The following is a 56444-nucleotide window of genomic DNA, read 5'->3' as shown; positions in this document are numbered from 1 at the left end:
ACGCCTCGAACGGCAGTGTGGACGCGTGGGCCGCCCATTCCGGCTCGGTGAGCCCGGTGGTGCGCCGGCACGCCGCGGCCCGGGGGTCGCGTACCGCTTCGCGCAGCCCGCCGATGTCCCAGAGGTGGGTGCCGTACTCGTCGGCGGTGACGAGCAGCGGCCGGTCCGGACTGAACGTGGAGCTGGTGTGCGTGCCCGGCAGAACCGTCAAGAGGATCGGGTCGGACTCCTCCGGCAGGCGCCACAGCTCGGTGCCGGCCGGCGAGGACAGCGCCAGCAGTGCGCGGTCGGTGGTCAGCGCCAGCGAACCGGCATCGTTGCCCGGGATGCGTGGGCGCGGGGCGGTCCGCATGGCCGGGACTCCGTTGCGCAGAGTCCAGGTGAACACGTCGCGGTGGGCCGCCACGACCGTTCCGGCGTGCGCGGCGACCCGCTGGAACCCGCCCCGCCCGCCCAGCGTGGCGGCCCGGGCCGGGCTGGTCGGATCGGTCAGGTCCCAGGTGGTCAGGGCGGATTCGGTGCCACCGTTGTCCTGGGCGATCACCAGGTTTCCGGTGCCCGGGTCGAAGGCCGCGATCGAGGCGGGTGAGGCCGGGATCGCGGCGAGGATCTCGGCGCCGGCGCCGAGCTGGTAGATCAGCACCCGCGTCCCCCGGTCGAGAACGGCGGCCCGGCCTCGCTCCGCGTCGACGTCGAGGACCGGGCCGTCGAGGTCGAGCACGGTACGGGGCTCGGCCGTGGACAGATCGGTGATCGTGCCCGCCGCGAACATGTAGGCCTTCGCACCGCCCAGACGCAGCCGGGCCGGCGCGGCGACCGGCAGTGGCGGGCGGGCCTCGGCGGGACGGCTGGAGTCCCGTACCCCGAAGAAGTCGATCTTCTGAGCCGAGGAGACCGCGAGCAGGTCGGCGTCGGAGAGCGCCACCTGCCGTTGCCGATCCTCCGGGCCGGGAATCGTCGCCAGACGCCCGGGCGCGAACGGGGTGATCCGCCACAGCGCGGCCGAGGTGGCGGCGCCCTGCCAGCCCGCGGTGAGCAGCCGGGTGCCGTCCGGCGTGAAGTCGATCGAGGAGATCCAGCCGCCGTCGCGGCGCAGCACCCGCACCGGGACCGGCCGCTGCGGGTCGGCCACGCTCCACAGGGCGACGGCCCGCTCGCCGCTGCCGACCGCCACCGTGGCGCCGGCACGGTCGAACGCCATCGTCGTCGTCGGCCCCTCGTCCTGGCCGAACGAGCCCCGGTAGCGTGGCCGCGCCGGATCGCTCAGGTCGTAGATCCGCACCCCGTCGGTGACCGTGGCCGCGGCCAGCAGCTTGCCGTCCGGGCTGAACGCCACGTGGATGACCGCGTCCGCGTCCCCGATCCGGGCCAGTTCCCGCGGCGGCCCGTCGGCGGGTGTCGCCCACAGCGTCAGCACCTCGCCCTCGGCGACGCCGGCCAGAACCGAACCGTCCGGACTGAGGCGCGCGCCGCCCCTGGTCACGGCGCCGGCCGTGCGCCACAACGACCGCGGGCGGGTACGGTCCCGGACGTCCCACAACCCGATCGTGTCGGACACCGTGAGCAGCCGCTCGCCGTCGCCGCTGAACTGCACGCTGTCCCAGCCGTCGCCGTCGATCTCGGCCAGCCGGGTGACCCCGGCGACGTCCCACAGGTGCAGCCGCCCGCCGGCCGAGGCCAGCACCCGTCCGTCGGGGCTGAACGCCAGGTCCGAGGTCTCGCCCCGGCCGGTCCGCAGCGACGCCACCGGGGTGAACCGGTGATCGGCCACCGACCACAGATCGATCCGATCGGAGCCGCCGGTCGCCACCATCGCCCCGTCCGGCCGGTACTCGGCCGTGTAGACCGCCGAACCGGGGCTCAGCTCGCCGTCGTACCCGGTGGCCAGGGCCTCGGTGACCGCGGCCCGGCCGCGCTCGGACGGGCTGATCGCCTCGGCCGTCACCGCCAGCCGCAACGCCAGACCCGGATCGGCGTCCTGGATCTCCGCCGCCCGGTTCAGCAGGTCCCGCTGCACCAGGGCGCGGTCCTGCTGTTCGACCCGGTCGTTCGAGCGGGCCAGAGCGATCCCGGCGCCGGCCAGCAGGCCCACCGCCAGGGCGGCGGCGACCGCCCGGCCGGTCCAGCGGCGGGCCGGGCGCCCGCTCGCCTGTGCGGCCAGCGCCACCTCGCGCAGCTCGGGCGTCATATCGGGGCCGGGCACGTCCGGGCGGCCCGCCGACAGCAGCGTGTCCAGCAGTTCGTTCGCCGTCGGCCGGCGTTGCGGATCCTTCCCCAGGGCTGCCGCGACCAGGTGCCGCAGCGACCCCGGCAGCCCGGTCAGGTCGGGTGGCTGGGTGAGGATCCGGCCGATCGTGGCCAGCGGCGAATCACCGCCGAACGGGGTGTGGCCGGTCGCCGCGTAGCCGACCAGCACACCCCACGCGAACACGTCCGCCGGCGGGCCGATCCGGCCGCGCGCCCCGGTGTCCAGGCACTCCGGCGCGAGGTAGCCGATCGTGCCGATCACCTGGTCGGGGGCGGTCAGCTCGGCGCTCAGCTCGGCGCTGCGGGCGATCCCGAAGTCGATCACCTTGGGTAGGCCGACGGCGAGCAGCACGTTCGCCGGTTTCAGGTCGCGGTGCACGACTCCGGCGGAGTGGATGGCGACCAGCGCGGTGGCCACGCCGACGGCCACCGCGTACACCTCGGAGGCGGTGAGCGGGCCGCTTTCCCGGACCACGTCGGCGAGGCTCGGCCCGTCCACATATTCGACGACGAGGTACGGCGGATCGTGCTCCAGATCGTCGTGCAGGACCGCGGCCGTACAGAAGGGAGGCACCTGCCTGGCCCTTTTGACCTCGCTGTGGAACCGGGCCAGGAACTTGGGGTCCGCCGACCACTCCGCGCGGACCGCCTTGACCGCCACCGACCGCCCGTCCGGCGCCCGGCCAAGGTAGACCGTGCCCATCCCGCCCGCACCGAGCCGCCCGAGCAGCACGTGATCGCCGAGGCGGTCCGGGTCACCGGCCAGCAGCGGGGTGACGGGCACGGTCAGCCCTGAGCCGGATCGACGAGGATCTTGGCGTGGTCGCCGGGCTTGCTGAGCCTGTCGAACGCGTCGGCGACACCGTCCAGTCCGACCACATCGGTGATCAGCGGCCGTGGGTCGACCCGGCCGCCGGCGATCAGGTGCAGCGTCTCGCGGAACTCGGCGGGGTCGTAGCAGAACGAGAACCGCAGGTCGATCTCCTTGTTGATGGCCATCGCCGGCCGGAACGTGTCCGGTTCCATGCACACCCCGACCACCACGACCCGCGACCGGATCGGCGCGTGCGTGACGATGTCCTCCAGCACGCCCGGGACGCCGACGCACTCGAACACGACCACCCCGGCGGTTGCGAGCCTCCGGGCGGCGCGGACCGCCAGCCACCACGGCAGGCCCGGAACGCCGCGCAGCCGGTGCAGGGCGTCGAGGCCGGCGCCGTAGACGTCGGTGATCGAGCTGGCGAGGCCGGTCCACGGCGAGGCGGTCGCCGGGTCGACGACGAGGTGCGCGCCGCATCTGCGGGCCAGCTCCCGGCGGCCCTCCGCGTAGTCGCCGGCGATGATGCGGCGTACCCCCGCGGCCTTGAGCATGAGGATCGTCGCCAGCCCGATCGGACCGCAACCGATCACCACCGCCGTGTCCCTCCGGGAGATCTGCCCGCGCCCGACGGCGTGGCGGGCGACCGCGAGCGGTTCGGTGAGCGCCGCCAGATCGGGGGAGACCCCGGCCGGCACCGGCATCGCGGTGTCCTCGGCGACCAGCATGTACTCCGCGTAGGCGCCCGGAGCGTGCTCGGACAGGCCGATCATGTGGACGTCGTGGCCGTGCCGGATCAACGGCAGCGCGACCAGCGCCTGCCCCGGTCTCCAGCGGCGCCGGCAGCCTGGCCCGTACTCGTCCACGACACCGGTGAACTCGTGCCCCATCACCACACGATGCCCCGGCCGCATGAAATCGGGGTAACCGACTTCGGCGGCGACGTCCGCGCTCGCGCCGGCGTGCACCCGGACGTGCAGATCCGACCCGCAGATGCCGGCCCGTGTCACTCGCAGCCTGACCTGCCCCGGGCCGGGCGCGGGCAGCGGCACCTCGGCGACCGACAAAACCCCGTCCTGCACGGTCACGGCTTTCATACCGAAGAGTCTCGATACCCCGGCGCGCTCCCGTCAACGTCCCGCCGGGCCGGGCGTGGGGCCGCGCCCGGGTTCGGCCCGTGTCCAGTTCCCGTCAACGTCCCGCGGGCCCAGGCGTGGGGCCGCGCCCGGGTTCGGCCCGTGTCCAGTTCCCGTCAACGTCCCGCGGGCCCGGGCGTGGGGCCGCGCCCGGGTTCGGCCGCGTCCAGGGACCGGATCCGCACGATCGGCGAGGTCAGGAGCCACAGCACCGACAGAGTGCCGCCCGCGGCGGCGATCAGCAGACTCGGCCGCATGCCGGCGACGGTGCCGAGCAGACCGCCGGCGAGCGCGCCGAGAGGCCGGATGCCGTAGTTGACGGTGCTGAACGCGCCGGACACACGGCTTCTCATGTCGTCCGGTATGACGCTGGTCTGCAGCGAGTTGAGGTTGATGTCGAACAGCATGATGCCGAAACCGGAGACGAACTCGGCCGCGGCGAGCGCGCCGACGCGAACCCAGAACGGGCCGCCGGCCGCGGCGATGACGGCGATCGGCGCGGCGTAGAGCACCACCCCGGTGGCGATGGTGGGACCGACGCCCAGGCGCTGCGAGATCCGTGGGGCGAGGACGGCGCCGAGGAGACCGCCGGTCGCCCCGACTCCGAAGGCCAGGCCGATGGCCCCCGCCGACAGCTCCAGGACGCGGCTGGCGAACAGGACGGTCAGGCCGTACGCCACGAAGCTGAAGAAGTTGACGGTGGTGCAGCAGGCGAGGCTGGCCCGCAGGATCGGGTGGCTCACGACCAGACGCAGGCCCTGCCGGGCCCGGGTGAGCATGGGTGGTTCGGTGCTGCCGTCCGGCGCTGCCGCGGGCTCCTCGGCGACGCGGATCCGTCCGATCAGGAACGCGGACAGCAGGAAGGTGACGGCGTCGGCGAGAACAGCGATCGGCGCGGTCAGCAACTGGACCAGGGCCCCGCCGATCGCCGGGCCGGCCACGTGCGAGATGGATCGGCTGGCGCCGAGTTTGCTGTTCGCGTCGATGTAGGACCGGCGCGGCACCAGACGCGCGAAGAACGGCGCGTAGGAGGTGTTGAACAGGACCCCGGCGGCGCCGGTGACCACGGCGACCGCATAGAGGTGGCCCAGGGTGACGGCGCCGAACAGGTAGGCGACCGGCAGCGTGGCGAGTGCCAGCGCACGCACCAGGTCCGCGAGGACCATCAGCCGGCGCTTCCGGCGCTGCTGGTCGACCCAGGCGCCCAGGAGGATCGCCAGCAGGTTCGGGGCCCAGACCAGTGCCGTCACCGCGGCGACCTCGGCGGTCGAGGCGTGCAGCAGGGTCACGGCGATCAGGGGGAGCGCCAACTCGGAGATGCGGTCACCGAACTGCGACAGCGACTGGCCGCCCCACAGCCGGAGGAACGGTCCGTCACGCCACAACGACGTGGGAGCCGGCATCGTCGCGGGCTGGCCGGAAGCGCTCACGGCTGCCTCCCTGTCCGCTCACCGGCATCCTCGGAAAGCGCGCCGGTGTCTTTGGGAAGGTCGTCGGTGTCCTCCGGAAGGACGTATCGCATCAGCCGGACCGGGCGGCTTCGCGCCGGCCGTTTCTCGGCATCCCTGGTGACATATGGCGCCAGCACGCGCTCGATCGCGTCCTCGATCGCTGCGAGCTCCTCGGCGGTGACGGAGACCCGAGTGTTGGACAGCCCGCCCAGCCGGCGCCACTCCGGCGACAGGCGCGGCTCCACCTCGGTGATCCAGCGGTGAGGGAGATCGGCGTAGCGCAGGAACATCTCCTGTGCCAGCGCGCGTGCCGCGGTCGCGCCGGCCTCGTCGTCCGCCGGCGCGCTGAAGCGGAACCCGCGGCCGACCGTCTCCCACCGTCGCTGCCGGCGGTCGGGGCCGGGTGCGGCGTCGCGCACGAGGCCGAAACTCGCCAGATGGCGCAGGTGCCAGCTGGTCACCGTGGGGGTCGCCCCGACCTCGGGCGCCAACTGCGTCGCGGTGGCGGGGCCGTTCCGCCGGAGGATGTCGAGAATCGCGAGCCGGACGGGGTGGGCCAGCGCGCGCATGGCCTGTGGATCGGTGATCTCGACATCGCCGAGATGGTTCGAAGCGCCCATGTTGTGAGAGTGTCCTCTCATAAATTGTGAGAGTCAACTCTCACAATTGCGCGCCCGATCGGCCGCCGAGCGGCCACGCCGCCCGTGCGACGTGCCGCGGAGCTCCAACCAGCACGCGAGCTGCGGCGAAGGCAAGTCAGCCGTAGTCCACACGTGCCGTCGCCGTGGAATTCCGTGCCTGCCGTCCGGCTGCGGGGTCGGCCGTAGCGGGCGCGTGTTGTGGGTGGCGGGTGTGGGCTACGGCTGCGGGGGTCGGCGGGACCGGTGGGACAACAGCGCGACCACGGTGAGCAAGGCCAGTAGGGCAGCGGCGAACCACGTCATCACGGTGACGACGCCCGCGAACCGGCTGGCCATGCCGATGGCCAGGGCGGACACCGCCAAGGCGACGTAGGCGATCAGGAACAGCCCGGCGAGTGCGGCGCCCCGGTCAGCCGGCGTGGCGTGCGCGGCGACCGTACCGAGGGAGGCTTTGAAGAGGACTCCGGCGCCGATGCCGGCGAGCATGCCGCCGCTGAGGAAGACCGGCAGGCTGGCCACGTGCATGCCGGTGACCAGCGTGAGGAGGCCGGCGGCCTGGGCGGTCAGGCCGGACACCGTCCTGCTCCGCGCGGTCCAGCGGGTGGTCAGGGTCTGCGCGGCCGCCGAAGCGCCGAAGACGGCGAAGACGATCAGCCCGGCCAGGAACCGGGACGGGTGCTGCAGCGTGCCGGCGACGAAACCGGGCGCCACCGAGGTGAAGAACCCGAAGACCGAGAACGCCGCGAACGCGCCGGTGGCCGCGGCCGGATAGGCGGGCCCACGCCCGATGCTGACTCGCTGCGGACGGTAACGGTAGGCGCCGGCGCGACGCACGGTCTCCGGGCTCACCGCCACGGCCGCGATGGCGGCCACCAGGAGAAGCAAGAAGATTGCGTACGGCGTACGCAACGGTGCCGTGACGAATTCGGCGAGGAAACCCGCCACCAGCGTGCCGAGCCCGAGCCCGCCGATGTTCGCGGCCGTCGAGACCACCTCGAACCGGGTGCCGGAGGCGCCCGGACGGTGGGCGGCGTGCAACTCGTGCAGGTGCGCGGTGGCCGTCGCGGTGATCATGCCGACGCCGAGTCCGGTGATGAACCGGGCCGCCAGCAGCAGCGGTAGCGACGTCCCGGTGAGGAACAGCAGCGCGGCGACGACCTCCAGGCCGAGCGCCGGGATCAGGATCCGTTTGCGCCCGAGCCGGTCCGAGACGTGTCCGGCCAGCAGCAGGCTGACCACCACGCCCACCGCGTAGGCGGCGAACACCGCCGTGACCGTGAACGTGGAGAACCCGTCGCGGGCGGTGTACAGGGGGAACAGCGGCGCCGGGACGGTCGAGAACGCCATCGCGACGGCGAACGCGACCGCGACCGCCCAGAACCCGGCGCCGTGCCGCCCCGTGCCTGATGCCCGCCGGCCGGACGCGATCTCTCGCGGAACCCGAACCGCTTCCAGAAGTGCCATGAGCCGACAGTGCACCGACTCGATCATCAAATCCAACGAGAGTTCCAGCTCGGTACGATCGCCATCGTTGATGATTGGCGGCATGGAACTGCGTCAACTGGAGTACTTCGTCGCCGTCGCCGAGGAGCAGCACTTCACCCGTGCGGCGGCTCGCCTGCATGTGGTCCAGTCCGCCGTCTCCGCCGCGATCAAGACCCTGGAACGGGAACTCGGCACCCCGCTGCTCGACCGCAACGCCAAACGCGTCCGCCTCACCGACGCCGGCGTCGCGCTGCTGCCCCGTGCCCGGACCGCTCTGGACGCGGCCCGCGACGCCCGCGACGCGGTGGCCGAGGTGCGCGGCGGGCTGCGCGGCACCCTGCGGATCGGCACCCTCACCTCGATCCGGGTCATCGACCTGCCGGCGCTGCTCGGCGAGTACCACCGGCGCCACCCCGGCGTGCTGATCCGGACGGCGGTGTCCCCGGCCGGCTCGCGCGGGCTGGTCGACATGCTCGCCGACCACCGGCTGGACCTGGCCTTCGTCTCGGTGCCCGGGCCGCGGCCGGCCGGCGTGCACCTCGTCGAGCTGACCGGCGCGGTCATGGACCTGGCGGTGCCGCCCGGCCACCCGCTCGCCGGCCGCGCCTCGGTGCACATCGACGAGCTGGCCGGCCTGGACTTCATCGACCTGCCGGCCGGTTACGGCAACCGGGACGTCGCCGACCGGGCGTTCGCGGCGGCCAGCGTCCGGCGGCACGTCACCATCGAGATCACCGACATCGGTACGAGCGCGGACTACGTACGACATGGGCTCGGTGTCGCTCTTCTGCCGCGTTTCCTGCTCGACGGCGCCGCCGGGATCGCGACGATGCCCGTCACCGGCGCCGACCTGCGCTGGCCGCTGTCGCTCGCGGTGCCGGCGGACCGCCCGCCCGGCGCCGCCGCCCGCGCGTTGATCTCGCTGACCGCCGACTTTCTGCCGTGATCAAGCCGCCCGGTCGCTAGAGTGGGCCGCCATGAGGTCGATACGGGTCTGGTTCGTCGCGGCGGTGATCGCCGTGATCATCAGTGGTGGAGCGCTGATCGTGACAGGCATCAACGCCATCAGCGAGGGCTCGGCGGCGGCATCGCTGGCCGCCGACCGTGCGACGCCACCCGCGGCCTCCGTGACGCCCGCGGCGTCCGCGACTGCTACGCCGCCCGCGGCAGCGCCGCCGCCCAGCGTGCCACCGGCGCCGGCCGGGGCAGCCGCTCAGGAACCGGCCGCGGCCGGCTGGCCGGACAACGTCACAGCGCTGGACGCGGCGCTGAGGAAGCTGGCGGGGAACACGCCCGACTTCTCGGTCGCCGTTCTCGATCGCAAGACCGGGCACACGTACGCCTACCGGGGCTCCGTCAAGTTCGACACCGCGAGCATCGTCAAGACCCAGATCCTCGCGTGCATGCTGCTCAAGGCGCAGGACGCCGGCCGCGCGCCCACGTCCGCCGAGATGGCCCTGGCCAAGCCGATGATCCGGCTCAGCGACAACGGCGCGACCACGTCCCTCTACCAGAAACTCGGCGGCAAGGCCGCGGTCACCAGGAGCAACAAGCGGCTCGGGCTGACCCAGACGGTCGTCAACAGCCGGTGGGGCCTCACCCGCACGACCGCTGCCGACCAGGTCAGACTCCTGGCGGCGCTGGTCGACCCGAAAGGGCCGCTGAACGCGAGCTCCCGCCAGACCGCCTTCAGCCTGATGAACACCGTCGACAAGGCGCAGGACTGGGGTGTTCCGTCGGTCGCCAAGGCCGGTGAGATCACCATGGTCAAGAACGGATGGGACACGCGTACGGCCGACGGCGGCCTCTGGGCCGTCAACACCATCGGCCGTGTCACCTCGAAGGACGGCGCCGTGGACGTGTCCGTCGTCGTCCTCTCCCACAACAACAAGTCGATGCAGAGCGGCATCACCCTGGTCGAGAAGGCGGCGAAGCTGACCCGCCAGCACCTGCGGTACTGAGACGACGCCGGTGATCGCGTTGTGATCGCCGCGAAAATGTCAGGGGTGGGTGAGAGCATCCATGCGTTCGGCGAGAGCGCATGGAGGTTCGGCGATGGTGAATTTCGCTGAGATCGGCGACGGCGTCCCGGTGCTGGCTCTGCACGGGTGGACGGCCGATCACCGGCTGATGTCGGGCTGCCTGGAGCCGGTGTTCACCGGCCGGGGCGGCTATCGGCGGCTCTACCCCGATCTCCCCGGCATGGGCCGGTCACCGGCCCCACCGGCGATCACCAGTTCCGACGATCTGCTGGCCGCCGTCCACGACTTCATCGACAAGACCATCGGCGACCAGCCGTTCCTCGTGATCGGTGAGTCCTACGGCGGCTATCTGAGCCGTGCCGTGACCCGTGACCGCGCCGCCCAGGTGCTCGGGCTGGCGCTGATCTGCCCCATCGGGACGATCGTCGACCGCTCCCGGCGCACCCTCCCGGCCAAGCGGGTGCTGCGGCCTGATCCAGCCGGGGCCGCCGGGCTCGACGAGCGGACCGCGGAGGCCTTCACCGAGATGGCGGTCGTGCAGAGCCCGTCGGCGGCGGCACGCTTCCGCGACGAGATCATGCCCGGTCTCGACCTGGCCGACATGAGCGCCATCGCCCGCATCGAGCAGCGGTGGGAGCTGAGCAGCCCGCCCGAGTCCGGTGCGCCGTTCCCTCGCCCGACTCTGATCCTCACCGGCCGGCAGGACCATTGCGTCGGCTTTGTGGACCAGTTCGCTCTGCTGCCGCACTACCCACGGGCGACGTTCGCGGTCCTCGACATCGCCGGCCACAACCTGCAACTCGACCAGCCAGCCATGTTCGACACGTTGATGGGGGACTGGCTCGACCGCGCCGCCGACCCGTCCGAGCCCTGACCGGCCGCCCACCGTCCCACTCGGCGCCGACGTCGGTCGAGGCGCTCGGCACCCGGCCGGAGTGGGCCCGTGTGCGGGAACTGGCGAGGGCGTCCCTGACGCGGTTGCCCTGACAGCGCGCCCGGAGACGGCCCGCGCTCGGCCCGAAGGACCCGGGAGGCGTGGCCGGTGGGCCGGGACTCCGCCCGATAGGCGCGCTGGGGAGGGGGGCGGGCCGGCGTCGCGGGGTAGGCCCGGCCGGTGGTTGCGGTGGGGGAGGACTGTGTCGTACCCCATCGGAAGGACCGGAGTGCGGGTGACCGTGACAGACGGGCTGACCTCGGGATTTGGTGATCTGTGACACGGGAGGCTGGCTCCGGATGTAAGGAGTCAGGCGTGCTACGGTCCGTCGGGGAGGACGCCACAATGCAGACGCGTACGGATCTCATCGAAGATCTGATGGGACGGTTCCCGCATATCCCGCGTGAGGCGGTGATCAAGGAAGACCTGCTGCGGGGCGGGCTGGCGTTCGACGATTCGGCGCTCACCGACAATGAGAACGGTGATGTGAAGCCGAAGTCGTACTTCATCTTCTCGTTCGACCACCGGACGCTTCCGGAGTTGGGTGAGGCGGCGCTGCGGCGCCCGCCGGAGGAGATCGTGCTCACCGGTGGGCCCTATGGGCTGCGGCGGACCGTGGTGTCGGTGCGCATCAACCCGTCGTCGCCGTACCGGGTCAAGCCGGCCGAGGACGGGAAGCTCATGCTTCACCTCGACGGCAAGCCGATCGCCGATGTGGGTCTGCCGCCGATGCCGGACTATTACCGGCACACCCTCAGCAACGGCAAGCAGGTGATGGAGGTCGCCCCCACCATTCAGTGGGGCTATCTCGTCTATCTCACCGTGTTCCGGGTGTGTCAGTACTTCGGCGCCAAAGAGGAATGTCAGTACTGCGACATCAACCACAACTGGCGTCAGCACAAGGCTGCCGGGCGGCCCTACACCGGTGTGAAACCGGTCGACGAGGTGCTCGAAGCGCTCGCGATCATCGACAAGTACGACACCGCGAAGACGTCGCACGCCTACACGCTGACCGGCGGCAGTGTCACCAGCAAGGTCGACGGGCTGGCCGAGGCCGACTTCTACGGGCGTTACGCGCAGGCCATCGAGGAGCGGTTCCCAGGCCGGTGGATCGGCAAGGTCGTCGCGCAGGCGCTCCCGAAAGAGGACGTGCAGCGGTTCTACGACTACGGCATCCGCATCTACCACCCGAACTTCGAGGTGTGGGACAAGCGGCTGTTCGAGCTCTACTGCCCGGGCAAGGAACGATATGTGGGCCGCGAGGAATGGCATCGCCGCATCCTCGACTCGGCTGAGGTGTTCGGTCCGCGTAACGTGATCCCGAACTTCGTGGCCGGTGTCGAGATGGCCGAGCCGTTCGGGTTCACCACGGTCGACGCGGCTATCGAATCGACCACCGAGGGCCTGCAATATTTCATGTCCCGGGGCATTCTGCCGCGATTCACCACCTGGTGCCCGGAGCCGACCACACCTCTCGGGAAGACCAATCCCGAGGGCGCGCCGCTGGAATACCACATCCGGCTGCTCGAGGCGTACCGCGCGACCATGGAGGCGAACGGGCTGAGCACCCCGCCCGGATACGGCCCGCCCGGTGCCGGTAACGCGGTCTTCTCGGTGAGTTCCTTCATGGACACCCTGCCGGCTGAATGATCGAGGCGCTCTGCGCCTGGCTTCGCGCTTCGATGGTCTCCGTGCGAGACGCCTACGCTGCGAAAATGCCGCCTCAACGCCTCTCATGAGGCGTTGAGGCGGCATTTCCTGTCGTGCGGCGAAGTCTCTGGAACCGGTGCGGGTGATGTAGTCACGGCCTGCGTTTCGCCTGTTGCGTGCGGCGCGGCCGGTCGTCCTGGTTGCTCACATCGATGTCGTGCCGATCGCGGGCGCGTGGACGCCTGCCGGACAGGACGCGCCGGAAGGTGACGCCAGAATGGTCACGGCCGTGAGGCCATCGCCTTCAGCGCGGTCCGGCTGGTCGGGTGGCCCGGGTCCCGCTGCCGCTGGCTGGGCGCTGCTGAGCCGATCCGCTGGCGGGTGCAGCTGGGTCGGCTACTGCTGAGCCGGGGCGCTGAGCTGGATGGTGGGCCGGGGCGCTCGCGAGGGCCTACGGGGCGCCGGCGGGGGATGGGCCGGGGCGCTGGCCGGGATGCTGCAGGGCCAGGCGCTGCTGGCTGGGTGCCGCTAACGGCGGCGGGTGAGCATATTTTCAGGTGGGCGGTGGCCGCCGCGTGCGGCATCTCACGGGCGGTACTTCGAGTCCGTCGGTGAGGTGCCGCTCACCGGTCCCGTAGTCCCACCGTTCCCCGCGAACACATGGCTCGGGCGGTCTGATGCGTTCGCTGACGTCCAGCGGACCCGGAACCCGGTCGTCTTAGCCGGACGGCAGGTGACACCCGGTCGGCTCTCTACGGCCTCCCCGTCGAGGGAAACCGGCGCTGTCGAGGAGGCGGCCGAAGCTCTGCGCGGCCGGATCCCCGGACGCGTCGTGGGACCGGGCGATCATGACCGGTCAGCGGCGCTCACGACGGCGGCGCTCAGGACGGCGGCGCTCACGACGGCTCAGCGGGGCGGGCTCGGACGTGCATGCGTTCGCCCTGACGCCCCAGGATGCTGATGATCTCGACCGGACGGTCACCGGTGCTGCCGAACCAGTGCGGAACGCGGGTGTCGAACTCGGCCGCCTCCCCGGCCCCGATCACGAAGTCGTGGTCGCCGAGGACCAGTCGCAGCCGCCCGGACAGCACATAGAGCCACTCGTAGCCCTCGTGCACCCGCTGCTCCGGCTCGATCTGATCAGCCGGGATGATCACCTTCCAGGCCTGGAGTGATCCGGCGTGCGGGGTGAGCGGCAGCACGATCCGCCCGTTCACCCGGCGGGGAACCGGCCGCACCCGTGGGTCGGCGATCTGCGGCGCGCCGATCAGTTCGTCGACCGGCACCCGGTGTGCCAGTGCGATCGGCAGCAGCAGTTCCAGGCTGGGCTTGCGCTGACCGCTCTCCAGCCGGGACAGGGTGCTCTTCGAGATGCCGGTGATCTCGGCAAGCGCGGTCAGCGTGACGTTGCGCTGGGTGCGGAGGCGTTTCAGGCGGGGTCCGACCTCGGAGAGCGCGGCGGCGATGGCTTGTTCCACCCGGCCATTCCACAGGCATTTCCCGGAATCAGCAACATTGGTTGCCGTTCTCACGGCCTCGGCGGAACCTGGGCGCCATGAACGAATACGACGTCGTAGTGGTGGGCGGCGGCGCCGCCGGACTGAGCGCCGCCCTGGTACTGACCCGCGCCCGGCGCCGGGTCGCGGTCGTCGACGCGGGCGCGCCGCGCAACGCGCCGGCCGCGCACATGCAGGGTTTCCTCTCCCGAGACGGCATGTCACCGGCCGATTTCCTCGCCGCCGGAAGGACCGAGATCATCGGGTACGGCGGGGAACTGCTCGCCGACACCGTCCTCTCGATCACGCCGCTCTCACCGTCCGCCGCACCCGCACCCGCACCCGCACCCGCACCCGCACCCGCACCCGCACCCGCACCCGCACCCGCACCCGGAGCCCGTGCAGCGGCCGGGGTTCGTGCGGCGGGCGCGGTGGATACCGGTATTCGTGCCGCGGGCGCGGTGAACGCCGGCTTCCGGGTTCGCCTGGCATCGGGTGCCCTGCTGTTCGCCCGCCGGGTGCTCGTGGCCACCGGCCTGCGTGACGAGATCCCCGGCATTCCCGGCCTCGCCGAGCGCTGGGGCCGCGACGTGCTGCACTGCCCGTACTGCCACGGCTATGAGGTCCGGGACCGTCCGCTCGGCGTGCTCGGGGGCAGCCCCGAAACCGTCGAGCATGCCCTGCTGATCAGGCAGTGGTCGGACGACGTGGTCTTCTACGCCCACACCCACGAGCTGACCGGCGACGAGCGGCAGCGGCTCACCGCCCGCGACATCCGGATCGTCGAGGGCACCGTGACCCGGATGGTCATCGACGATGATCGGCTGGCCGGTGTCGAACTCGACTGGGCGAGCATGGTCGCGCCGCAGGCGCTGTTCGTCCGGCCCAGGCTCGTCCCGAGCGACAGCCTGCTCACCGGCCTCGGTGCGGTCGTGATCGCCGAGCGGACGGGCCGGACCAGCGTGCCCGGCGTCTGGGCCGCGGGCAACGCCGTCGACCCACGCGCCCAGGTGATCACCGCAGCCGGTGCCGGATCGGCCGCAGCCATCGACCTGCACGCCGACCTCGTCGACGAGGACGTGCGGAACGCCCTGCCTTTCTCGGTCGCCATGGAACGCCGGGTCGCCGCCCTCTCCTTCGCCTCTCTCTAGTTCGCCCCGTCTCGTCCCTAGTTCACCTCCGTCTAGTTCACCTCCGTCTAGTTCACCTCTATTCAGGGAGCCTTTCCGATGTCTGCTCGATCCCCTCGTCACCGCATGGCCGTCATGATCTGGGTGGCTGTCTTCCCGACCCTGACCGTGCTGCAACTGCTGCTCGGCGACCTGCTGCAGGACCTGCCGCTGGTGCTCCGCACCCTGGTCCTGGCCACCATCGCGGTGCCGATCGTGGTCTACGGCCTGATGCCGCTCCTGCAGCGACTGGTCACCCGCCGAGCCTGACCGGCGTTGAGGCCACGGCCGTGCCGCAGCGGTGCCGCAACTGCAACCCGCGGCCGGGCCGTGGCCACAACCCGCGGCCGGGCGGCGTCGCCCGCAGCTATTGCCGGGCGGGTAACACCGTGGTCGTCGCCGCCCGAGTCATCGGGGGCCCAGGCCGGTGCGGCCGTCGATCAACTCGCGGGCCGCGTCGAGATGGCCGGCGTGCCGGGCGGTCTCCTCGATCATGTGCAGGATGATCCGGCGCAGGTCGGTGGTCTGCGAGGCGAGCGGTTCCTGCGGATGAGCCCACACCGGCACCGCGTCGAGCGCGGTCTCCGCGATGATCTTGTCGGACCGGGCGCACTCGTCGCGGTAGAAGCCCAGCACCGTCTCCGATGGCCGAACTGTGGTGAGCGGGGCGCAGTCGTCGGGCCACGGCAGTGGCTCGACGACTCCGGTGAGGACCTGCTGAAACCAGTGCCGCTCCGCGTGACCCAGATGCTCCACCATGCCGAGCGGCGTCCACCCGGAAGGCAGCACCGGTGTGTGCAGAGCTTCCTCACCGAGACCGGCGAGAATCGCCTCGACGCTGGCCCGCTGATAGGCCAGGAATTCCCGCAGTACCGCTTTCTCCGCATCGATGTCCGTCATGGCCCGCACGCTAACAGCGACCACCGACATTTCTCGGCCGCGCCGTCAGCGCGGCCGACTCCAGACGTGCCACCGGTTCAGGGCGCCGACGGATCGCCCGGCGCCCTCAGAAGGACGGATCGCCCGGCGCCCTCAGAAGAACGGCGTACCCGCGAGCAATCAGGCACCGAGCAGTCCGCGCCGACTGATCGGTCACGAACGCGGTGCGAAGTCCGCGACGACGACCTTCTCCGACTCGTACGCGTTCAGATCCGCCAGCACCCAGTCCTCCCCGGCGCGGATCCGGTGGAACCGGAACGTGCCATTGGTCGAGTTGGTCGCCACGACGCACCGCACCGCGACCGTCAACTCGGCCGCCAGCCGGCAGACCTCCAGCGCGAGGGCCAGGCCATGACGCAGCAGCACCACCTGGTCCGCGTCGGAGACCGACGGCTGTCCCTCGTCGGAGCGTGCCACCTGGACCGGGACGACGTCCTCCAGGTGGAAACTGTTGACGAAACACTCCCAGCCGGTCAGATCAGGGAAGTTCCCCGGAGCCGGCACCGCCCACCGTGCGCCGTCCTTCCAGACCACGACCTCTTCACGGACTTCGATGCCCGCATCGGCGATCGCCCGCAACCCTTCCGTCATGCCTCCTGACGGTGTCACCAAGCCGGACCCGCCGAGCACACCCAGGCCGTCCGCGGCCGCATCGTTCATCCGAATGGCAAGCACAGGGACATGATCCTGATCGCCACCGTCCCTTTGGCGTTCGGGGCGACTTCGTCAGCGACCCGGTCGTTCAGCAGGAGGCCGGCGACTGACCCGGCGCTGCGGTCTATTGCGGCTTCACGGCGGTCAGCGCAGCTCGACCCCGACGCCGTCCTCGGTGAGTGAGGCCACCAGGTCGTCGAGCGTGAACGCCATCGTGCGGGGATCGTGGCTGGGCGCCAGGTGTTCGCGGGCGACCGCCGAGTCGTGCCATATCAGGCGGAACGGGCCGCGTGCCCCGAACCCGGCCGAGGTCAGGCAGTCGTGCACCGCGTAGAAGTTCCAGCCGTAGTACCCGCCCGGGCCGTTGACCGCCTCGCCCAGCGCGCAGAAGAAGCCGTGGACGTCGGTGACGAAGCGCCCGTCCAGGTGGTACGTGCCGCCCGGCGGCCGGTCCGGGCCCTTGGGCACGCTGGAGAGCGCCAGGCCGGCCCAGTGGTGGCGCAGTTCGCTGCTGAAACCGGCCCAGGTGTTCTTCTCGGTGGGCCGCCCGGCCCGCCAGTGGGCGAGCAGGTCGAGGTAGCCGGTCGGAAGCGGCGTCACCGGGCAGCTGTCGACGGTGACGTCGAGCAGCCCTTCGCCGAGGCTGGACGGCGTACACGCCTCGACGTATCCATGGACCATGCCGCCGATCAGGTTGATGGTCGAGCCGTCGGCGAGGACGGCCTCGACGTCGGCCCGGATCCGGCGGCGCTCCCAAGCCTCCGGGCCGGACTTCTCGAGCGCCGCGACCGCGGTGAGCAGCGGTTCCGTCGGCCGGCAGCCGAGCAGCCGGACCACCGGCACCGGCGGTTCGCCCTGCTCCCGGAACACCCCGGAGACGTCCTGACAGGTGCCGTACGCCGCCTCGCCGTAGCCCACCAGCGCGAACTCGGCGACGTCGGCGGGTCGCTCCACCTCGTCGGCGGGCTCGTAGACGAACACAAAGCCGTCGAGGTCGATGTCGACGGCGCCCGGCGTGGCCGCGCTCGGCCGCTGCCCGAGCACGACGACGTCGAGCAGGTCCTCACCGAACCACTGCGGCGACTGGCCGGCCGGTGGTTCCGGGGCGGTCACCGAGAGATGGCCGAGCCAGGCCGCCTCCGTGCCGAGCGCCTCGGCGGGCAGCCGGTCGAGCAGGTCGGCGAGCGCGCCGGCAGGCCGGCACCCGAGCAGCGTGAACCGCTCTCGATCGCGCGGCGGCAGATCCACGAACAGCCCGTCGATCTCCACGCACCGGGTCAGCTCCGCACAGTTGTCCCATTCTCCATCGTGGAGAACACCTTGGAGCACCCAGCTCGGCGGGGTCGTCGTCATCCCGGCAATCTACTGGAGATCAACATCACTGCGCCGCCCCGCCGGCGGGGCGGCCCGGCCTGATCGCGCCCGAGCACGGCCAGGCTCACGGCGACCTCGGAGGCGACCCGGGGCGCGGACGTCGGTGAAGGTAAATCGATGGTGTCCGGCGGCCGGCTCGGCAGAGGATACGGCGGTGACGAACGCTCCTGAGGGATTCACCTACCGGCAACGCAAGAACGGTGACATCGAGATGCTGCACCACGGCCGTCCGGCGGGTCTGCTCCGCGGCCCCGCGGCGGCCCGGTTCCTGGCCGACGTGGAGACCGAGGATCCGCAGGAGCTGATGGCCCGGCTCACCGGCAATTACAAGCACGGCAACGAACGTACGGCGAAGAACCACCCCCGTAATCGGCGGCGGTGAAGCCGGTCAGCGGACGGTGATCGCCTTCCGCATCCGGACGAGGGGGACCGGTGCGCCGCCGGACGCGTCGGTGAGATGCTCCACCGGTGCGAAGCCCGCCGCCTCGTAGAGCGGACGGCCGGACAACGTCGCCATGAGTTCGAGCGTCCGGAAACCCTCCGCCCGGGCGGCCGCTTCGCAGAGCGAGAGGATCCGCCGGCCGACGCCGCGACGGGCGAAGTCGGGGTGGGTGTACATGGCGCGTACCTTCGCGGGGTCGACCGCCGGATCGAGCAGGGCCGCGTCCCGCCCGGCCGAGTGGTCCCCGCCGTACAGGGTGGCGCGGCGGCTCCAACCGCCGCATCCGGCGACCCGTCCCTCCGCCTCGATGACGAAGTAGGTGCCGTCGTCGACGAGCCGCGTGTCGATGCCCATGATCGCCCGGCTGGAGGCGATCTGCCCGGCGTCGAGGAACCCTTTCTGCAGTTCCGCGATGGCCGCCTCGACCACGGTCGCCAGTGCCGGGAGGTCGCCGCGGGTGGCGAGCCGGTGCGTGAAGGTCATTGCTCCTCCTGTTCGGCGCTCCAGACTCGCACACCGATGTCACCGGCGGATCGAGCACGTCCGCCGATGCGCTCACCGGACGAGTTCGCGGCCTCCGGCCAGTGACAGGGTCTGACCGTTGACGTGCCCGTTCGCCTGTGAGGTGAGGTAGGTGATGGCCGAGGCGACGTCGTCGGGGGTGCAGATGCGTCCCGTCGGGGTCTTCGCCGACTCGTCGGCGATGGCCTTCGGGCCGAGGAACGGGGCGTTCAAAGCCTTGTCGGTGAGGGTGAAGCCGGGACGCACCACATTGGTGAGGATGCCGTGGCGCGCCTCCCGGACGGCGACGACCCGGGCCGCGGTCTCCAGCGCCCCTTTGGCGGTCGCATAGGCGAGTGGGCCGGCCATGGGCTGCTCGACGATGTCGGTGGAGACTACGACGACGCGTCCCCACCCGGCGGCGCGCATGGCCGGCAGGGCAGCGTCGATCATGGCGGCCGGCCCGACGGTGTTCGCGGTGAGCGAGGCGGTGAGGCCGTCGATCTCGCCCTGGTCGAAGGACGGCCACTGCACGGCGTTGGCCACCAGGACGGTGACCGGCCCGATCGCCTCGGTGGCCTGTCGCAGGACGTCTCCGGCCGTGGCGGGATGCCGCAGATCCCAGTGGACGGCGAACGCCCGGCCGCCCTCCCGGGTGATCGTGCCGACGACGTCGGTGGCGCCGGCGTGGTTGGTGTGCCAGGTCACGGCGACGGCGGCGCCTTCGGCGGCGAGCCGGAGCGCTGTCGCCCGGCCGATGGCGCCCGAGGCGCCGGTGACGAGAGCGGTTCGGGTCGCGAGGCCCATGTCCATGACAGCTCCTTAGTCGGCTATATATTAGCCGACTATGTATATATGGGTGGCGCTCGTCAACCCCTAGACTGCGCCAGTGGACTTCGAGGAGGTGCTGGCGGCCAACAAGGCGCTGGTGAAGGTGGCCCGGCTCTACCGGACCGCGCAGGCCGACCTGCTCGGCGCCCTCGGTCTGCACCCTGGCCAGGACGTGTTGCTGTGGACGCTCGGGCGGCAACCCGACGGCATGCTGATCAACGAGATCGCCACCAGGCTCGGCGTCGAGCAGCCCACCGTGACCCGCAGCTTGAGCCGTCTCGAGGCCGGTGGCTGGTTCCTGCGGGAACCCGTGCCGGGCGACCGACGTGCCACCCGCATCACCATGACCGACAAGGGCCGCTCGATCATCCCCGAGATCGAGGCGGCATGGCGGGCGCTCGCCGAGACCGCGACGGCCGGCCTGACGCCTGAACAGCGGACGGTGCTGGTCGATCTGCTGGAGAAGGTGCGTGGCAACCTGCTCACCGTCGCCGGTGAGCGGGACTGAAGCCGCGCGAGGCGTACCATCCTGCCGGGTAATCTCATGCGGGTGAGAAGTCGTCGTTTCGCTCTGGTGCGGGCGGATCTCGAGCACGCGGTCTGCCCGCTGCCTGAGGACGTCGCCGGCATCGTGGGGGAGCGGGAATCGGTCACGGTCGTGCTCGACCACCGGGCGCTGGGGATCACCCATCTCCGGGGGACGTTCGAGTCCACGCCCGCGCGGGATCCGGGGTGGCGGCTGAGCGGCATCAACTGGCCCGAGGACGTCCGCCCCGGCGTGCTCGTCACCGTCGCCTGGAAATCCGCCGAGGACTACGTTCTGGTCCGGACGGCGGTGCTGGACGAGCCGATCCGGGTGGACGGCGTCGACTACTTCCACGAGTACGACCCCAAGGTGATCACCCGGGAGTTCGATCCGGGCGTCTCCAACCGCGGCCAGGTCCTCAACGCCGTCCGCCGGCTCGGCCGGGTCTTCGACGACGGCAGCGCGGTCTTCCCCGAAGCCGAACTGCCCGCCCACTGTGGGCTGGGCCGCGGCAAGAAGGGCCTCTTCCTGCTGCGCAACGCCGTCGACCAACTGCTCCGCGAGGGGTACGTCACCCGGGTCACCGGAAGCACCGGTCCGGCCGGCGAACTCAACTACCCGGCCGTCGACGGCGAGGAGACCCTCGAACTGCTGTTCTACGCCCCGCTCGTGGAGGAGGCCGCGTTCCCCGGCGAGTCCGGCGAGCACGGGCGCGGCGACGGCGGGGAGCGCCGCGACCACTGGGTGAACGGGTTCGTCCGCCGGCTGCCGCCCGGCGCGCACGCCTCGAAGAAGCAGCTCACCCTGCACCAGCAGGCGATCGAGAAGGAGCAGTTCGACGGTTTCACCCTGGAGCCGGGCTACACCTTCGTGAAGAAGCACCACCGCGGCGGGTAGGCGACCTCCACGATGTCTCGCGCCGGGCCGCGTACCGGCTCGGAGGCGTTCACAGGATGATCGTGCACCCTTGCGGGATGAAGGTCCTCGCGGGTCTGGGCTCCGCATGCGTGCTGCTCTCGTTGTCGCTGTTCGCGTGGCTGCACGTGCTGGCGCCCTCCGCCGAGATGGACTGGACGCGCCGCACCATCAGCCAGTACGCGCTGATGCCCGAGGGCTGGGCCTTCGACACCGCGACACTGCTGCTCGCCGCCGGGTCCGCCGCGATCCTGGCCGCGCTGCTCCGCGCCGGCGTCCTGACCCGGGGCGCGGCGATCGCGCTGGCCCTGTGGGTGGCCGGCCTGGTCGGCGTGGTCTGGTTCGAGAAGCACAACTGGCAGGTCGGCCCGTCAGCGAGCGGCGACATCCACCGGGTCGCGAGCGTGGTCGCCTTCCTGAGCCTGCCGGTGGCCGCGCTGCTCGCCGCCGCGCCGGGGCGGCGGGAAGGCGGGCCGGTCAGGTGGGTGGCGATCGGCGGGGTGGTTTCGCTGCTCTGCTTCATGCCCATCTTGTGGGCGGTCGCGTCCGAGCCGTGGACGGGGGTCCGCTGGTGGCGAGCCATCCCGCTCGGCGGCGTCGAGCGCCTGCTGGGTCTGGCCGAGGTGACGACGGTCCTGCTGATGGCGTGGTGGGCGGCCAGCGCCTCCCGCTACCGCCGGAGCGGCCCGGGTGTGCCGCGTCGCCGGGATCAGACGGAGACCGCCGGCTGATTCCGCCGCCCCCGGCCCGCCCCGGAACTTCCGGCTTTCGGGACATAATACTCAAGTGAGACGTCCGAGACTCGGCGCGAGCGGCATCGTCGTGGCGGTGGCGGTGGCCGGCCTCGCCGCGGTGATCGCCTTCCTGGCCGCCGAGGGACGCGCGAACGCCGATCAGTGGTCCAGTTCGTTCAGCTTCGTGCTCGCCTATGTCTGTCTGGCCGCGACGGTGGTCGGCTGGGTGGCCAACCGCGCGGAGTCCCCCGCGAGTGCCGCCGAGGTCGCCGACAGCCTGCGCACGACGGTGCGCCGTCAGTGGTGCGACGAGGCGCAGGCCCGTGACCTGCAATCGCCGCGGCCGCTGCGCCTGCGCTGGCATCCCACCCGGCGGCCCGTGGTGGCGGCCACCCGCTCTGCCAGGAGCCGGGACGCGCCGTCCGGAGAACTCCTGCAGGACGACGATGACGCCCGTCCCGCCGCCGTCGCGCTTGCCGAGACCATCACGGCACGGCATTCCCGGCAGTTCGTCATCCTCGGCCGCAAGGGCGGCGGGAAGACGACTCTGGCGATGTTGTACGTCCTGGCGGCGACCGAATCCGCGAGTCCCGGTCATCCTGTGCCCGTCATGCTGTCCGTCGCCGGCTGGGATCCTGACAACCCCATCGAGGACTGGGTCGAGAGCCGCATCGTCGAGGACTACCCGGCGTTCGGCGCCACACGCACCAGACCCACCCTGCGTGCGCTGATCCGCGACGGCGGCGTGACGGCGGTGCTGGACGGGCTGGACGAGATCCCCGCCGCACTGCTGCCCGAGGCGTTGCGCAAGCTCGACCGTGCCGCCGGCGCCGGCATGCGCTCGCTGGTGACCTGCCGCATCGGCGAATTCCAGGCCGCGGTCGATGAGGCCGGTGTGCTCTCGCACGCCGAGGTCGTGGAGATCGAGCCCATCACCGTCGAGGACGCCGCGTATTTCCTCACCCAGCGGGAGGTCGCGGAGTCCCAGCGCTGGGCGCCGGTGCTCGCGGAGATGCGCGACCGTCCCGGCAGCGCTGTAGCGACGTCGCTCGACACGCCCCTGATGGTCTCCCTGGCCCGACAGGTCTTCGAGTCGCCGGGTTCCCGGCCGGTCGAGTTGACCGACCTGGGATCGGCGGCGGAGATTCAGCGGCGCCTGCTGGACCGCTTCCTTCCGAGCGTCTACGGCGGAAAGAGGCCGGCGGCCCGGGCCGCGCGCCACCTGTCGTTCCTCTCGCATCACCTCCGGGAAGTGGTCCGCGACCCGAACCTGCGCTGGTGGGAGCTTTCTAGAGCGGTGCCTTCGGCAGTGCTCACCGCCGGCATCGTCCTGGTGTCGACGACGACCTTCTTCCTGCTGGGAGTGATCCTGGCCGCCGTTGACCGGGACGGCTTTTCGACGTTCGGTGAGCGGCTCACGACATGGGGCGGCGGGGGCGCCGCCATCGGTGGTGTCCTGGGCATCTGCGCGGGACTTCATGCCGGCCGGATCTCACGTGCCCGGCGACGTCCAGGGCTGGCCCGGTCGGTCGCCGGCGACCTGGGCACGATGGTGTTCCTGCTGTGCCTGGCCGGCGCCGCCGCAGGGACGCTCCTGATGATCGATTACTACACCTCCCGCCCTGCGGCCTACGTGCTGAGCTCCCAGATCCGGGACGTATTCGACTACTGGTTCGGCCGGCCACGCGGGAGGCTGGAATTCGGCCTGAGCGTTCTCGTCCTCGTCGGCGTCGTCACCCTCACGAACGGCCTGGGTTTCGGGCTCGGCGGGGCTCCGCGCCGGGCGGCGCCACGAGGCCGGACCGTGCTGCCCAGCCTGGTGTTCGGCCTGGGTGTGGGTTCGCTCTTCGGACTGATCATCACGGTCGTCTACTGGTCAGCCGGGGATCAGTCGCTGACCGCCTGGCCGGGCGTGGTGTCGGCGGCGGGTTTCGGTATCCCCGTGGCCCTGGGGAGGTGGCTGAACGCCCCGGGCGAGACGGGACGGGCTCCTTCGCCGGAAAGCGTTCTCGTGGCTGACCGGGCCGCGTTGGTGGTGAGCGCCGTGGTGGTGGCCGGGTCGGTCCAGTTCGTGGCTCTTCCGCTCCTGGTGCTCTGGGCGCCCATCGACATCACCATGGCATGGCTGATCACCTCCTGCTGTGCCGTCGCGGTCTTCGTCGTGGTGCTCCTCGGCTCCGGCGCCTCGTGGGTCTCCTACACGGCGGCACGGCTGTGGTTGGCCCTGCGCGGCAGGCTTCCGTGGCGGCTGTTCCGCTTCCTGGCCCACGCACGGGACGCCGGTGTGCTCCGCCAGGCTGGACCCGCCTTCCAGATCCGGCACGATCTGATTCGCGACCACCTGGCGGATCAGTGGCCCGTCCGTGCCCGGCCGGCCGAGCGGCGGCGCTCGTCCGGCTGGGCGCGCCGCCACCGGCGAGTCGTGATCGCCGGGATCGCCCTGGTGATGGCCACCCTGTTCCCGGCAGCGGTCGCGTTCGTCGAGGCCCATCCACCCGTGCCGGCCGCCGTCTACGACGCCGGCGGCCTGAGCGGTGACGTGACGGCACTGGCCGTCGGCTCCGATGGCGGGGCACTCGCCGCGGCGGGCATCGACTACGGCGCCACCGGCGTCTCGTGGAGCCTCATGCGCTGGGAGCCGGGCAGCCGTCGCGGACTTCTGCGCGGCGGTACAACGGCCGAGTTGATCCGCGATCTGCGGATCGATCCGACAGGAGTCGTCGCTTCCGCCGATATCGGGGGATATGTGATCTACGACGAGCGCGGCCGGCGCCGGAGCCCCTTCTCCCCGCGCATCGATGGCGTCGACTTCACGGCGGACAAGATCATTACGGGGGACGAGCACGGCGAGCTGCAAGCCTGGCCGGTGGAGGACGACGGCCCGCCGGTCGCGTTGCGTCATGTCGGCGACGTGACCGACCTCAGTGTCAGCGCGGAGGCCGACGTCGTCGCCACCGCTTCCGGAAGCGGCGTGCGGGTGTGGAATCTGAGGACGGGTTCCGTGCGGATCCTTGCCGCCGCGCCGCAATCCATTCCATCGATCGACCTCAGCGCCGACGGCGCCACGCTGGCGGTGGTGGACGTCGACGGCGACGCTGCCGTGTGGCGACTCGGCGAGGGCGGGTACCAGCAGATCCGGAGCTTCCCGGGCGAGGGGTACGGGTCGGTGGTCTCGCCGGACGGAGGATTGCTGGCCACGCGGCCCGATGACGGTGGGCTCCGGCTGCGGGACACCGCCACCGGGCGCGTGGTGGCCGCGTTGCCGCGCACCGCCTGCGTCGTGTCAGCGGTCGCCTTCGACCGGTCCGGCTCCCGGCTCGCCACCGGCTGCGGGCGAGAAGTCAAGGTGTGGTCGGTCCCCGACCTGATCGCGAGCCAGGGGTGACGCCGGGATTCGCGAGCGTGCTCCGGCCGTACCGAATCGAAGTTTTTTGATCCTCTGCCGCGCCCGGGCTGCGATCCGGCGATGATCGCGGCAGACTGGCCGGAATGAGCGTCGCCGGCGAGGGTTTCGAAGCGGGTCTGGTTCTGGGTGGACGCTACCGTCTGCTGGCGCCGATCGGCGCCGGTGGGATGGCGGTGGTCTGGCAGGCCCACGACGGCGTGCTGGGCCGTGCGGTCGCCGTGAAGATGGTGGCGCCGTCGCAGGCCGGTGATGCCGGGTCGCGGGAGCGGATCCGCCATGAGGCGCGGGCGGCGGCCGCGCTGTCGCACCCGAACATCGCGCAGGTGCACGACTACGGCGAGATGGATCGTGCCGGCCGGCCGGTTCCCTACGTGGTGATGGAGCTGGTGCCGGGCGGGACGCTGCTGGCCCGGCTGAGGGCGGGCCCGCTGGCTCCACGGTTCGCGATGCGGACCGGTGCGGAGATCGCCGCGGCGCTGGCCGCCGCGCACGCCGAAGGGCTGGTGCACCGCGACATCAAGCCCGGCAACGTGATGCTCGCGCCGACCGGGGCGAAGGTGGTGGACTTCGGCATCGCCGCCGCGGTGACGCCCGTCGGGGCGGCCCCCCGCGACGGCGACACCGGCGACGAGCTGCTGGGCACGCCCGCCTACCTGGCGCCGGAGCGGCTGGTGGGCGACGCGGTGGTGCCGGCCTCCGACGTGTACGCCCTCGGCGTCGTGCTGTATCGGATGCTGACCGGCCGGTCGCCGTGGAGCAGCGAGGACACCCGGCAGATGCTGGAGGCGCATCTCTACGTGCCGCCGGCGCCGCTGCGGCCGGTCGCGGACGTGCCGGACTACGTGGTCGATCTCTGCAACCGCTGCCTGGCCAAGGATCCGGCGCAGCGGCCGCGCGCCGAGGAGATCGCCGAGATGCTGGCACTGGGCGCCGGGGTGCGGGTGGTGACCGACGAGCCGCACGCGCCGGTGGCCGCCGAGGGGGAGCCGTCGGTGCTGGTCCGTCCGGCGCGCCGGCCCGGCGCCCCGAGCACGGCGGAGGAGCGGCCCGAGCGCAAGCGGCTACCGGTCCGGCTCGCCGCGGCGGGGATCCTGCTGCTCGGGGCCGGCGCCGGGGCCTGGGTGCTGTCGGGCGGTCCGGAGCAGGCCGGCGCCGACGGACCGGTCGTCGGCGTGTCGCCCGCCTCCGCGCCGGCGTCCCCGGCCGCGCGGACGCAGAGCAGGGGTGCGACGGCCCGGCCGGGCGGCGGCACGAAACCGGCCGCGTCGGGACCCGCGCCGGGCGGCCGCACGCCGCCGGTCGTGACCGGATCGCAGCCGGCCCCGCCGGCGCCCGGCGCCACGACCACGGTTCCGGCGGCCCCCGATCCCGTGACGCCCCCTCCCGCGGCGACCACGGCCACCGCCACGGCGACCACCGAGCCCGCCCCTGCCGAGCGGACCCTGTCGTCGGCCGGCGGGACCGTGGTGGCGACCTGTCCCACGGCCGGGACCGCGCGGCTGCTCTCGTGGAAGCCGACGAGCCCGTACAAGGTGGCGTCCGCCGAATCCGGCCCGGCCACCTCTCCCGCGGTCACGTTCAAGCACGGCAACAGGTTGGTCACCATGACGGTTACCTGCAGCGGAGGAGTCCCCTCGGCCTCGGTGGCATGATAATCGCACTCTTCGTGCAATAATCATGACGGTCTATCGGGAGGGTCGATGGGGATTACTCGCCGAAGTGTGATCGTGCTGCCCGCCGGGGCCGTGCTCGCCGCGGGCGGTCCCGCCGCCGCGAGCCGCCGCCGGCCGCCGCGCCCGGTCATCTTCATCCACGGCAGCGCCGGGTCCGCGATGCAGTTCCGGGTCCAGGCCAAGAGACTGGCAAGCAACGGATATCCGATCGAGATCATCGAGGCGCACGAGTACGACTCGCCGAACATCGTCACGATCCTGCAGCAGGTGTACGCGGGCCTCGACGCCCGCATCACGCGGCTGCTCGCCGGCACCGGCGCCGATCGTGTCGACCTGCTCGCGCACTCGCTCGGCACCTATGTCACCCAGGGCTACCTCAACAGCTCACCGGAGCGGGCGGCCCGGGTCGCCCACTACGTCAACCTCGACGGCCGGCCCGCGCCCGCGCCGCCCGGCGGTGTGCCCACGCTCGCCATCTGGGGTGAGGGCGACCCGGCACGGGCCGTCGCCGGGGCGGCCAACGTGTACCTCCCGGAGCAGTCGCACACCCAGACCGTGTCGTCGGCGGAGTCGTTCCAGGAGATCCACCGGTTCCTGCGCGGGCGCGAACCCCATACCACCGAGGTCCGTGTGGCGAGGGTCGCGAACGTCTCGGGCCGGGCGGTCCTGTTCCCCAGCAACGCCGGCGTGACCGAAGCCTCCCTGGAGATCTACCGGGTGCACCGGGTGAGCGGCCGTCGCCAGGGCCCGCCGCGCCGGGTGGCGGTCCGGGGCGACGGCGGGTTCGGGCCGGTCCCGCTGTCGCCACACGACCGACACGAGTTCGCGCTGCTGCGCGCCGGGCAGTCCACCCACCACTTCTACTTCGAGCCGTTCCGGCGCTCCGACTCGTTCGTGCGCCTGCTGACCAGCCGCCCCGGTGAGGGCCTCGGCGCCCTGGTCGACACCAGCGACCGGCACACCGCGCTCACCTTCGGGCGGCAGAAGGAGTGGTGGGGCGGCGAGGGCGACCACCTGTGGGTCAACGGGCAGGACATCCTGAACCCGGCGACCGCACCGCACGCCCGCCGGGTGATCGGCGTGTTCGCGTTCGACGACGGCAGCGACGCGATCAGCGACCTGTCCCGGCCGCTGCCCGAGTTCGCCGCGCAGACCTTCATCACCGGAGTGGACCTGTTCATCCCCGCCTCGGCGAAGGGCGCCGTCTCCGTGCTGACGAAGGAGCGCGGCGGCGGCTACACCTCGCTGAACGTGCCGGCCTGGCCGTCCAGCGCGCACCGGGTCAGCCTGGAGTTCGACTGAGCTCCTCCACCACGGTCACCACCTCGGGAAAGGTTTCGACGGCGGCGGTCACATAGCGGCCGTCGAAGTCCTCGAGGCGCCGGACGCCGCTCTGCAGGCAGGCTATGAACGCCATGCCCGCGCCCCCGGCCGCGATCGCGTCACCGGGCGAGTCGCCGACGTAGACACACTGCGCCGGCGACAACCCGGTGTGCGCGAGCAACTCGTCGAACACCCGGGGGTCGGGTTTGCCGCACCGGGTGCTCTCGCGGTGCCAGACGCCGCTCACCCGGGTCGCCAGCACATGATCCGGCTCCAGCATGTGCCTGACCTCCCGCCCGGCGCGGGAGGTCAGCAGCATGACCGCCCGGCCGGTCAGGATCAGGTCGTCCAGAGCCGCCACGTTCTCCGGCGGGATCACGTCGAGGCGGCCCTCGGCGACGTACCGCTGCATGCTCGTCATGAACAGCTCGGCGAACCGGTCCAGATCCAGGCCGGGTGACCGTTGGGGCATCGCCTCCAGGAGCACCTCGCCCCAGGTGGACAGGTGCACCTCGCGTGGCATCGGCGGCCGGCCCATCGTGGCCAGGACCTCGTTCTCCAGCTCGAACGAGGACGCCTCGGTCATGCACAACGTGTCATCGACGTCGATGATCACAGCCTTGATCATGGATCTCTCGTTTCTCCGATCTCGTTTCAGAGGACGAAGCCGGCGATCATCTGCCCCAGCTGCCGGATGTCCGAACTGGCCTTGAACTCCAGCCGCACCTTGCCGAGACCACTGAACCACAGCTCCAACTCGGCGTCCCGGTCGAAGTTCCCGGCCGTCTCGATCGAGAAGGCCTGGATCCTGTTGTACGGCAGCGACGTGAAATCCACTTTCTTACCGGTCATGCCCTGCACGTTCGCGGCGATCAGCCGCTTGTTCGTGAACGACACCGAGTCACGCGTCGTCTTGAACGCGGCGATCAGTTGCTCGCCCGGGATCAGCAGCGGCGCGAGCTGCTTGTACACCGAAGCGGGATCGCACGGGGTGAGCTTGAAGACGGAGGGGCTGGAGAAATCGATCACGGACCCACGGTAGTCCGGCCCGGCCAGTCGCCGTCTTGATCTCAACCTCGCTTGAGGTTCTACCGTCGGCGCATGACACTCGAACACCTCTCCGACAGCGAACTGGCCGGGCAGCCGGCCGCCTACTGGACCGGCCTCGCCTATGAGGCGCTGATCGCCTTCACCCGGGCGCGGCAGGTGGAGGCGGGATTCACCCAGCCGCAGTTCTGGCTGTTGCGCAACCTGTCGGCGCACGATCTCTCACCCGACGGCCGGGGCCGGGACATTCCCGCGCTGCGGGAGGCGATGAGCGGCTATCTGCGGGCCGAGGACGACCTGGAGGCCGAGGCCGCCGTGGCGGAGGAGCGAGGGTGGCTCCGGCGGGACGCCGAAGGACGTTGGTGGATCACCGAGGCGGGCGAGGCCGCGCGCCTCGACATGAAGCGGCACGCCCCGGCGATCCGTGCCCGGATCCACGATGGCATCGACGACGCCGACTATGTGACGGCCCTCAAGGTGCTCCGCCGGATGATGGCGAACGTTGCTTGACATTATGCAGTCTGCAGACTGCATAATGCTGGTTATGGACGATGTCTTCCGGGCGCTCGCCGACCCGACCCGGCGCCGGCTGCTCGACAGTCTGCGCCGGGAGAACGGCCAGACACTGGGCCGGCTGTGCGGCAGCCTCGACATGACCCGGCAGTCCGTCACCCAGCACCTCGCCGTGCTGGAGCAGGCCAATCTGATCAGCACCGTCCGGCGCGGCCGGGAGAAATGGCACTACCTCAACCCGGTCCCCATCCACGACATGCGGCAGCGATGGATCGCCCCGTTCGAGGAGCCCCGGATGCGGACTCTCGACGCGATCCGGCGACAGGCGGAGGAGCCTTCGATGAAACCCGAGTTCGTGTACGTGACCTACATCCACGCCACACCCGCACGAGTGTGGGAGGCGCTGATCGACGCCGACCTGACCGGCCGGTACTGGGGCCACAGCAACGTCTCCGACTGGCGGCCCGGCTCCCCGTGGGAGCACCGGCGCACCGACGGCTCCGGGATCGCCGACGCCGGTGGTGTCGTCCTCGAGGTCGACCCGCCGACCCGGCTCGTCATGACGTTCGGCGACGCGGGCTCGACGGCCGGTCCCGACGCGTCCACGGTCACCTTCCTGATCGAACCGCACCACGACATCGTCCGGCTCACCGTGACCCAGGTGAACCTGCGGTCCGACGACGACCTGGCCGCGGTCTCGCTCGGCTGGCCCGCGGTCATGGCCAACCTCAAGTCCCTCCTGGAGACCGGCCACGTGCTCCCGCAGGCGCCCTGGGAAGTGCCGGTCAGCGAGCCGGCGCCCTGAACCGCCGATGTCCGCTTCGCGGGGCCGAAAGGCGGAATCCGGCGGCGGCCTTCGCGAGGCCGCCGCCGTTCTTTCATCCGGTACGGCCACCGAACCCTGACCCGTGGCTACCAGGCGACGTCCGCGCCGCTCACGGCCGCCGGGCGCCGCCGGGCTGCTGCGCGGCCCAGGGCTACGACCGCTGGATGTCCGCCCGCTTGCCACCGGTGGCCCAGCTGCTCTGCTTCTGCTCGCTGGACGGGTGCCGTGGCAGCTCGGCGACCTCGTCGTCCTGTTCCCGGAACGCCTCGGCCAGCTTGTCGCCGTGGATCTTCTTGGGCTCCTGTGGTGTGTGCGTCTCTCCCATACCTCTATCGTCAGCCCGCTCCGGCCGCGATGAGGCCGCTTTCGCCCAGCCGCGTCCCCAGCCGGCTCTGCCCGGCCGGGTCAGCCCGCGGTGATCGGCTTGGTCAGCAGGACACAGGTCAGCGCGGCCTGGGCGGGCCGTCCCGCGATCATCGCCGTGACCTCCGGATCGTCGAGGCCGGGCATCTCGCACGACTTCCGGGCCTCGGCGATGACCCGCAGCGCCTCGGCGATCTCCGGGTCACGATGCGGGCACCGGTAGGTGACGTCCAGATGCACGTCGGCGAGTGTCCCGTCGTCGGCGTTGACCGCCACCCAGCCGGCGAACTCCTCCCGGTCCCAGCCGCAGATCCGCTCGGCGACCTCTTCGATCTCCGCGAAGCCGGTATCGGACAGTTCGTACCCGATGTCGTCCTCCAGCGCCTGCCGGTAAGCCGCGGCGTCATAGGTGGAGGTGGGAGCGGCCGGCGCAGCGGCGAACACCCCGGCCGGCGTGGCGACCTGGGCCGCGCCCTCCGCGGACGTCCGCGCCCGGGACTCGGCCGCACCGAGGGCAGCCGCGCCGAGCAGAGACAATGCCGCGACGGCCAGCCAGCCACGACGATGCGTCCGGCGGCGGTGCAGCGCCCGCCGGGTGTGTACGCCCCGGTACCGCTGCTCCATCCGGTGGTCCCTCTCGTGCTCGCCGGTCAGCCGTTCCACTCCTCCCTTCGGCCACCTGCGGGCGGGGCAAAGCGGTTACGGAGGGTTCGCACGGTCACACCGGGGCCAGGACCGCTCGCCGGGGGTGTCGCGCCCTACCGCTGGAGCGGATCGGCGAGGTCACGGATGTGCCGGATGCTGAGCACGCCGCCGATCACGGCCACACCGGCCGGGACGAAGCCGGTGCCGCGCAGCACGGCGCGGGAGGCGGCGTTCTCCTCCGCCGCGAAGGCGATCAACGTCCGCAGCCCGTAGTCGTCGCGGGCCAGCGAGAAGATCTGGCGGACCGCCAGTTTCGCCAGGCCACGCCCGGCCGCCCGCTCGGCCATCCGGAAGCCGAGTTCGGCGGCGCCGTTGGAGAAGTCGAGCAGGTTGAACCGGCCCAGCACCGCCCCGGCGTCGTCGACCAGTACGTGGAACCGGCAGGTTCCCGCGGCCTGTTCCGCCAGCAGAGCCGCGTGCCGGGCGGCGAAGCCGGCGAAGTAGTCGTCCCCGCGGTCCGGCACCGACCGGGCGAACCATGCCCGGTTCGCCACCTCGAACGCCAGAACCGCCTCCGCGTGACTCTCGTGAAGTTGCTCAAGCTTCGGCACGAACCAATCCTAGGTCCGGCCGGGTGCCGCCGGTACACCGTGGCCGGTCGCGAGACGGCAGTCTCCACGCCCATCGCCGCCACGACCACGATCGTTCGGCGCCGGCCGAAATGAGCCCCACCTACTCTGTGCCGGTGACCTCCGCCTCCGACCTGGCGTCCTTCGCGGCCCTCATCGCCGACCGGACCCGGGCCGCCATGTGCCTGGCCCTGCTCGACGGGCGCGCGTGGACCGCCGGTGAGCTCGCCGCGCACACCGGGGTCGCCCCGTCGACCGCGACCGGGCACCTGCACCGCCTCGTCACCGGAGGCCTGCTCGTCGAACTGCGGCAGGGCCGGCACCGGTATGTGCGGCTCGCCGGCCCGTCGGTCGCGCAGTTGATCGAGGACATGGCCGGCGGGATCGCCCACCGCCCGGCGCCCGCGCGGGGGCTACGGGCGGTGACCGCGAGCGAGGCGCTCAGACGCGGCCGGACCTGTTACGACCACCTCGCCGGACGGCTCGGCGTCGCGGTGACCGACGCGATGACGCGGCGCGGGCTGCTGGACCAAGCCGGCGGGTTCGCCCTCACCCCGGACGGCCGGATCTGGCTCACCGCCGGCCTCGGAGTGGAGGCGGAACGGCTGCGGCCCGGCCGGAGGGCTCTCGTGCGCGGCTGTCTGGACTGGACCGAGCGACGTTGGCATCTCGCCGGAGTGGCCGGAGCCGAGTTGTGCCGGACGTTCCTGGCCAACGGCTGGGTGGCTCGCGTCGGCACCGGCCGTGCCGTGCGGATCACCCCGGCCGGGACGACGGCGCTCGACGCGCTGCTCGACCTCACCGACGTCGACTGACAGCCCCGGGCCGGGCGGCGCCACGCCCGTGAACCGCCTGCCGGTGAGCGGACACGCGACCGGTCCGGCGCTCCCGGGCAGCAGCCCGCGGCTGCGACCCGGAGCGCCCGTAGCCCGGGGAGTCGTGGTTCGGCGGGACGGCCTGGCCGTACGAGATGATGGTTTTCAGGAAGCCGTCCGGGACCACTGCAGGGACGGAAGCTGCCGTGGTACGTGTAGGCGCCGCAACGGGGCGCCGCCGGAACGAGTTTCTGCGCAGGAGCGGCAGCTCGTGCATCAGGTGCTGGAACAGCAACTTGCCGCGGACTGGCCGCCATACATGCAACAGCTGGCCGCGACAGGCACGCTGCGCCCACCGTCGACAACAGCGACCCGTTGACGACCAGCTTGCTCGGCACAACCGCCTGGTGCTGGTATCGCCGCGCCGAACTCAACCGCCGGTCCGAGCCGTCCTCGCCTACCTCAACCAGCGAGCGGTAGGTGCTTCGGCCCGCGGTCGCTCAGCGTGTCGACATCGGTCGAATCGTCGGCAGGTAGTAGGCCCGCGGCGAGGAAGGCGTCGCGGGTCCGGGCGTCGTCGAGGACGCCGACCTCGCCGAGGTACTTGACGATCGAACGCGCTCCGCCAGCAACGTCCGCGGCGACGCGTCGACGCGGCCACGACTCACTGACCACCTGCTCCGCCTCGACCTCGCTCAGTCCGACGGCGCGCAGGCTGCCGCCAACCGCCGCGTAGTCGGGCTCGAGGAAGGCATAGATCATCTCCGGAATGTACGGACCGATCTCACGATGCGCACGGGATGTCAGGGCGGGCCACAGGTGGCGCAGGACGGAGCGGAAGTAGACGTGGTGCCGTCCCTCGTCTTCGGCATGGTCGCGAACCTGATCTCGGACCGCGGCTGGTAGTCGATCGTCGTTCGGCAGGTGAGCGAGGATTCCCGAGATGAGAGTTTCGCTGACCACCGCGAACATCAGCGTCTCGGCCCCGCGCACCTCGGCGGGCAGCCGCCTGCGCACATCGTCCAATCGGCGGAGGAATGCGGGCGGGACCGGAGTTCCGACCGGCACTCCAGTCTGCTGCTCGACCTGGAGCGCGAGTTCGTGCGAGAACTGGGCGTGCCACGCCTCGTCCGTGAGAATCTTGAAGGCGTCAGACTGCATACCCGCTGGAAGCTCCAACCCCGACCGCCGCCGACTGATCTTCGACACCACCGGGATGACAGCAATCTCCTCGAGTTCGGTGGTGAAGTCGAGATATTGATACAGGCGCCGGACAAGCAATTCGCGTGCCACGGCGTCGCCTTTTTCGCGCACGATCGGATGCCCAACGGCGGGAATCAGCTCGGGGGGAAAGTAGAGTGCATCGGCGTCGCCGTACTCGAGTATTCGAGAAGGCCGGGAGCGTACACTAGCCCGCTTTTCCCAGTGGTCGAAGCGGCTATCGTAACGAATCTGATGGAAGGCGTCGCCCTGCCGCCGGGCGCGCAACTTTATCAAATCCTCGAGCGCCATTCTCTCATACATTTGGGGGACCCTTCTTTAGCCGAATATTAACGAACGCTGACCGGGTTTAGTGACGGTCGCCATCTATTCGGCGGTAGCCGAAGCGAGCCTTTCAGCCGTCCAACTGACTCAACAGCACCCGCCCAGACTTCTCCAATTCATAGAGGACACGCGAGCCGGCGCGGCGCCGCCGGACCAGCCCGGCGGCGAATAGCACGGACAGGTGCTCTGAGACGGTGCTCGCAGCCAGGCCGACGGCACTCGCGAGGGCAGTGGTGGTGATCGGTGAGACCAAGTTGCGCATGACTGCGGCTCTTCCCCGCCCTAAGACGATCGATAGGCGGTCGCCGAGCTGCGGGGCATCGACGGGCGCATCACCGACCGGCCCGGTGGCGCTCAGAACCGTGGCACCCTGTGCCTGATACGAGACGGCGACCACGTCATCGTTCATGGTGAAGATGCGCATCCCGCGGGCGAAGACCACCGGCACCAGCAGCAGCCGGTGGTCGCGGACATCCAGTTCCATGTCCGCCCGGTGCGGGATGCTCAGTACGGGTGACTCCCAGTCGAGGCGTCCGTTGAGATCGCTCAACATGGCGTCCGGTCCCTTTGTGACGAGGGTTCGCCCGCGCACCAGGATCTCCTCCTCGAGCACGCTGCGCATGGCGTTCCAGTGCGGCTCCACCGCGATCGGCCAGTAGTCGCCGATCAGTTCAGCGAGCCGGTGCTCGCCGGCGGCCCGCAGCGCAGCCAGCTCATCGGTGAACAGGGGTGCCGGACCGTCCGGGACCGGTGTCGGCGACGCGCTCCAGTCGCGAGTGGTGAGCACGGTGGCCAGTTCACGGCGCAACGCTGGTTGCACCGCACGGCGGGCCGCCGCGGCCCAGCCGGTGTACGGGAACGGCACCTCACCGCGATACCTGGCCAACAAGACGACGCTGGACAGCGTCTCCCACAACGGACTGATGGCGATACGCGCCCGGGCGAGCGTCGCCATGTCGACGTGGACACGGATCATCGCGCTGCGGGGGGCGGCGTGGTCATCTCGGCAAGGCGCCGCTCGAGCAGCCAGGAGACGAACTCGGCCACGTCAGCGACCGCCTCCTCGTGTGGAATCCCGTAATCGGCCGACAGCTGAGCGCCGATGGCGCCGACGGTCAACGAACCACTCATCCAGGCGAAGATGTCGGCTGCGGAATCGGTCAGTTCGTAGCTCTCCCCGCCGACGGCCACGAGGAGCCTTCCGCGGAACCGCCGTATGCGCACGCCCAGCGGTCGTCGTGGGACGGCGCCGATCCCGATCTGCTGTCGCGCCACCGATCAGATCTCCACCTTGAGCGAAATATCCTGGCACCGCGTCAGGACCTTCCTGATCCATTTCTCGGGAGCGGCAGGATCCAGGCCCCGCATGGTCTCCATGTCCCAGTACTCCTCGAACGACAGAGCTTGCGGGTTGGCCGCCAAGAAGCGGCGAGCCCGCCATTTCGGCGCGTAGCTGCCGTATTGCCCCCGTTCCTCGAGCAGGGCGTCGACGGCATGCCCGAAGGCGATACGAGCCGAGATGACGGCGCTGTGCAGGTCCCCGCCAGCGAGCTGCCCCAGTGCGTCCTCGACTGCGTCGTCGGCCGCGCCCAGCGAACGGGTGATCAGCAGGGATCGGAACGCCGAGGCGTCCAGCTCAGCCCGGCGCCCGGTCAGCCATTGCTCGCCCAGCAGCGGAACACCACTGGCCAGGCGTTCGAGGAACGCCTCCTCCCGCAGGACCAGCACCGTGCCGGCCGCCACGTCCCGGTCGAACTCGGGCCAAGAGATCTTAGTCAACATCTGGTCCACCTGACGGTCCTGCCAGTACGTCAGCTCCCATCGGCGTCCATCGAGATAGAACGATTCCGAACGAACCTGAGGGGGGTCCAGTGGGAGGGCGATAGCCGCGCTATCCGCTCCCGGCCAGGGACGGTCCGAAATCAGATAGATGTCCAGGTCGCTGCCGCTGTTGCTCCATCCGCGGGCCGCGGAGCCGACGAGCAGGACGGCGATGCAGGGGTCCGGCAGCATCCGCCGGTCCCGCAGGGTGTTCAGCAAGGGGGTGACGTCCATGGTCTTGATCATCTCCGCTGTCGAGCAGCACGTCGGGAATTCTCCCGCCGAGGCCGTGACAGTACGTCGGGTCACGGCCTCTGCCGAAGCATTCGGTCGTCGCCGAATATACCGTTTCGCTAGTAGCCGAAGACCCGCGACGGCAAGCACAACGCATCGACCGCCTTGAGCTGTGAAAACACCCAATTTCTGCTAGGTGTGCTTGACGAGGCCCGCGGGAAGTGGATAACCTCCCCAAATCGCAAACCAACACATGGGGGATATCGGTGCTAATTCTCATCGCGGGCCGCCGGCATGTCGAAATAAGGATTAACGAGCCTTCGGAAATGCAAGTGAGCGCATTTCCCAGAGGCGGCATCCTCCACCATCGCCGATCCGCGGCACCCATCGCCGGTGGCGGTTCGCGGAAATGACCGAACAAATCACTCACCCATGGCATGATCTCATTCCCACGAGCATCAATGACACCTACGGCGACCCATTCATCTTTGAGCAGGTCGCGAACACAGCGATGAAGTCAGCGGATCTCATGGCACATCGCGCACCCATCGCCATCTTCACGAAAGCGCCGGACGACGCCCGCGTTCTTCCTTATCTGAAGGACATCGCCCGCAACCCGTTCGTCGTGCCGTTCTACTCACTCACTGGACTGGACGAGGGCGGTTACGACTTCGACAACCGGCGCCGGATGATCGACAAGATGACGGAGCTGTTCGGGTACGTCGTCATCCTGACGCGGCCTATCATCCGCAATCGCAATGACGATCCAGCCACGTTGTCCAAGATCGTCAAGGTGGCTGCGGAAGGCAGCAGGTTGCTCGTGCTCGGCGGGGTGCACGACTCGAAGAAGCGCAAGCGCCTCGAGGTCGACGTCGAGCAGTTGCTACTTACCATGTGTGACGACGCCGGCGTGCGAGCGTTTCACAAGTCCAGCTGCCTCGGCGCCTATTTGCACAACCAGCCCTGCTGGGTACACGACACCCGGTATGAGCCGCTCAACCTCGAGGTCGTGTCGGCGCTCGGCTATCGGGCGGCGCTGCACGAGGTGGACGGCTGCACCACGATCGTGCTGCCCGAGGCATCCACCGGTGACCTCAACTTCCTTCGGATTCTCACCCAGGGCCGGGTCTACACCCAGAAATTGATCAGCAACTACAATCTGCTGACCATTCCGAGTGGCGACCAGAAGTACGAATGCACCTCGAGCTGGTTCTGCTGGGCCAAGAACATCGAGACCTGCATCGACTGCAATTACTGCATCATTCTGCAGATCGAATACCTGAAGAAGAACCCCGTCGAGATCGGTACCCATCCCCGCGACATGGTGGACGTGGTCAGCAGAGCCAACGGCGGCGCGGACTTCTCTCGGTTCCGGATGACCAAGCTGCCCACGAACGATGTCCCGTTGCACACCTATGAGGACGCCCGGACCACGAAGCCCTGCCTGCGGCACCGCTACTCGGCAGCAACGGAGACAACGCAGCGTGTCCCGGCCTGAACGCAGGGTGGTTTCGCTGACTCTCGGCACGGCGCAGTTCGTCGCTTTACATCGCAGCCGGCACGACGACGTCCGGCTGAGTGTCGTGCTGATTCCGGGGTGGCGTGAGCCCCGCTCCGGCCACCTACGGCTCTACGCGCGACTTGCCGACGCGCTGTGGGACAGCGGCGTGCCGGTCGAGACATGGCAGTTCGATCTTGCCGGACAGGGGGAGTCCGTACTGCCGGACGATGCCGGTCGATGGCCGGAGCAACTCGCCGCAGTCGTCGCGCAGTGCCGGGCGAGGGTCTATCTGATCGGTCGTGGCATGGGAGCCGTACTCGCCGCGGCGGTCGGCGATGCCGCCGCGCGGGTAGTGGCCGTCGCCCCGCCGCACCTCGGTGCCGCGCAGGCAGATCGAATCGAACAGCTCGGTTGCGAAGAAGCCGTGCTCGCCGATAAGGAGGCAGGCCGACGGCGCGCGGCGCAGCTGTGGCAGCAGGTAGGCCCGGCGTCGTACGACCTGACCGTGCCAGCAGATGACGCTCTCGACCTCATCCGGCGCGACGTGGTCGATTTCCAGCGAGGTGAGGGGCCATGCTGATCGTCGTTGACGGCATCGACGGATCGGGAAAGAGCACGCTCTGCGCCGCACTCCGGCAGTCCGTCGGCGAGCACGCCTGCCGGGTGGTACGGCCACTACACGCCGATCACCGGTTCGCTGCAGCCGTACGGGACCTCTTCGCACTTGAGCCCGATTTCGCCCGGCTGGCGTCCACTGAGACACAGAGGGCAGTTGCCGGGCACTACATCCACCAGTTCGCCGAACGAGTGGCCCGTGACATCAAGCCTTACCTGAGCGAAGGGCAGGTCGTGGTCAGCGACCGCTACTGGTACAGCCTGTTGGCCAACCAGCACGCCTTCGGTGTCGACTGCTCGGGCTGGATCGCCGCGCTGGACGAGTTACCCCGCCCGGATCTCGCTATCCGGCTCACCGTGGACGTCGACACCGCGATACGCCGGGTGCGGGACCGGGGCGACGACCCCTGGTACGACGCATCGTTTCTGCGGCGGGTCGACAACTACCTGACTGCTAACTCACCCGATTTTGGACTGGTGCCGGTGGACGGCACGCAGCCGGTGACCGAGCTGGTGCAACTGGTGTCCGAGCGGATCGCGACCAGGGTGCGGCTCTGATGCGCCTGCATATCGTAGGACCGGCCGGTGTCGGTAAGAGCGCCGTGGCATGGCAGACGGCGCAGACGTTGCGGATCCCAATGATCAGCATCGGGGGCGTGCTCCGCGCCGTCGCGGGCTCCGGTCTGCACGGTCCCGACGAGGCCTCCCGGCTGCACATCACACCGGCGTTCCCACACGAGCACCGGCCGCAACGGGTCCATATCGGCGACCAGGAGCTCACCCTGGATGAGACGAACCTGTGCGCAGAAGCCGCGGCAGCCACGCTCGGCCGCCGACCCTGGGCCGACGTTGTGTTCCAGCGCATCGCGACGGCGCTGCCCGGGAATGCGGTGTGTGAGGGTCGGCCATGCCCACGCCTTATGCGCCCCGGCGACCACGTGGTCCGGCTGACCGCGAGTTCCGAGGAACGCTCTCGGCGGCTGCAGCAGGACAAGCACCGATCGTTCTCCGGCACGCCCGGCGCATGGCTGGCCGTACGCGACGACCGCGACGCCGAACTGGACGCCATCGCGTTGCATGACCTGGGCGTTCACTACCATCACGTGCAGACCGACGGATGGAACCGGCCGCGAACCGTCGCGGTCGTGGTCGACCTGGCCCGGAACGCGATCGCCGCCCGAAAGCCCTCAGTCAGCGTCGTGATTCCGGCGCGGGACAGCGCCCCTACGGTGATCCCCCTTGTTCAGTACCTGGTCCGCTGTCCTGATCGGCCACAGATTGTCGTAGCCGACGATGGCAGCTCCGACGGCACCGCCGAGGTCCTCCGGCGGCTGCCGGTGACTGTGGTGTCCACGGCCGAGCCCCACACCGGCCGGTCAGCGGCCCGCAACGCCGCACTCGCCCGCACAACCGGTGACATCGTCGTCTTTCTGGATGCCGACGTACGGCCCCGGCCGGGCTTCCTGAGTCGTGCCATCCGCGTGCACGAGCAGTATCCCGGCGCAATGGTCATCGGACCGCGGGACCACACTACCGATCTCGACGATCCGCCAACCGGCCCGCCACGGCTCGACAGCCGTGAGGCGCTTCTGGACCGGTACGGATACGACCTGCGGCTGCTGCGCCATCCTTGGCTGCTCGCGTACACGTGCAACCTCAGCGTGCCCGGTGCCGCCGCCCGGGAGCTGCGCTTTGACGAGAGTCTGCGTGGCTGGGGGCTGGAAGACGCCGATTTCGCCCTTCGGCTATCCCGCGCCGGCGGTTACGGCATCGCGGTGTTCGACTCGGACCGCCGCGTCTGGCACCGCAAGCACGCCGCGACCACACGGACGGAACAGCGGCGGTACGCCGAATGGTCGGCCAATGCCCAGGTGCTGGCCCGGAGGCACGGCACGCAGGTCGCCGCCGCACTCGGCGAGCTCGCAGCGGTATTCGACCCTCGCCGCCGCACCGGCTACCTCGATGCGTACCGAGGCATCGAAGGCGCTCCGCCCGATGCGCATCGCCGCTTCCTCCCCAGGGCGCGGCTGGCAGAGGCCGCTCGGCTCAACATGGATCAGCCCGAGCCTGTCTTCCCGGAGGCGGCATGAGGCGGCAGGAGTTGATTGTCCGGTGGGAGGGCCCGGAGCTCGCCCTCGTTATCGACTCGCCCGAGCAGGCCCGCGGTGACGTCCTGCTCTGTCACGGTTTGGCGGGTGACCGAAGCGGCCCAGGCGGGGTCTTCACCGATCTGGCCAACGAACTCACCGCGCAGGGCTGGCGCGTCGCCCGGTGGGACCTGCCGGGCTGGGGTGACTCAGGAGGCACACCCGAAACCCTCGGGTTCGACGACCTCGTCCAATCGATGGAGGAGGTGGTTCGTGTCGTCGCGGAGAGTTCGCCACCGGGCCGACCGCTCTGCCTGGCCGGGCACAGTGTCGGCGCCCTCGTCGCGCTCGCTGCGGCGGAAAGGGTGCAGCCTCGCTCACTGGTTCTGGTCAGCACCGACCTGACACCGGGCAGCCGGATCGTCCGACCGCCCGGAGGCGCGATCCGTGGCGGTGCTTTCCGTCTGGGGCCAGCCTTCTGGCAGCAACGTCGCCGCCTCGACCCGCACGCCGTGCTGAGTCGCCTGCGCTGCCCGGTCACCATCATCGCGGGCGCGCAGGACAAGCGCGTGACCGACGCGCTTGCCCTGGCTCCGCCGGCTTCGCGGCTAGTCACCGTCGCAGACGCCGACCACCTTTTCGTCACTGTCCGGGAACGTCAATGCCTCGCTCTGGAGTTGTGCGCCGCGCTCGACGAGGTCAAGGAGCACCGATGAGCCTGACGCTCGGCTGCATGGTCCGCAATGAACGCAACCATCTGCCCCGGCTGCTGGAGGCCGCCACGGCTCACCCCGACGTGATCGCCGAGATCCTGATCCTCGACACCGGATCGACCGACGACACCGTGGCACTCGCTGAAGCCGCGGGAGCTCGGGTCCTGCACCTTCCCGGGCCGTTGCAGCGATTCGACGAAGCGCGTAACCACCTACTGGGAAACGTCACGACCGACTGGCTTCTCTTCCTCGATGCCGACGAAGTGCCGAGCGAAGACATGTTCGACGCGGTGCACCGGATCAGTCAGCGGCCTACCGGCCCGCCCGCCGTCTCCTTCCCCCGCTACAACTTCTTCGCCAACGGCTCCTTCTATCTCTCCACCGAGTGCAAACTCCTACGGCTCACGGCGAGACCGACCTACTCCGGTGCGGTGGCGGAATCGGTGTTGCCCTCGCTACCGGAGCCGCCGACGGAGACACCGGCAGTGCTCTACCACTTCGGCCACACGCGGCCCTTGGCCGCTCGGATCGCCAAGGCGGAGTGGTACCTAGACCTCATGCGGCGGGAGCTGGCATCCGGAAGTCCCCGGGCGGGCATCGCCCGGGCGGCCGCCCTCATCGAGCGGTCGCTGGGCCATTTCCCGGCGGCCCGTGATCTTGTCGATCAGGCGATCCGGCTCGGTGGGCAGAACTCCCGCACCGATTTCGTCCTCGGGCACGTCCGGCGCGGCGAACCGGGCGAGTGGCCAGCCCGTGCCGAGTTCGAGCAGGCTCTGTCTCAAGCACCGGACGATCCCGCCATCGTCAATCTCGCCGCTGTCACCCGGCTCTGCGACAACGACCCGGCCGGTGCGCGAACACTGCTTGCCGCAGCCGTGCGACGGTGGCCTCACCTACCCCACCTCCGGCTCAACCTGGGTCTGACGCTGGCCGCCCTGGGCCGTAACGCGGAAGCCCTCGGCCATCTCGATGCCGTGGCAGCGGCACATCCGGCGTTCCGCACCGAGACGTTCGCCGGTCGGCTCGAGTTCGACCCGTGGCGTTCCCTCATGTCCGAGACCATCCCGGGCTACGCCGGCCTGGACCTCCACCGTGCCTACCTGCGGGAGCTGACAAGCCGATGACTGTCGCCAGAACCGAAGCAGCACGCCTGCTCATCGGCCACGAGACGACCGAGGTGCTCGCCGCCGCGGCCGGCCGTGCGCTCACACCGCCCGGCATGGCGCCCGCCGCCTCGGGCGCCGGAGTCCATGCCGACTGCGCTGGCGGAGTGCTCTGCGTCAACCCGGCTGAGGCGATGTCGGCTGCCGCGTCGGGGATTCCCTACGTGTACGCGCGGCTGTCCACCGTCGCGGCCGACCTGGAGACGATGGCTGCGGCCGCCGCCGTGGTAACCGCCGTCGGTGGCGTGACCAGCCACGCAGCCGTGCTTGCTCGGTCGTGGCGGATCCCGACGGTCGTCGGCACGGGATTCCGGTTCAGCGGCAGCGCACTCCTCTTCCCTGCCGGCGCCCGACTGCGACCGGGGGACTGGGTGACGGTGTGCGCGACCAGTGGCTCGGTGTGGCCCGGACAGTTGGAGCAGTACCGCGACCCGTCCGCCGTGCGGGTACTCAGCGCGCTCACTGAGGCGGCGTCACAGCTCACCGACCTGCCCGGTCCGGACCTGTATGCCAACGCCGACACCGCGGAAGAGATTCGGACCTGCCTCGGCCTCGGCGCGCAGGGAATCGGGGTGGCCCGCACCGAGCACATGTTCCTGGCCGAGGCCGAACTGGGACTGCTACGAGCGGCACTATGGCCTGGGCCGGGCTCGGCGGACCAGGCGCTAACCACCCTTCAGGAGCGACTCCGCGTCAGGTGCCGCGACCTGGAAGCGGCGTGTGCCGGGCGGAAGCTGGTCATCCGTCTGCTGGATCCGCCGACACACGAGTTCAGCGACGACCGGCACAACGTGGAATCCGTCGAGACGAATCCCATGATGGGCGTGCGCGGAAGTCGATTGGGACTGCTGCGGCCTGATATCTACCGCATGCAAACGGCGGCGATCGTGGCAGCTCACCAAAGCCTCCCGGAGCACCGCCGTGCGCAACTGGGCATCCTTCTGCCCTTCGTTACCTACCGTGCCGAACTACGGCAACTACGAAGGGAACTGGCCATTCCCGCCGGCGTGCAGTTGGGGGTAATGGTGGAGACTCCCGAGGCGGCGCACCGCACCGGCGAGCTCGCCGAGGACGCCGACTTCCTCAGCGTTGGCACCAACGACCTGCTCCAGTTCTGCCTCGCCATGAGCCGGGACGACGTCGCGGCCGAACTCATCCCCGCCTATCTCGCCGCCGCCGTGGTTCCCGGCGACCCTATGGTACGCATCGAGGAATCAGCGAGCGCCATGGAGCTTCTCCGCCTGGTCCGGGACCGTTCCGGCAGCACGCCGTGGGGCATCTGCGGGGAGCATGCCGGCGATCCGATCGCGCTACGGTCACTGCTGGCCCTCGGACCCGACTACATCAGCGTCAGCGCTGGCGGACTGGCCGGCGCGGCGATCGAGATCGGCCGGCACCGGGCGGCGCTGCTGCTCGAGCCAGCCGGCGTGGGGACGCCTGGGGCATGAGCGCAGCGCCTTCCCCGCGCCCTCCCAGGAATTCCCTCTTCCTGGTGGGCTACTCGCTCAGCGCCATCGGCACGGGCCTGGCCATCCCGTTCCTGACGATCTACCTCCATCAGACGGTTGGGCTGACCGGTGCCCAGCTCTCGCTGTTCTTCGCCGTGATGGCCGGCTCCGGCCTTATCGCGAATCCGGTCGCCGGGCGGATCGCGGACGTCGCGCCGCCAGTTCTCGTGCTGGTAACGGCGCTCATGACGCAGACGATGGGATGGGGCCTGCTGGCCTTGGTCTCGAACGCACCGTGGGCGGTTGCGGCGGCCGTTGTCATCGGCACGGGCAACGGCATGTTCTTCGCGGTGCAACTCGCGGCCGTACGCCTGCTGTTCGACCCCGACGCACTCGACGATCTGTTCGCCACCCAGTATCGGCTCTCCAACCTCTTCATCGCGGTACCACAGGCCGTGCTCGCCACGGTGGCGCTGACCGGGAACTCCGGATGGCTGCGTACCCTCGTCGTGCTCAATGCCGTGTCGTTCTTCCTCTTCGCCGTGATCCTGTGTCTCCTCGGGAGGGACCGGCCGCCGCCGACCGCGCAAGCTCCGCGTGCCCGGCTCGCCTTCGCAGCCTTCCGGGACCGCCGTTTCTCGCCGCTGCTACTCGTCCAGTTCGTCGCAATCGCGTTCTGTGTCGGCCCGTTCAACACCCTCCTGCCGGTGCTCATGACCGGCTACGGCGGGATGCCCGTAGCGGTGGTGGCAGTCATTTTCATCGTCAACCCGGTCGCGGTAGTGCTGGTCGGTGGGTTCGGGAAACGATACGTGCGGCGCCACGGCGAACGGTCGGCGCTACTCCTCGCCTTCACCGGTTTCGCCGCCTCCGGCCTGGTCCTCGTCGCCGCGCTGTTGCTCGACGGCCCGGCATCGATTGTCGCCTACCTGCTGTACAGCGCGGTCTTCGCGATCCCCGAAGTACTGCTGGCACCGGCCGTTCAGCCCCTCGCGGCCCGGCTGATGCCAGACCATTCCGCGGGCCGCTACAGTGCGGCGCTGTCGCTGATGTACGGCGTCGGCCTGCTGGTCGGGCCACCCACTTTCCTGCTTCTCCAATCGATGAACACCGCCGTAGCCGTGGTGCTGCTCATCGCCGCTCCTCTAATCTCGCTGCCGACCGTCGTCCGACTGCCACGGCACGAACCCGACTTGCAGCGTGCCTGAGGAGAGCAATGAGCGACTACTGGGCCGTTCTCGACACCCTGGTAACCACCAGCACCATCCGGATCGACCGGCCGAGGGGCAGCCGCCATCCTCGCTTCGGCTACCGCTACCCGCTCGACTACGGCTACCTGCAGGACACGACCGGCGGCGACGGCAGCGGTATCGACATCTGGCTCGGCACCGAACCGGAGCAGGGAGTAACCGGCGTGTTCTGCACTGTCGACCCGCACAAACGGGACGCGGAGACCAAGGTCCTGTGGGGTGTGTCAGCCGACGAGGCGCTGCTGTTGGTCGACTTCTACCGGCCACAGCCACAGGCGGCGCTGCTCGTCATGCGGGGCTGAGCACGCTGGACACGCGGCCGGGGAACGCCAGCCGTAGGACACCGTGACCGATGCCGGCCGCACCGCGGAGCAGGCCGGGATTCCACACTCCCGTCGGCACCGCGGTGACCAATTCTCCAGCAGCGATGCCAGCACACACCCTGGCGGCACATCGGCCGGCCAGCACCACCAACTCGGGCTGGTGCAATGTCGCGCCGATGGCCGCCAATGCCTCGGCGACACCCAGAGCACCGCCGAGCAGCGCATCGGTGCTGGTGCCCTGGACGGCGAGGTCACGCAGCGGGCCCGCAACAGCGCGCAGATGCGCCTCAAGCGCTGGTCTGTCCATCACCGATCGCGAACGATCGAGAAGGGCGGCGCCCGTCAACGCGTTGCCGATCAATCCGGCTGGCGTCTGGTCGGGATCCGTGCGCACCAGCCACACCGCCGCGCTGGCCAGCTCCGAGTCGTCCAGCACATCGGCGAGTGCGGCCAGCGCCCGAGCATGCTGAGCGGTCCGATCGCCCCAGGCCGCGCTGGCCGGTGACACATAGTCACGCAGGTGCTTGGCTGTCCGTCGGAGCGCCTCGATAGTATCGTCGCCCGGCGCCTCGGCGTGCAGGGCCATCAGCGTGAAAATCGTGCTCGGCGCCGGTTCGGCGTTGCGCAGGATGGCCGGGCGGAGCCAGTTCGGCAGCTCGGGCGCCGCATGGCCCCACAGGGTCTTCAATCGCAGCAGCAGATGCAGGACGGCGCCGAGGTCCGCGTAACAACCGGCAGACATACCGGAGAGGTCCTCGGGATCCGGTGCCTCGTCGACGGAGAGCAATGTAGCGAGCAACTCTAGAACCACCCGCTTGGCGCCCGCGTGCCCGGTGATGCCGTACAGCTCGGCGAGGAATAGCGCCACACCCGTAACCCCCGCCTCCAGGCCGAGGTCGGTGGGTCCGATTGTCCAGGCATCGTCGCCGAACCGGTTCACGGAAACCCATTCGGCTCCCAACGAGTCCGCGACAATCCGGTTACCAACGGCAATGGCGGCTGCTGCCGCAGCGTGCGCGTCAATCGGCTCGGTGGGCAGACACCGTGCCCGACGTGCCAGCCGCGGGCGGAGCACTCCCGCAACGGTAGCCAAAGCCGCTCGCAGGAACCAGAGCTGCTGTCGCAGGTCATCGTCGGAGAAATCCTGGACCCGCTGCCGAGCATGGCTGAGCCCGCTGCGCTGGAACAGGCCGGGAATGGCGATCCCCGTGTGGGTGCCGAGAGTGGTGCCATCGGCATCGCAGGTGAACAGCGGCACATCCCGGGCAGCGAGCTGACGGCGTTCCTCGGCGGTCACGCAGGGCCACCGAGCGAGCGCCCCTCGGACCGCCACGAGCTCGAACCAGTGCTCGCGGTCGAGACCGTCACGGAGCAGGTCCGGATGCCACGACTCCCGCAGCAACGCCGCATAAATGGCGGTGTCCCGCAATACGACCCGGATCGGATCACCACCGAAGGCCGACACCACGTCCTGCTCACCGGCAAGGATCTCGTACGCCGCACGGAAGCCGCTCTCCAGCATCCCCGCGTTGACGGGCGGCACCTTTCCGTCAAGCAGCCAGGGGCGGTTCTGCGTCGCCGTGTGATCCGCTGGCACCCGTACCGCGGACATCTGGTCGGTTCCCTCGCCGACGAATCCGATCCGCCGGTGCAGGCGCGCGGATGTGCCGGACCGGCCGCCGGTGAGCCCGCTGAAGTCCGCGACGCGGACCCCCTGCTCGTCGACGACGACGGTCGGCACCGGCAGCAGGCCGACAGCCAGGACGGAATCGCGCAGCGCCGCGCCCACCCGCTCGCCGTTGACGTCATCGAACAGCTCGAACTCTGCGGGCGCGTGGAAGATTGCCTCCAGGTCGATGAACATGGGATGCTCGCCGTCAGCCACGATGTTGCCCATGTGCAAGTCGTAGGCGCGCAACGCGTGGAAGATCGCCAGGTACGCGCCTTGGCGAAAATGGAAGCGGGCCGCCGCGGCCTCGTCCTGGCACGGTCGTGACTCGGCGTACCGCGTCCACCCGTACTCGCCTCGGTCGATGACTTCCAGCGGGCGCAGTCGGTGGGCGAGCCCACGCTCGTTGATGCGGCCGACCAACTCGGCGACGTGCCGCTCGACGGCGAGGCTCCGCGGCTTATAGACCACCTTCTGCCCGCCGACCTCCAGAATCACGACGCTGCGACCACCACGATGCGGGTCGCCAGCACCGAATCGGACCGCCGTCACGTCCGCCATCCCGCGGGCGACCACACCGAAACGGGCCGCCAACTCCGGCAGGTCGGCGCGCAAGCGGTCGGCGAGTTCGCGGCGGGCCTCCACCCACGACTCAGCGTGCTCAACCAACTGGCGGGCCAGCACCGGATAGCGGCCCAGCAAATCCAACCCCACCAGCGGGCGGGCCAGGCCGCGTGCGAAGCAGCCGAACCGGGCCTGCGGCGTGCGGCCGCACAGGCTTCCCTGTTCGCGGGCGACATTGACCTCGAGCGCCATGACCCTTTTGATCATAACGAGGAGGGTGTCCCGGTCCGGCAGGAGAAGCGGATGCCCGGGCGGAAGCGGTTCGGGGAGACTCCGGCGTAGTCTTTCGCCGGCCCACGATGTCAGCGGCTCGATCCACCGCAGCAGGGCGGCATCGGGATCGGACACGTCCGCCGTGTCGGGTGCCGCACCTCCGCACAGGCAGTCGCCATCTATCGTGCCGGCCACCGGCCACGCGTCAGCGAGAACCCGCAGCCAGGCCGGCACCTCCGGCAACCGCTGGCGGAGCTCCCGCACCGGCTCGCCAAGCAGTGCGGCGAGCCGGTGCGGGGTACCCCCGCACGCCGCGACACGCGCCTCGAGCGACACCCTGTATCCGGGCGCCAACCGGCCCTCCTTCCACAACCGCAGGCGAAGCCACCCACGATCCAGGTCGGCGGAGATTCCGGTCCCGGTCCAGCGTTCCTCGAGCGTGAGCGCAGCCCACCAACGCGGGTCTTCAAGCACCGATCGGTTGTCCTTCCTCTGCCGGCAGTTCCGGCAGATCGATATCGCCGGCCGGGTTGAGCGGCAGGGCGGCGCGGGCACCCTCGGCCATCTGCGCGCGGGCGACCGGGTCGGTCCAGGCCCGCACAATGGAGTCGGGATTGGCGGGTACATCCATCTTCGACATTCCTCCGGGCGATTCGGAACCCGCATGAGATCACACTGTCACTGCGCGGCGGCACGCCCGCCATTGAGGATTACGGACATCGTGTGGACACCCATTCGGGGTGATTAGGGCTGCACCGAATCAGTGGCCCGACGGGCACGGGCCTACCTAGCATCCTCGGTCACGGCGACATTGCGCCGACCGACATCGAGGGGGGTGACACATGAAGAAGTACTCGAAGCCGGCCGCCAAGCCGGTCACCCAGGGCACCGTGCTGCGCGAGACCGCCTGACGGCGGGTGCCACGCCCCGCATCGCCGGGGCGTGGCACGCCCGCTGCCCAAGCACCATGACCAGATCGATCAGGAGAGCTTCATGTGTGGCATCGCCGGGGTAGCCCGCATCGACGGAGGCGGTCTCGGTCCGGAGGCCAGCGGCCTCCTCGCCGCGATCGCCGACGAACTAGCGCACCGTGGCCCGGACGACCGTGAGCTGGTCGTCGACGGGCCGGTGGGACTGGCCTTCACTCGCCTGTCCCTGGTCGATCCGGCCACCGGTGGACAGCCGTTGGTCAGCGACGACGGGCACCTCGTGTTGATCGCCAACGGCGAGGTCTACAACCATCGTGAGCTCGCGGCCGGGCTCCCCGGTGTGCGGCTACGCGGGGGTTCGGACTGCGAGGTCCTGCTCCACCTTTACCGTCAGCACGGCCTGCAATTCCTCGACCAGGTGCGCGGCATGTTCGGGCTGATCCTCTGGGACCGGCAGCGTGGCCACCTCGTTCTGGCGCGGGACCGCTTCGGCATCAAGCCGCTGTACTACCACCGCAACCCAGAACGAATCATCCTCGCCTCGGAGATCAAGGCACTATTCCGGGATCCGGCCACCCCCCGCCAGCTGGACTGGGAACGGACTCTCACCACTCCGCTGCTTCCCGCCGCGCCCTATCTGTCGGCCAAGCCTCTAACCACGTGGTTCGAGGATGTCAAGTCCGTGGCTGCCGGCACGATCCAGCGCATCGACCTTCGCGACGGCTCCACCGAGGTACACCAGTACTGGACCTTCCCAGGCGAGTCGGCCGAGGTTCCGGCAACGACCGACGAGTTCGTCACAGCGTACCGAGAACTGCTTTACGAGTCCGTACGCGAATGCGCGACAGCCGACGCCGAACTGGGCCTTTTCCTCTCCGGTGGGATCGACTCGGCCGCGGTCGCTGCGCTGGCCGCCCAGCAACACCCGGGTCTGCACACCTTCTCCGTGCTGAGCGCAAGCACCTACCGCAACGAGGACGCCGAGAACGCCCACCACATCGCCGCGAAGTTGGGGCTGCCCAACCACCAGGTGTTGTTCGACGACTGCCGAGTACCCGAGCCGGACGAGTGGAAGCGTCTTGTTTGGCTGCTGGAGACTCCTCTCTGCGGGCCCGAGGTGTACTACAAGCACGAACTTCACCGCTACGCCAAACAAGCCCGGCCAGAGCTGCGCGGCATGCTGCTGGGCGCGGCGAGCGACGAATTCAACGGCGGCTACTCCGAGGACGTCTCCGGTGGCGGAGGCTGGTCCGGCTTCCTGAATAACCTGCAGGGAATGGCCCGGGCCGACGCACTGGCCTCCAGGCCCGATCTGTCGGCCTGGTGGCTGTCGGACGGCCCGGCCCTAGTGACCGACGAGGTGGTGCGACGCTTCGCCGGCCGCACCCTCACCGATCCGTATCCGGCCTACCTGGCCTGGGAGTACAGCAAGCTGCAGCAGTACAACGTCTGGCACGAGGATCGGACGGCAGCCGGCAGCGGCATCGAGGCCCGCGTGCCGTTCCTCGACCACCGACTCGTGGAACTGGTCGCCGCTGTACCCGCCGGACTGCGCCGGGATCTGCTCTGGAACAAACGGATCCTGCGTGAGGCCGTCCGCGGACTCCTGCCCGACCGCAGCGTCGAACGGCCCAAGGTGCCGTTCTTCTACGGCGACGGCGTCAAGCACACCTATCGGGTGTTCGCGCGGATGCTCGAAGGCGACGGCGGCGCCCTGATCGAGGAGGCTCTCGCGGCACCCGGCGCGGCCGAGTTCCTGGACGGTGCGGCGCTGCGTGGGGTGCTGGCCGGCATGACCGCGCAGCCGGACAGTCCGCAGCTGGAGATTGCCCTGCGGGCCGTGAACGTTGGGTTGCTCGCCGGCATGGCGGCCGCGCCGCCAGCACCGATCAGCACCCGACCCGTACTCTCCATCCTCCGGTCGGTGGAAGTGAGCGGCTGGGAAACGCAGAGGCCGCAGCTGGAGTCACTGGTCGGCCTGCGCCCGGCCATGCCCGGCACGCTGGTGCCGCGCCTGACCGATAACGTCATGCTGCTGGCAGCAACGGACGGGGACTGGTTCGTCAGCATCGACGGGTCGCTGGAATTCACCCTGGAAGCGCAGGACACCCGCATGCTGCCACTGCTGCGCGCCATCGACGGCACCCGGTCGATTGCCGACCTAACTGAACAGCTCGGCCGCACGAGTGACGACATGTACGCCGACATGCTCGAACTCCTGGAAAGCAATGTGATAACCATGCAGGCGGCGGCCGACCCCTTGCCCTGACCACGCATGGGCTCGGCCCGCTTCACCACCGACTATGTCATCCGGCGCCTGGCATGGTCGATGGCTTGCGAGGCCCCGGACGTGTCGGTGAACTGGACGCCGTTGGTGATCGTGACCGGCGCGGCCCGGGCCGGCACGGGAAGCAGCACGAGGGGAGGAACACCGCGACGACGGAGAGAAGTCTCATCCGTGCCACCGATCGATACGTAAGAATGTGCATTAACGTCTTCGTAAACGGTTGGAAACGGTGAGGCCATGGTGCGATCCCGCTCGGTCGCAAACGCAACCAATCGAACAGGCCTGTTCCAGGTCCAGCGGCACGAGCGCCTGCTCATCGAGTTGCGGCGCAGCGGCGCCGTCCGGGTCAGCGACCTGGCCCGTGACCTGGGGGTCAGCGAGCTGACCATTCGCCGGGACATCGCCGCCCTGGCCGCACGGAACCTGCTCCACCGGGTGCACGGCGGCGCCACCCTGCCCGCCCCGGTCCGGCCGCTCCCGGCGGCCCGGCGCACCGGGTTCACGATCGGGATGGTGGTGCCGTCACTCGATTTCTACTGGCCGCCGATCGTGGCCGGGGCGCGCGCGGCCGCGGCGGCCCTCGGCGTGAACGTGCAGTTGCGCGGGTCGAGTTACGACCCCGAGGAGGACCGGCGGCAGATCGGGCGGCTCGTCGAGGCGGGCCAGGTGCAGGGGCTGTTGCTGGCGCCGAGCCTCGACGGCGACGACACCGGCCGGACCCTCGACTGGATCGGCCGGCTGCCGGTGCCGGCGATCCTGGTGGAACGCCAGCCCCGCCGGTGGACGAGCACGCCACGGCAGGTCGAGTGGGTCCGCAGCGATCACGAGTTGGGGCTGGAGATCGCCGTCCATCACCTGTACGACCAGGGGCATCGCCGGATCGGCCTGCTGCTGTCCGGCGGGAGCCCGACCTCGGCGTACCTGCTGCGTGGCTGGCAGCGGGCGTGCGCCGACCTGGGCATCGCCCCCGACGCCGTGAACGGCTCGACCAGAGGGCTCACCGCGCTGATCGTGCACAGTGACCCGCAGGCGATCGCGATCGCCCAGTCCTGCGCCGACCAGGGCATCCGAGTGCCCGACGACCTGGCGATCGTCTCCTACGACGACGAGGTGGCGCATCTGGCCGAACCGGCGCTCACGGCGATCCGCCCGCCGAAGAACCACGTCGGCCGGCTCGCCGTCGAGCTGATGGTGTCGCGGCTGCTCGACGGCGACCGACGGCCCGCGCAGGGAGTGCTGGTCGCGCCGGAGCTGGTGGTCCGGCAGTCCTCACTGTGCCGGCGTGTTCGAGTGTGAACGTTTCCGGGACCGGCCGCGGCCCGGACGCCGGTCACGGCCGGCTCCTCGAGCACGAGCGCGGCGATCAGCGGAGGAACGCTGTGACGGTTCGCACCAGCCAGCCCGGGTCGTCGAGCCACGCGTAGTGCCCGCCACCTGGCAGCACCGCCAGCTCCGCTCGCGGGAACAGGCCCGCGTACTCCCCGGCGTGCTCCGGCGGCAGCTGGATGTCGAGCTCGCCCGACACGAGCAGCACCGGGGCGGTGAGGCCGGCCAACGCGGCCCGGACGTCCGCCGGGTCGAAACCGCCGTCGCCGTAGTAGGCGGCCGCCGCCTGCAGATTGCGTCGGCTCGCCCCGGCGGCGGCGAACGCCCGGACGTCGGCGTCCCACCGGCCGTGCGTGAACGGCGCGACGGCCTCCCAGTCGGCGCCCGTCGCCGCGCCGGACCAGATCCGCTCCAGCGCGGCGAACGCCTCCGGGAACCAAGGCTCCTCGCGGCGCTGCTCCGCGACCACACGGCGGTCGTCGTCGGTGACCTCCACGCCGACGACCCGCGGGCTCGGATTGATCAGCAGAAGACGGCCGACCCGCTCCGGGTGGGCGGCGGCGTACAGCACGGCGACGGCCGCGCCGGCGGAGTGCCCGGCCAGGTCGATGCGGTCGAGCCCGAGATGCTCACGGAGCGCCTCGACGTCCTCGACCTGGCGGTCGCAGCGGTAGGTCGCCGGATCCTCCGGAGCGGCCGACGAGCCGGTGCCACGCAGATCGAGCAGCACCAGCTCGCGGTGCGCCGACAGCCCGCCCAGATCCGCCAGGTACGACGAGGCCTGCATCGGCCCGCCGGGAATACCGATCAGCGGGTCGCCCGCACCGGCGCGGTGATAGGCGAGGCGCGTGCCGTCAGGAGCATCGAGAGAACCCATGACCAAGAGCCTATGTGTACGGGGCTCCAGAGCACGGCCGGACCGTGGACCGTCCTTCGCCGGCCGAGCGCTGGATCTCATGTCCTAGAGTTCGTGCGGCAACCCGGCCAGGCGCTGGACAGGGCGGCACACCGCATGGCCTCGAAGTGAGGAGAGTCGCTATGACCCACCCCGAAGCCGCTCACCCGGCGCGGGTCGGCATGTCCGCCGGCCAGTGGGTCCGGACGGTCGTCGTCATCCAGGTGTACATTTTGGCCGCCTATCTCGCGGCAGCGATCATCCCGTACCTGTGGGCCCCACGGGAGTACCCGCCGACCGCGCTGTGGATCGTTCCGGGGTGGCTGCTCGGCCTGCCCGGTTTCTACATCACCATGCTGGGCGCGACGCTGGCCGTGCCGGTGGCGCTGGTGGGTGCGATCACCACGGTGTGCGCCCGCCGGACCGTGCCGGCTCGCCTGTTCACATGGTGCGCCGTCTCCACGGCGGTGATGGTGATGTACGCCTTCTTCACCGTCACCCCACTCGGCGCGCACATCGCCGGGTTCGTCGCGGACTGACCGCGCCGCACTGCGCCGGCTCCCGGGCGCAGACCGGGCCGTCGTGCTCAGCATGATCCGGATACGCCGAACAGTCACTATTGACCCGGCGCCCGTTACGGTGCGTTACGGCCGCGGGGGCGCGTGGCCCGCTCGCGCAGTACCCGCTTCCAACCGATAAGAGTGCGTTATTCCGTGCCCAATGCGGGCAGACGTCTTTCGCCCAAACTTTTCATGGCCTTACCGGCCGGCTGCCTTGTGCGGGCGCACGGTGACCAACGACGAGACTGAATTGGCCTGATGGAATGGCTAATTCGCATCTGTGGCGGAACGAAGGGTTGTTCCGGCGCTGCATGAGCTCGTACTGAACGGCGCCGGAGTCCCTTATGGAATGGGAGCCCTCCCAAGCTATCAATTAGCAAGGTTTGTGAACTGTGCGGTATTCGGGTGACGAGAGACATCAACGTTGACGATGTATTTCCTGGTGTGCAAAATGTGAATCCCTGTTGCCGGTACGCCTTCAAGAGGTTCGAAATTGCTCGAGGACACCCGCGTGACTCCCAGTGGCGAGCCTTCGCCGGGCACCGGCCCACGCATCGACCGATGGATGCTCGATGCGGCGGACATCACGCCTCGTCGTAGCGTCCCCCACCGCGCTGATCGCGTCCCGGCTGTCAGCCGTGTTCCAGCAACCGCTGCGACATCGGCGCCGGAGTGGGTGGCGTCGGAGCCCTCCCGCCGGCGGATCAACCTTCCGCGGCGGCGCCGCCTGGTCGCCGCGGGCTTGGCCGGCATCGTGTCCGCCGGATCGGTCACGGCCCTGTTGTGGCCGACCCCTGAGCCAGTCGCGGTCCACGCCGGTTCGGCGCCAATCGGCGTCACGAATCCGGACCAGTCCTCACCAGGCCTGCAGATTCCGGTCTCCGTGGAGCCGAGCACCGCACGTGCGTCGCGCCCGCCGTCGCCGACGACCGCTCCCGACACGGTCACCGTCCTCTCGGGGGACCGCGAGAGGGGTCTGCGCTCGGTCGTGTCTGAGCGGGAGACCGAGATCAAAATCTTCAACCACCGCGACGAGCCCATCGTGATCAATTGGCTGGACTACCGGGGGATCAGGGAGCGTTACGGGATTCTCCCCACCGGGGCTGTCCTTGCGCAGCCGACCTACGTCAACCACCCGTGGGTGATCACCGACCTGCGAGGCCGAAGCCTGGCGGTTCTCCTGCCCACCACCCGACCGGGTCAGGTGACGATCACCTGATCGCAACGGCGTCCGTGCCACTGGCCGGTCCCACGCGGGTGGCCGATCAGCTCCGACCGTGGGTCGCGGGTCCGGTGAAACGGCGTCTCGGCATGGCCCCACAGGTTCGGTGTCCCGCGCCGCCCGCGGCGACGGTGCCCCGGCCAGGCGCCGGCGCGGCGACTCGACGTCGATGCGGCCGTGGTTGAGCGCGTCATACATGGCGCCGTGGCCGCGGCGGTGCTCCGGTGCCACCGACAACCCGACCAGCGTCCTGACCGGCCCGTCGGTGCACAACAGCGCCTCGGTCAGCTCGAATAACACGTCCGCCCCCGGGTCATGCATCGGTAGAGCTGCTCACGAAACTCCGCCAACGCATCGGTCGCTTCTGCTCGGTCAACCATGACCGCCGCAACGATCATTGATAGGGGGACACGGTCCTGCATGCGTCAGCATGCCGAGGCGTCTCTTACCCCAGGCGCCGGATGACGCTCAGTCACGGCCCCAGTTCATCCGTTGGGCCGTATCCGTGACGGAGACTGGGGACGGGAGGCATATTGTCCGCAGTAGAAGTGCTCACCGACGGGCCGGCAGTCAGGTCGCCCGGTCGCCACCTTCTGACCGCGGCAAGGAGATCGTGTAGAGGTTTCGTGTGCGGCCGTCCGCGGGCTGCGACCGCGAGTGCAAGGTCCTCGCCATGGACTTCCCGTGGGATCCGTTCGATCGAGGTACGCCGAGTCGGCGGGCTGGGGGGTTGGCGGGCGACGCGGTCGCCTCCGTCCGCGTCGACGCCGGCATGCCCGCGGTCCAGGCGGACGGGGAAGTGGTGCGCGTTGTGGTGGACGCCGCGGGTGGCCCGGCTTGGCGGCCCCCGGCGCA

The 56444-nt window shown here is 70.2% G+C and carries 53 protein-coding genes and 1 pseudogene (1 of these 54 running past the window's edge); 30 read left to right on the top strand and 24 right to left on the bottom strand.

Annotated elements, in window-relative coordinates; translation table 11 throughout:
* The 5 genes from QLQ12_RS27240 to QLQ12_RS27220 form a co-directional block, all read right to left on the bottom strand.
* On the bottom strand, nucleotides 1-3031 hold the 5' portion of the coding sequence (locus tag QLQ12_RS27240) for a serine/threonine-protein kinase (protein ID WP_282763355.1). 11 nt of this gene lie to the left of the window's left edge; the window shows 3031 of its 3042 coding nt (coding positions 1-3031); it begins with the start codon at nucleotides 3029-3031; the stop codon falls past the left edge of the window.
* Between the two features lie 2 nt (nucleotides 3032-3033).
* On the bottom strand, nucleotides 3034-4161 hold the full coding sequence (locus tag QLQ12_RS27235) for a zinc-binding dehydrogenase (RefSeq protein ID WP_282763354.1): 1128 nt from the start codon (nucleotides 4159-4161) through the stop codon (nucleotides 3034-3036).
* A gap of 155 nt (nucleotides 4162-4316) precedes the next feature.
* The gene (locus tag QLQ12_RS27230; protein ID WP_282763353.1) at nucleotides 4317-5630 is read right to left on the bottom strand and encodes an MFS transporter; all 1314 of its coding nucleotides are present in this window, start codon (nucleotides 5628-5630) and stop codon (nucleotides 4317-4319) included.
* Complete coding sequence (locus QLQ12_RS27225; RefSeq protein ID WP_282763352.1) at nucleotides 5627-6271, bottom strand: ArsR/SmtB family transcription factor; 645 nt, start codon at nucleotides 6269-6271, stop codon at nucleotides 5627-5629. Before QLQ12_RS27225 ends, QLQ12_RS27230 begins: the two co-directional genes overlap by 4 nt.
* A gap of 237 nt (nucleotides 6272-6508) precedes the next feature.
* On the bottom strand, nucleotides 6509-7756 hold the full coding sequence (locus QLQ12_RS27220; protein WP_282763351.1) for an MFS transporter: 1248 nt from the start codon (nucleotides 7754-7756) through the stop codon (nucleotides 6509-6511).
* Nucleotides 7757-7838: 82 nt separating this feature from the next.
* On the opposite strand from QLQ12_RS27220, the gene QLQ12_RS27215 reads away from it, so the two are divergent.
* The 4 genes from QLQ12_RS27215 to QLQ12_RS27200 all read left to right on the top strand — a co-directional run bounded on the left by QLQ12_RS27215 (nucleotide 7839) and on the right by QLQ12_RS27200 (nucleotide 12343).
* Entirely contained in the window at nucleotides 7839-8723 is an 885-nt protein-coding gene (locus QLQ12_RS27215) for a LysR family transcriptional regulator (protein ID WP_282763350.1), read from the top strand.
* 31 nt (nucleotides 8724-8754) lie between these two features.
* Nucleotides 8755-9738, top strand: coding sequence for a serine hydrolase (locus QLQ12_RS27210; RefSeq protein ID WP_282763349.1), 984 nt, complete (start codon nucleotides 8755-8757; stop codon nucleotides 9736-9738).
* 94 nt (nucleotides 9739-9832) lie between these two features.
* Nucleotides 9833-10633: an alpha/beta fold hydrolase gene (locus tag QLQ12_RS27205; RefSeq protein ID WP_282763348.1), complete on the top strand. Its 801-nt coding sequence runs from the start codon at nucleotides 9833-9835 to the stop codon at nucleotides 10631-10633.
* 405 nt (nucleotides 10634-11038) lie between these two features.
* Nucleotides 11039-12343, top strand: coding sequence for a radical SAM protein (locus tag QLQ12_RS27200; RefSeq protein WP_282763347.1), 1305 nt, complete (start codon nucleotides 11039-11041; stop codon nucleotides 12341-12343).
* 896 nt (nucleotides 12344-13239) lie between these two features.
* Here the strand turns inward: QLQ12_RS27200 and QLQ12_RS27195 are convergent.
* Nucleotides 13240-13821 (bottom strand): helix-turn-helix domain-containing protein, encoded by a 582-nt coding sequence (locus QLQ12_RS27195; RefSeq protein ID WP_282763346.1) that lies wholly within the window; start codon nucleotides 13819-13821, stop codon nucleotides 13240-13242.
* A gap of 77 nt (nucleotides 13822-13898) precedes the next feature.
* Here QLQ12_RS27195 and QLQ12_RS27190 point away from each other — a divergent pair, with 77 nt between their 5' ends.
* A complete protein-coding gene (locus QLQ12_RS27190) occupies nucleotides 13899-14990 on the top strand; it encodes an NAD(P)/FAD-dependent oxidoreductase (protein WP_282763345.1) in 1092 nt (363 codons plus the stop codon).
* Nucleotides 14991-15068: 78 nt separating this feature from the next.
* On the top strand, nucleotides 15069-15278 hold the full coding sequence (locus QLQ12_RS27185; RefSeq protein WP_407651589.1) for a hypothetical protein: 210 nt from the start codon (nucleotides 15069-15071) through the stop codon (nucleotides 15276-15278).
* Nucleotides 15279-15416: 138 nt separating this feature from the next.
* Here the strand turns inward: QLQ12_RS27185 and QLQ12_RS27180 are convergent, their stop codons facing one another.
* From QLQ12_RS27180 to QLQ12_RS27170, 3 genes are all read right to left on the bottom strand, one after another.
* Nucleotides 15417-15908: a DinB family protein gene (locus tag QLQ12_RS27180; protein WP_282763343.1), complete on the bottom strand. Its 492-nt coding sequence runs from the start codon at nucleotides 15906-15908 to the stop codon at nucleotides 15417-15419.
* A 192-nt stretch (nucleotides 15909-16100) separates the two neighbouring features.
* Nucleotides 16101-16538: a hypothetical protein gene (locus tag QLQ12_RS27175; protein WP_282763342.1), complete on the bottom strand. Its 438-nt coding sequence runs from the start codon at nucleotides 16536-16538 to the stop codon at nucleotides 16101-16103.
* Between the two features lie 207 nt (nucleotides 16539-16745).
* Complete coding sequence (locus QLQ12_RS27170; RefSeq protein WP_282763341.1) at nucleotides 16746-17954, bottom strand: barstar family protein; 1209 nt, start codon at nucleotides 17952-17954, stop codon at nucleotides 16746-16748.
* Nucleotides 17955-18129: 175 nt separating this feature from the next.
* Here QLQ12_RS27170 and QLQ12_RS27165 point away from each other — a divergent pair, with 175 nt between their 5' ends.
* Nucleotides 18130-18357, top strand: a complete 228-nt coding sequence (locus tag QLQ12_RS27165) for a hypothetical protein (protein WP_282763340.1) — start codon at nucleotides 18130-18132, stop codon at nucleotides 18355-18357.
* Between the two features lie 6 nt (nucleotides 18358-18363).
* Here the strand turns inward: QLQ12_RS27165 and QLQ12_RS27160 are convergent, their stop codons facing one another.
* Both QLQ12_RS27160 and QLQ12_RS27155 read right to left on the bottom strand, forming a co-directional pair.
* The gene (locus QLQ12_RS27160; protein ID WP_282763339.1) at nucleotides 18364-18900 is read right to left on the bottom strand and encodes a GNAT family N-acetyltransferase; all 537 of its coding nucleotides are present in this window, start codon (nucleotides 18898-18900) and stop codon (nucleotides 18364-18366) included.
* Between the two features lie 72 nt (nucleotides 18901-18972).
* On the bottom strand, nucleotides 18973-19731 hold the full coding sequence (locus QLQ12_RS27155) for an SDR family NAD(P)-dependent oxidoreductase (RefSeq protein ID WP_282763337.1): 759 nt from the start codon (nucleotides 19729-19731) through the stop codon (nucleotides 18973-18975).
* A 76-nt stretch (nucleotides 19732-19807) separates the two neighbouring features.
* On the opposite strand from QLQ12_RS27155, the gene QLQ12_RS27150 reads away from it, so the two are divergent.
* From QLQ12_RS27150 to QLQ12_RS27125, 6 genes are all read left to right on the top strand, one after another.
* On the top strand, nucleotides 19808-20257 hold the full coding sequence (locus tag QLQ12_RS27150; protein ID WP_282763335.1) for a MarR family winged helix-turn-helix transcriptional regulator: 450 nt from the start codon (nucleotides 19808-19810) through the stop codon (nucleotides 20255-20257).
* A 36-nt stretch (nucleotides 20258-20293) separates the two neighbouring features.
* Nucleotides 20294-21172: a hypothetical protein gene (locus QLQ12_RS27145; RefSeq protein ID WP_282763333.1), complete on the top strand. Its 879-nt coding sequence runs from the start codon at nucleotides 20294-20296 to the stop codon at nucleotides 21170-21172.
* Nucleotides 21173-21249: 77 nt separating this feature from the next.
* Nucleotides 21250-21921, top strand: a complete 672-nt coding sequence (locus QLQ12_RS27140) for a DUF998 domain-containing protein (protein WP_282763331.1) — start codon at nucleotides 21250-21252, stop codon at nucleotides 21919-21921.
* A gap of 55 nt (nucleotides 21922-21976) precedes the next feature.
* Nucleotides 21977-25309 (top strand): NACHT and WD40 repeat domain-containing protein, encoded by a 3333-nt coding sequence (locus tag QLQ12_RS27135; protein WP_282763328.1) that lies wholly within the window; start codon nucleotides 21977-21979, stop codon nucleotides 25307-25309.
* Between the two features lie 104 nt (nucleotides 25310-25413).
* Nucleotides 25414-26982, top strand: a complete 1569-nt coding sequence (locus QLQ12_RS27130; RefSeq protein ID WP_282763326.1) for a serine/threonine-protein kinase — start codon at nucleotides 25414-25416, stop codon at nucleotides 26980-26982.
* 48 nt (nucleotides 26983-27030) lie between these two features.
* Nucleotides 27031-28305 (top strand): alpha/beta hydrolase, encoded by a 1275-nt coding sequence (locus QLQ12_RS27125; RefSeq protein ID WP_282763324.1) that lies wholly within the window; start codon nucleotides 27031-27033, stop codon nucleotides 28303-28305.
* Here QLQ12_RS27125 and QLQ12_RS27120 read toward each other — a convergent pair.
* Nucleotides 28286-28954: an HAD family hydrolase gene (locus QLQ12_RS27120; protein WP_282763322.1), complete on the bottom strand. Its 669-nt coding sequence runs from the start codon at nucleotides 28952-28954 to the stop codon at nucleotides 28286-28288. The two genes, QLQ12_RS27125 and QLQ12_RS27120, sit on opposite strands and share 20 nt — an antisense overlap.
* A gap of 26 nt (nucleotides 28955-28980) precedes the next feature.
* Nucleotides 28981-29355 carry a PH domain-containing protein gene (locus QLQ12_RS27115; protein WP_282763320.1) on the bottom strand — a complete coding sequence of 125 codons (375 nt, stop codon included), beginning with the start codon at nucleotides 29353-29355 and terminating at the stop codon, nucleotides 28981-28983.
* Nucleotides 29356-29427: 72 nt separating this feature from the next.
* Here QLQ12_RS27115 and QLQ12_RS27110 point away from each other — a divergent pair, with 72 nt between their 5' ends.
* Nucleotides 29428-29883: a MarR family transcriptional regulator gene (locus tag QLQ12_RS27110; RefSeq protein WP_282763319.1), complete on the top strand. Its 456-nt coding sequence runs from the start codon at nucleotides 29428-29430 to the stop codon at nucleotides 29881-29883.
* A 34-nt stretch (nucleotides 29884-29917) separates the two neighbouring features.
* Nucleotides 29918-30691: an ArsR/SmtB family transcription factor gene (locus tag QLQ12_RS27105; protein ID WP_282763317.1), complete on the top strand. Its 774-nt coding sequence runs from the start codon at nucleotides 29918-29920 to the stop codon at nucleotides 30689-30691.
* 172 nt (nucleotides 30692-30863) lie between these two features.
* On the opposite strand, the gene QLQ12_RS27100 is transcribed toward QLQ12_RS27105, so the two are convergent.
* The 3 genes from QLQ12_RS27100 to QLQ12_RS27090 all read right to left on the bottom strand — a co-directional run bounded on the left by QLQ12_RS27100 (nucleotide 30864) and on the right by QLQ12_RS27090 (nucleotide 32331).
* Nucleotides 30864-31037 (bottom strand): hypothetical protein, encoded by a 174-nt coding sequence (locus tag QLQ12_RS27100; protein ID WP_282763316.1) that lies wholly within the window; start codon nucleotides 31035-31037, stop codon nucleotides 30864-30866.
* Nucleotides 31038-31117: 80 nt separating this feature from the next.
* Nucleotides 31118-31738, bottom strand: coding sequence for a hypothetical protein (locus QLQ12_RS27095; RefSeq protein ID WP_282763315.1), 621 nt, complete (start codon nucleotides 31736-31738; stop codon nucleotides 31118-31120).
* Nucleotides 31739-31833: 95 nt separating this feature from the next.
* Complete coding sequence (locus QLQ12_RS27090) at nucleotides 31834-32331, bottom strand: GNAT family N-acetyltransferase (RefSeq protein WP_282763314.1); 498 nt, start codon at nucleotides 32329-32331, stop codon at nucleotides 31834-31836.
* Nucleotides 32332-32465: 134 nt separating this feature from the next.
* Here QLQ12_RS27090 and QLQ12_RS27085 point away from each other — a divergent pair, with 134 nt between their 5' ends.
* Entirely contained in the window at nucleotides 32466-33164 is a 699-nt protein-coding gene (locus QLQ12_RS27085; RefSeq protein WP_282763313.1) for an ArsR/SmtB family transcription factor, read from the top strand.
* Nucleotides 33165-33626: 462 nt separating this feature from the next.
* Here the strand turns inward: QLQ12_RS27085 and QLQ12_RS27080 are convergent, their stop codons facing one another.
* The 4 genes from QLQ12_RS27080 to QLQ12_RS27065 form a co-directional block, all read right to left on the bottom strand.
* A complete protein-coding gene (locus QLQ12_RS27080) occupies nucleotides 33627-34676 on the bottom strand; it encodes a diiron oxygenase (protein ID WP_282763312.1) in 1050 nt (349 codons plus the stop codon).
* Nucleotides 34677-34779: 103 nt separating this feature from the next.
* On the bottom strand, nucleotides 34780-35664 hold the full coding sequence (locus QLQ12_RS27075; RefSeq protein WP_282763311.1) for an ArsR/SmtB family transcription factor: 885 nt from the start codon (nucleotides 35662-35664) through the stop codon (nucleotides 34780-34782).
* Nucleotides 35665-35681: 17 nt separating this feature from the next.
* Nucleotides 35682-35900: a PqqD family protein gene (locus QLQ12_RS27070; RefSeq protein WP_282763310.1), complete on the bottom strand. Its 219-nt coding sequence runs from the start codon at nucleotides 35898-35900 to the stop codon at nucleotides 35682-35684.
* A gap of 87 nt (nucleotides 35901-35987) precedes the next feature.
* On the bottom strand, nucleotides 35988-36764 hold the full coding sequence (locus QLQ12_RS27065) for a hypothetical protein (RefSeq protein ID WP_282763309.1): 777 nt from the start codon (nucleotides 36762-36764) through the stop codon (nucleotides 35988-35990).
* A 409-nt stretch (nucleotides 36765-37173) separates the two neighbouring features.
* Here QLQ12_RS27065 and QLQ12_RS27060 point away from each other — a divergent pair, with 409 nt between their 5' ends.
* The 9 genes from QLQ12_RS27060 to QLQ12_RS27020 are packed head-to-tail and all read left to right on the top strand — an operon-like array spanning nucleotide 37174 to nucleotide 45843.
* Nucleotides 37174-38262 carry a hypothetical protein gene (locus QLQ12_RS27060; RefSeq protein WP_282763308.1) on the top strand — a complete coding sequence of 363 codons (1089 nt, stop codon included), beginning with the start codon at nucleotides 37174-37176 and terminating at the stop codon, nucleotides 38260-38262.
* Nucleotides 38263-38269: 7 nt separating this feature from the next.
* Nucleotides 38270-38845 (top strand): alpha/beta fold hydrolase, encoded by a 576-nt coding sequence (locus QLQ12_RS27055; RefSeq protein WP_282763307.1) that lies wholly within the window; start codon nucleotides 38270-38272, stop codon nucleotides 38843-38845.
* On the top strand, nucleotides 38839-39438 hold the full coding sequence (locus tag QLQ12_RS27050; RefSeq protein ID WP_282763306.1) for a dTMP kinase: 600 nt from the start codon (nucleotides 38839-38841) through the stop codon (nucleotides 39436-39438). The genes QLQ12_RS27055 and QLQ12_RS27050 overlap by 7 nt, the downstream gene beginning before the upstream one ends.
* Nucleotides 39438-40970 (top strand): glycosyltransferase, encoded by a 1533-nt coding sequence (locus tag QLQ12_RS27045; RefSeq protein ID WP_282763305.1) that lies wholly within the window; start codon nucleotides 39438-39440, stop codon nucleotides 40968-40970. Before QLQ12_RS27050 ends, QLQ12_RS27045 begins: the two co-directional genes overlap by 1 nt.
* Nucleotides 40967-41683 (top strand): alpha/beta hydrolase, encoded by a 717-nt coding sequence (locus tag QLQ12_RS27040; RefSeq protein ID WP_282763304.1) that lies wholly within the window; start codon nucleotides 40967-40969, stop codon nucleotides 41681-41683. Before QLQ12_RS27045 ends, QLQ12_RS27040 begins: the two co-directional genes overlap by 4 nt.
* On the top strand, nucleotides 41680-42804 hold the full coding sequence (locus tag QLQ12_RS27035) for a glycosyltransferase (RefSeq protein WP_282763303.1): 1125 nt from the start codon (nucleotides 41680-41682) through the stop codon (nucleotides 42802-42804). Before QLQ12_RS27040 ends, QLQ12_RS27035 begins: the two co-directional genes overlap by 4 nt.
* Nucleotides 42801-44291, top strand: coding sequence for a putative PEP-binding protein (locus QLQ12_RS27030; protein ID WP_282763302.1), 1491 nt, complete (start codon nucleotides 42801-42803; stop codon nucleotides 44289-44291). The genes QLQ12_RS27035 and QLQ12_RS27030 overlap by 4 nt, the downstream gene beginning before the upstream one ends.
* Before the next feature lie 44 nt (nucleotides 44292-44335).
* Nucleotides 44336-45499, top strand: coding sequence for an MFS transporter (locus tag QLQ12_RS27025; protein ID WP_282763301.1), 1164 nt, complete (start codon nucleotides 44336-44338; stop codon nucleotides 45497-45499).
* A gap of 8 nt (nucleotides 45500-45507) precedes the next feature.
* Nucleotides 45508-45843 carry a hypothetical protein gene (locus tag QLQ12_RS27020; protein WP_282763299.1) on the top strand — a complete coding sequence of 112 codons (336 nt, stop codon included), beginning with the start codon at nucleotides 45508-45510 and terminating at the stop codon, nucleotides 45841-45843.
* Here the strand turns inward: QLQ12_RS27020 and QLQ12_RS27015 are convergent.
* Both QLQ12_RS27015 and QLQ12_RS27010 read right to left on the bottom strand, forming a co-directional pair.
* The gene (locus QLQ12_RS27015; RefSeq protein ID WP_282763298.1) at nucleotides 45830-48844 is read right to left on the bottom strand and encodes a type 2 lanthipeptide synthetase LanM family protein; all 3015 of its coding nucleotides are present in this window, start codon (nucleotides 48842-48844) and stop codon (nucleotides 45830-45832) included. The genes QLQ12_RS27020 and QLQ12_RS27015 overlap by 14 nt on opposite strands.
* Nucleotides 48837-49001, bottom strand: coding sequence for a mersacidin/lichenicidin family type 2 lantibiotic (locus QLQ12_RS27010; protein ID WP_282763297.1), 165 nt, complete (start codon nucleotides 48999-49001; stop codon nucleotides 48837-48839). The genes QLQ12_RS27015 and QLQ12_RS27010 overlap by 8 nt, the downstream gene beginning before the upstream one ends.
* Before the next feature lie 311 nt (nucleotides 49002-49312).
* On the opposite strand from QLQ12_RS27010, the gene asnB reads away from it, so the two are divergent.
* The gene (gene asnB / locus QLQ12_RS27005; protein ID WP_282763296.1) at nucleotides 49313-51568 is read left to right on the top strand and encodes an asparagine synthase (glutamine-hydrolyzing); all 2256 of its coding nucleotides are present in this window, start codon (nucleotides 49313-49315) and stop codon (nucleotides 51566-51568) included.
* Between the two features lie 255 nt (nucleotides 51569-51823).
* A complete protein-coding gene (locus tag QLQ12_RS27000) occupies nucleotides 51824-52882 on the top strand; it encodes a substrate-binding domain-containing protein (protein ID WP_282763295.1) in 1059 nt (352 codons plus the stop codon).
* A 67-nt stretch (nucleotides 52883-52949) separates the two neighbouring features.
* Here the strand turns inward: QLQ12_RS27000 and QLQ12_RS26995 are convergent, their stop codons facing one another.
* Nucleotides 52950-53789: an alpha/beta fold hydrolase gene (locus QLQ12_RS26995; protein WP_282763294.1), complete on the bottom strand. Its 840-nt coding sequence runs from the start codon at nucleotides 53787-53789 to the stop codon at nucleotides 52950-52952.
* A gap of 161 nt (nucleotides 53790-53950) precedes the next feature.
* Between QLQ12_RS26995 and QLQ12_RS26990 the strand changes: the two genes are divergently transcribed.
* Complete coding sequence (locus QLQ12_RS26990; protein ID WP_282763293.1) at nucleotides 53951-54346, top strand: hypothetical protein; 396 nt, start codon at nucleotides 53951-53953, stop codon at nucleotides 54344-54346.
* A 697-nt stretch (nucleotides 54347-55043) separates the two neighbouring features.
* Nucleotides 55044-55586 (top strand): VHL beta domain-containing protein, encoded by a 543-nt coding sequence (locus QLQ12_RS26985; RefSeq protein ID WP_282763292.1) that lies wholly within the window; start codon nucleotides 55044-55046, stop codon nucleotides 55584-55586.
* 174 nt (nucleotides 55587-55760) lie between these two features.
* Here QLQ12_RS26985 and QLQ12_RS47125 read toward each other — a convergent pair.
* Nucleotides 55761-55910: pseudogene (locus QLQ12_RS47125) on the bottom strand (hypothetical protein); the annotation flags it as partial.
* Nucleotides 55911-56217: 307 nt separating this feature from the next.
* On the opposite strand from QLQ12_RS47125, the gene QLQ12_RS26975 reads away from it, so the two are divergent.
* On the top strand, nucleotides 56218-56444 hold a 227-nt coding region (locus QLQ12_RS26975), incomplete at its 3' end, for a hypothetical protein (protein ID WP_282763291.1).

The sequence above is a fragment of the Actinoplanes sandaracinus genome (assembly GCF_030009775.1).
GTDB classification, from domain to species: Bacteria; Actinomycetota; Actinomycetes; order Mycobacteriales; family Micromonosporaceae; genus Actinoplanes; species Actinoplanes sandaracinus.
This window is presented reverse-complemented; position numbering and strand designations above follow the sequence as displayed.

Bases quoted from the DNA above. Each gene is read 5' to 3' on its own strand.
- QLQ12_RS27235 (WP_282763354.1), bottom strand. From the start codon at position 4,161: ATGAAAGCCGTGACCGTGCAGGACGGGGTTTTGTCGGTCGCCGAGGTG.
- QLQ12_RS27225 (WP_282763352.1), bottom strand. From the start codon at position 6,271: ATGGGCGCTTCGAACCATCTCGGCGATGTCGAGATCACCGATCCACAG.
- QLQ12_RS27220 (WP_282763351.1), bottom strand. From the start codon at position 7,756: ATGGCACTTCTGGAAGCGGTTCGGGTTCCGCGAGAGATCGCGTCCGGC.
- QLQ12_RS27215 (WP_282763350.1), top strand. From the start codon at position 7,839: ATGGAACTGCGTCAACTGGAGTACTTCGTCGCCGTCGCCGAGGAGCAG.
- QLQ12_RS27210 (WP_282763349.1), top strand. From the start codon at position 8,755: ATGAGGTCGATACGGGTCTGGTTCGTCGCGGCGGTGATCGCCGTGATC.
- QLQ12_RS27205 (WP_282763348.1), top strand. From the start codon at position 9,833: ATGGTGAATTTCGCTGAGATCGGCGACGGCGTCCCGGTGCTGGCTCTG.
- QLQ12_RS27200 (WP_282763347.1), top strand. From the start codon at position 11,039: ATGCAGACGCGTACGGATCTCATCGAAGATCTGATGGGACGGTTCCCG.
- QLQ12_RS27190 (WP_282763345.1), top strand. From the start codon at position 13,899: ATGAACGAATACGACGTCGTAGTGGTGGGCGGCGGCGCCGCCGGACTG.
- QLQ12_RS27185 (WP_407651589.1), top strand. From the start codon at position 15,069: ATGTCTGCTCGATCCCCTCGTCACCGCATGGCCGTCATGATCTGGGTG.
- QLQ12_RS27180 (WP_282763343.1), bottom strand. From the start codon at position 15,908: ATGACGGACATCGATGCGGAGAAAGCGGTACTGCGGGAATTCCTGGCC.
- QLQ12_RS27175 (WP_282763342.1), bottom strand. From the start codon at position 16,538: ATGACGGAAGGGTTGCGGGCGATCGCCGATGCGGGCATCGAAGTCCGT.
- QLQ12_RS27170 (WP_282763341.1), bottom strand. From the start codon at position 17,954: ATGACGACGACCCCGCCGAGCTGGGTGCTCCAAGGTGTTCTCCACGAT.
- QLQ12_RS27160 (WP_282763339.1), bottom strand. From the start codon at position 18,900: ATGACCTTCACGCACCGGCTCGCCACCCGCGGCGACCTCCCGGCACTG.
- QLQ12_RS27155 (WP_282763337.1), bottom strand. From the start codon at position 19,731: ATGGACATGGGCCTCGCGACCCGAACCGCTCTCGTCACCGGCGCCTCG.
- QLQ12_RS27145 (WP_282763333.1), top strand. From the start codon at position 20,294: ATGCGGGTGAGAAGTCGTCGTTTCGCTCTGGTGCGGGCGGATCTCGAG.
- QLQ12_RS27140 (WP_282763331.1), top strand. From the start codon at position 21,250: ATGAAGGTCCTCGCGGGTCTGGGCTCCGCATGCGTGCTGCTCTCGTTG.
- QLQ12_RS27130 (WP_282763326.1), top strand. From the start codon at position 25,414: ATGAGCGTCGCCGGCGAGGGTTTCGAAGCGGGTCTGGTTCTGGGTGGA.
- QLQ12_RS27125 (WP_282763324.1), top strand. From the start codon at position 27,031: ATGGGGATTACTCGCCGAAGTGTGATCGTGCTGCCCGCCGGGGCCGTG.
- QLQ12_RS27120 (WP_282763322.1), bottom strand. From the start codon at position 28,954: ATGATCAAGGCTGTGATCATCGACGTCGATGACACGTTGTGCATGACC.
- QLQ12_RS27110 (WP_282763319.1), top strand. From the start codon at position 29,428: ATGACACTCGAACACCTCTCCGACAGCGAACTGGCCGGGCAGCCGGCC.
- QLQ12_RS27105 (WP_282763317.1), top strand. From the start codon at position 29,918: ATGGACGATGTCTTCCGGGCGCTCGCCGACCCGACCCGGCGCCGGCTG.
- QLQ12_RS27100 (WP_282763316.1), bottom strand. From the start codon at position 31,037: ATGGGAGAGACGCACACACCACAGGAGCCCAAGAAGATCCACGGCGAC.
- QLQ12_RS27080 (WP_282763312.1), bottom strand. From the start codon at position 34,676: ATGGCGCTCGAGGATTTGATAAAGTTGCGCGCCCGGCGGCAGGGCGAC.
- QLQ12_RS27075 (WP_282763311.1), bottom strand. From the start codon at position 35,664: ATGGCGACGCTCGCCCGGGCGCGTATCGCCATCAGTCCGTTGTGGGAG.
- QLQ12_RS27065 (WP_282763309.1), bottom strand. From the start codon at position 36,764: ATGGACGTCACCCCCTTGCTGAACACCCTGCGGGACCGGCGGATGCTG.
- QLQ12_RS27060 (WP_282763308.1), top strand. From the start codon at position 37,174: ATGACCGAACAAATCACTCACCCATGGCATGATCTCATTCCCACGAGC.
- QLQ12_RS27050 (WP_282763306.1), top strand. From the start codon at position 38,839: ATGCTGATCGTCGTTGACGGCATCGACGGATCGGGAAAGAGCACGCTC.
- QLQ12_RS27045 (WP_282763305.1), top strand. From the start codon at position 39,438: ATGCGCCTGCATATCGTAGGACCGGCCGGTGTCGGTAAGAGCGCCGTG.
- QLQ12_RS27040 (WP_282763304.1), top strand. From the start codon at position 40,967: ATGAGGCGGCAGGAGTTGATTGTCCGGTGGGAGGGCCCGGAGCTCGCC.
- QLQ12_RS27035 (WP_282763303.1), top strand. From the start codon at position 41,680: ATGAGCCTGACGCTCGGCTGCATGGTCCGCAATGAACGCAACCATCTG.
- QLQ12_RS27030 (WP_282763302.1), top strand. From the start codon at position 42,801: ATGACTGTCGCCAGAACCGAAGCAGCACGCCTGCTCATCGGCCACGAG.
- QLQ12_RS27020 (WP_282763299.1), top strand. From the start codon at position 45,508: ATGAGCGACTACTGGGCCGTTCTCGACACCCTGGTAACCACCAGCACC.
- QLQ12_RS27010 (WP_282763297.1), bottom strand. From the start codon at position 49,001: ATGGATGTACCCGCCAATCCCGACTCCATTGTGCGGGCCTGGACCGAC.
- QLQ12_RS27000 (WP_282763295.1), top strand. From the start codon at position 51,824: ATGGTGCGATCCCGCTCGGTCGCAAACGCAACCAATCGAACAGGCCTG.
- QLQ12_RS26995 (WP_282763294.1), bottom strand. From the start codon at position 53,789: ATGGGTTCTCTCGATGCTCCTGACGGCACGCGCCTCGCCTATCACCGC.
- QLQ12_RS26990 (WP_282763293.1), top strand. From the start codon at position 53,951: ATGACCCACCCCGAAGCCGCTCACCCGGCGCGGGTCGGCATGTCCGCC.